Source organism: Rhizobium sp. FKY42, from assembly GCF_005222835.1.
Lineage (GTDB): Bacteria > Pseudomonadota > Alphaproteobacteria > Rhizobiales > Rhizobiaceae > Neorhizobium.
Window position 1 is genome coordinate 1 of sequence record NZ_STGA01000026.1, and the last position, 42,437, is coordinate 42,437.

The 42,437-nt window shown below is 57.0% G+C and carries 29 protein-coding genes; 20 read left to right on the forward strand and 9 right to left on the reverse strand.

What is annotated here, in order from left to right; genetic code table 11:
* Nucleotides 1–287: 287 nt before the first annotated feature.
* The 5 genes from E8M78_RS09270 (at nt 288) to E8M78_RS09290 (ending at nt 7,951) form a co-directional block, all read left to right on the forward strand.
* Nucleotides 288–1,238, forward strand: coding sequence for a phosphoribosylaminoimidazolesuccinocarboxamide synthase (locus tag E8M78_RS09270; protein ID WP_137134812.1), 951 nt, complete (start codon nt 288–290; stop codon nt 1,236–1,238).
* Complete coding sequence (locus E8M78_RS09275; protein ID WP_170973378.1) at nt 1,192–1,875, forward strand: TetR family transcriptional regulator; 684 nt, start codon at nt 1,192–1,194, stop codon at nt 1,873–1,875. The genes E8M78_RS09270 and E8M78_RS09275 overlap by 47 nt, the downstream gene beginning before the upstream one ends.
* Before the next feature lie 152 nt (nt 1,876–2,027).
* Nucleotides 2,028–3,242 (forward strand): efflux RND transporter periplasmic adaptor subunit, encoded by a 1,215-nt coding sequence (locus E8M78_RS09280; protein ID WP_246658282.1) that lies wholly within the window; start codon nt 2,028–2,030, stop codon nt 3,240–3,242.
* 38 nt (nt 3,243–3,280) lie between these two features.
* On the forward strand, nt 3,281–6,382 hold the full coding sequence (locus E8M78_RS09285; protein ID WP_137134790.1) for an efflux RND transporter permease subunit: 3,102 nt from the start codon (nt 3,281–3,283) through the stop codon (nt 6,380–6,382).
* A 114-nt stretch (nt 6,383–6,496) separates the two neighbouring features.
* Nucleotides 6,497–7,951: an efflux transporter outer membrane subunit gene (locus tag E8M78_RS09290; RefSeq protein WP_137134791.1), complete on the forward strand. Its 1,455-nt coding sequence runs from the start codon at nt 6,497–6,499 to the stop codon at nt 7,949–7,951.
* Nucleotides 7,952–8,079: 128 nt separating this feature from the next.
* On the opposite strand, the gene efp is transcribed toward E8M78_RS09290, so the two are convergent.
* Nucleotides 8,080–8,649 (reverse strand): elongation factor P, encoded by a 570-nt coding sequence (gene efp / locus E8M78_RS09295; RefSeq protein WP_137134792.1) that lies wholly within the window; start codon nt 8,647–8,649, stop codon nt 8,080–8,082.
* Between the two features lie 180 nt (nt 8,650–8,829).
* On the opposite strand from efp, the gene epmA reads away from it, so the two are divergent.
* From epmA to E8M78_RS09315, 4 genes are all read left to right on the forward strand, one after another.
* Nucleotides 8,830–9,894 (forward strand): EF-P lysine aminoacylase EpmA, encoded by a 1,065-nt coding sequence (epmA, locus tag E8M78_RS09300; protein ID WP_137134793.1) that lies wholly within the window; start codon nt 8,830–8,832, stop codon nt 9,892–9,894.
* Nucleotides 9,891–10,940, forward strand: coding sequence for a lysine-2,3-aminomutase-like protein (locus E8M78_RS09305; RefSeq protein WP_137134794.1), 1,050 nt, complete (start codon nt 9,891–9,893; stop codon nt 10,938–10,940). Before epmA ends, E8M78_RS09305 begins: the two co-directional genes overlap by 4 nt.
* Nucleotides 10,941–11,112: 172 nt before the next feature.
* A complete protein-coding gene (locus E8M78_RS09310; RefSeq protein WP_170973379.1) occupies nt 11,113–13,617 on the forward strand; it encodes an aminotransferase class III-fold pyridoxal phosphate-dependent enzyme in 2,505 nt (834 codons plus the stop codon).
* Nucleotides 13,618–14,037: 420 nt separating this feature from the next.
* Nucleotides 14,038–14,238 carry a hypothetical protein gene (locus E8M78_RS09315; RefSeq protein WP_062557210.1) on the forward strand — a complete coding sequence of 67 codons (201 nt, stop codon included), beginning with the start codon at nt 14,038–14,040 and terminating at the stop codon, nt 14,236–14,238.
* 67 nt (nt 14,239–14,305) lie between these two features.
* On the opposite strand, the gene E8M78_RS09320 is transcribed toward E8M78_RS09315, so the two are convergent.
* Both E8M78_RS09320 and E8M78_RS09325 read right to left on the reverse strand, forming a co-directional pair.
* Nucleotides 14,306–14,542 (reverse strand): Lrp/AsnC ligand binding domain-containing protein, encoded by a 237-nt coding sequence (locus E8M78_RS09320; protein WP_062557211.1) that lies wholly within the window; start codon nt 14,540–14,542, stop codon nt 14,306–14,308.
* 55 nt (nt 14,543–14,597) lie between these two features.
* The gene (locus tag E8M78_RS09325; RefSeq protein WP_137134796.1) at nt 14,598–15,527 is read right to left on the reverse strand and encodes a LysR family transcriptional regulator; all 930 of its coding nucleotides are present in this window, start codon (nt 15,525–15,527) and stop codon (nt 14,598–14,600) included.
* A 104-nt stretch (nt 15,528–15,631) separates the two neighbouring features.
* Between E8M78_RS09325 and E8M78_RS09330 the strand changes: the two genes are divergently transcribed.
* Genes E8M78_RS09330 through E8M78_RS09340 form a run of 3 tightly spaced genes read left to right on the forward strand, consistent with a single transcriptional unit; the run spans nt 15,632 to nt 19,517 of the window.
* The gene (locus E8M78_RS09330; RefSeq protein ID WP_137134797.1) at nt 15,632–16,915 is read left to right on the forward strand and encodes an FAD-binding oxidoreductase; all 1,284 of its coding nucleotides are present in this window, start codon (nt 15,632–15,634) and stop codon (nt 16,913–16,915) included.
* A gap of 47 nt (nt 16,916–16,962) precedes the next feature.
* Complete coding sequence (locus E8M78_RS09335) at nt 16,963–18,504, forward strand: aldehyde dehydrogenase family protein (protein ID WP_137134798.1); 1,542 nt, start codon at nt 16,963–16,965, stop codon at nt 18,502–18,504.
* A 17-nt stretch (nt 18,505–18,521) separates the two neighbouring features.
* Entirely contained in the window at nt 18,522–19,517 is a 996-nt protein-coding gene (locus tag E8M78_RS09340; protein WP_137134799.1) for a P1 family peptidase, read from the forward strand.
* A gap of 18 nt (nt 19,518–19,535) precedes the next feature.
* Here E8M78_RS09340 and E8M78_RS09345 read toward each other — a convergent pair whose 3' ends face one another.
* The gene (locus E8M78_RS09345) at nt 19,536–20,900 is read right to left on the reverse strand and encodes an APC family permease (protein WP_137134800.1); all 1,365 of its coding nucleotides are present in this window, start codon (nt 20,898–20,900) and stop codon (nt 19,536–19,538) included.
* Between the two features lie 537 nt (nt 20,901–21,437).
* Here E8M78_RS09345 and E8M78_RS09350 point away from each other — a divergent pair.
* A complete protein-coding gene (locus E8M78_RS09350) occupies nt 21,438–22,427 on the forward strand; it encodes a crotonase/enoyl-CoA hydratase family protein (RefSeq protein WP_137134801.1) in 990 nt (329 codons plus the stop codon).
* A gap of 12 nt (nt 22,428–22,439) precedes the next feature.
* Here E8M78_RS09350 and E8M78_RS09355 read toward each other — a convergent pair whose 3' ends face one another.
* Both E8M78_RS09355 and E8M78_RS09360 read right to left on the reverse strand, forming a co-directional pair.
* Complete coding sequence (locus tag E8M78_RS09355; RefSeq protein WP_137134802.1) at nt 22,440–24,929, reverse strand: ATP-binding protein; 2,490 nt, start codon at nt 24,927–24,929, stop codon at nt 22,440–22,442.
* The gene (locus E8M78_RS09360) at nt 24,926–27,076 is read right to left on the reverse strand and encodes an EAL domain-containing protein (protein WP_137134803.1); all 2,151 of its coding nucleotides are present in this window, start codon (nt 27,074–27,076) and stop codon (nt 24,926–24,928) included. The genes E8M78_RS09355 and E8M78_RS09360 overlap by 4 nt, the downstream gene beginning before the upstream one ends.
* Before the next feature lie 325 nt (nt 27,077–27,401).
* On the opposite strand from E8M78_RS09360, the gene E8M78_RS09365 reads away from it, so the two are divergent.
* Nucleotides 27,402–27,803 carry a hypothetical protein gene (locus tag E8M78_RS09365; protein ID WP_137134804.1) on the forward strand — a complete coding sequence of 134 codons (402 nt, stop codon included), beginning with the start codon at nt 27,402–27,404 and terminating at the stop codon, nt 27,801–27,803.
* Nucleotides 27,804–27,920: 117 nt separating this feature from the next.
* Here the strand turns inward: E8M78_RS09365 and E8M78_RS09370 are convergent, their stop codons facing one another.
* Nucleotides 27,921–28,148 (reverse strand): DUF1674 domain-containing protein, encoded by a 228-nt coding sequence (locus tag E8M78_RS09370; RefSeq protein WP_137134805.1) that lies wholly within the window; start codon nt 28,146–28,148, stop codon nt 27,921–27,923.
* 129 nt (nt 28,149–28,277) lie between these two features.
* Here E8M78_RS09370 and htpX point away from each other — a divergent pair, with 129 nt between their 5' ends.
* From htpX to purH, 4 genes are all read left to right on the forward strand, one after another.
* Nucleotides 28,278–29,240 (forward strand): zinc metalloprotease HtpX, encoded by a 963-nt coding sequence (gene htpX, locus E8M78_RS09375; RefSeq protein WP_137134806.1) that lies wholly within the window; start codon nt 28,278–28,280, stop codon nt 29,238–29,240.
* Nucleotides 29,237–30,637 (forward strand): transcription antitermination factor NusB, encoded by a 1,401-nt coding sequence (locus E8M78_RS09380; RefSeq protein ID WP_137134807.1) that lies wholly within the window; start codon nt 29,237–29,239, stop codon nt 30,635–30,637. The genes htpX and E8M78_RS09380 overlap by 4 nt, the downstream gene beginning before the upstream one ends.
* Nucleotides 30,638–30,841: 204 nt before the next feature.
* On the forward strand, nt 30,842–32,533 hold the full coding sequence (locus E8M78_RS09385; RefSeq protein ID WP_246658283.1) for a heparinase II/III family protein: 1,692 nt from the start codon (nt 30,842–30,844) through the stop codon (nt 32,531–32,533).
* A gap of 95 nt (nt 32,534–32,628) precedes the next feature.
* Nucleotides 32,629–34,245, forward strand: a complete 1,617-nt coding sequence (gene purH, locus E8M78_RS09390) for a bifunctional phosphoribosylaminoimidazolecarboxamide formyltransferase/IMP cyclohydrolase (protein WP_137134808.1) — start codon at nt 32,629–32,631, stop codon at nt 34,243–34,245.
* Between the two features lie 55 nt (nt 34,246–34,300).
* On the opposite strand, the gene E8M78_RS09395 is transcribed toward purH, so the two are convergent.
* Both E8M78_RS09395 and E8M78_RS09400 read right to left on the reverse strand, forming a co-directional pair.
* A complete protein-coding gene (locus tag E8M78_RS09395) occupies nt 34,301–35,665 on the reverse strand; it encodes an MFS transporter (protein ID WP_137134815.1) in 1,365 nt (454 codons plus the stop codon).
* A gap of 122 nt (nt 35,666–35,787) precedes the next feature.
* Nucleotides 35,788–40,542, reverse strand: a complete 4,755-nt coding sequence (locus E8M78_RS09400) for an NAD-glutamate dehydrogenase (protein ID WP_137134809.1) — start codon at nt 40,540–40,542, stop codon at nt 35,788–35,790.
* A gap of 174 nt (nt 40,543–40,716) precedes the next feature.
* Here E8M78_RS09400 and pdxY point away from each other — a divergent pair, with 174 nt between their 5' ends.
* Nucleotides 40,717–41,589 carry a pyridoxal kinase PdxY gene (pdxY, locus tag E8M78_RS09405; protein WP_137134810.1) on the forward strand — a complete coding sequence of 291 codons (873 nt, stop codon included), beginning with the start codon at nt 40,717–40,719 and terminating at the stop codon, nt 41,587–41,589.
* A gap of 131 nt (nt 41,590–41,720) precedes the next feature.
* Entirely contained in the window at nt 41,721–42,362 is a 642-nt protein-coding gene (locus E8M78_RS09410; RefSeq protein WP_137134811.1) for a carbonic anhydrase, read from the forward strand.
* The last annotated feature ends 75 nt before the right edge of the window (nt 42,363–42,437 follow it).

Below are 42,437 nucleotides of genomic sequence, written 5' to 3' on the forward strand. Positions count from 1 at the left end.
ACGGACACCAGTTTTATCCGTCAACACTCGATTTCAAAATCATTCAAATAAAACAATAAGTGATTGATATCATGATGATTATTCTGAACGTGACTAGTTTTTCATCGGGTAGTGGCCATTTCTTGCGCAAATTCCAACCGAATCTTGGCCGTCACAGCAACCGCGCTTCGGTGCTGCTCGTCTATCTCTTGGCGGCTTGTTCTGGAGCTCTCTCACGTGCGATAGAAAGGCTCGACAAGACTTGTGAACCACGCGGCCTTTCCACGGCCGATATCGGGATAAAGATGATGAACGTATTGGCCGATGTCGAATTACCTGAACTCCCAAATCACTATCGTGGAAAGGTCCGTGATAATTACGATTTGCCGGACGGGCGTCGGATTATCGTTGCCAGCGATCGTTTGAGCGCGTTCGACCGTGCCTTGGCAGTCATACCGGACAAAGGTCGGGTCCTCACGCAAACCGCGCGGTTTTGGTTCGAGAACACGAAGGATATTTGCCCGAACCATGTTCTCGATTACCCAGATCCCAATGTTGTTATCGGCAAGCGACTTAACATCCTGCCGGTAGAAGTCGTTGTTCGCGGTTACCTAGCCGGGACGACAGGGACGTCGCTGCTGACGCTGTACAAGCAGGGGAAACGCACGATGTATGGTCTTAACCTTCCAGATGGTATGCGTGACAACCAGGTTCTGCCACAGCCTGTCATCACGCCGACGAGCAAGGCTTTCGATGGCGGACACGACGAACCGCTTTCCAGGAAAGAGATTGTGGAAGGCGGTTTGTTGACACAAGCACAGTGGGATGTCGTCAGTGGATACGCTCTGGCACTGTTTGATCGCGGTCAGGCAATTGCAGCAAAGAACGGCCTGATTCTTGTTGATACGAAGTATGAGTTCGGGGTCGACGAGTTCGGAACGATCATTTTGGCCGACGAAATCCACACGCCCGACAGCAGCCGCTACTGGATGGCGGATAGCTACCAAAGCCGTTTTGAGGCAGGTGAGAAGCCCGAGAGTTTCGACAAGGATTTCGTTCGCAACTGGGTCGCTGAGCGATGCGATCCTTATAAAGATGAAATCCCGGAAATCCCAAGGGATCTTGTTGAAGCCACGTCGCGCGTCTACCGTGACGCCTACAACAAGATTACGGGCAAGGTCATCGATCCCATCTCTGCAGATGTCGATATCCATGAGCGCCTGCGATCAAACTTGGAGCCCTATTTTTCCAAAGGCTAAACATCGAAAGAAAATCAAAGGCAGAAGCGGCCACGTGCGTAGACCGAGACGAAAAGCTGAGGACACGAGAGCTGAAATTCTGGATATGGCCGAGCGCGTGTTCACCGAACGCGGCATAGCTGGCTCTTCGATCGCGCACGTGGCACAGGCACTCGGTATGTCGCCTGCCAATGTCTTCAAACATTTTCACTCAAAGGTCGCGTTGGCAGATGCAATCTGCCAACGAAGCATAGAGAATATGGCAGCACAGTTGCAGGCTCTGAACGTGGAAGAACCTGCACCAGACCGGTTGCGCAGTGTCGCGCATCAGTTGATGGCTATGCATCTGGCAGCCTTCAAGACCGCACCTTACATGATTGAGATGCTGCTCATCCTGTCCGAAACGGAAATGGCAAGCGGCGCGCGCTACGGCGAAATGATCGAAGGATTGTTCGCAGAACTCATACAGCATGGCGTCGATTCAGGCGTTTATCATTGTCGGAATATCTCTGCTCGTAGCCGAGCAGTCGCCGCAGCCTTCGTCACCACGCTCCACCCGATATTTCTCGTCCGCACACCCATGGATGAACTCCAAAGCCGCTGCGATGAAATTGTCGAACTTGTGAATATTGCACTGCAGAATCCGCTTGCTAAGTGACGATTTGTGAATTACGTCACTTTCAACGTCCTATGTTGAGTGCACGGATCATGCGCCTTTGTGCGCGCAGTTCTCTTGCTTGGCGTCGAACTTGCTCCATTTGTAGGTCGCACTTAATTGCCGATTGCCCCACGAAAACCGGATCCCGCCTCATGAACATACGTCGTTACGTTCTTCCGCTCATGCTGTCACTCGCACTCGTGGGCTGCAGTGAGCAGGGAAATCAGAAGGCCGGAGCAAATCAGGCCGCTGGCGGCGGACAGCAGCGACCACCGTCAAAAGTGAGTGTGGTCACGATGAAGCAGGCTGAACAACCGGTAACACGAGTCCTTCCCGGCCGGGCCGTTGCTTTCCAGACCGCCGAAATTCGCCCGCGCGTCAACGGAATGATCGAGCAGATTAAATTCAAGGAAGGAAGCACGGTCAAGGCTGGCGACCTTCTTTATAAAATCGACGATGACACGTACGCCGCCTCGCTGGAGGAAGCAAAAGCCGCACTTGCTAAAGCCGAAGCAAGCGTCCCGAGTGCTCAAGCGAACCTCAATCGCTATGAACGCTTGGTCAACAGCGGCGCGACACAGATCGAATATGAGAATGCCCGCGTAACCCTCCTGCAGGCGCAGGCTGATGTTGCGCAGGCAAAAGCTGCGCTTCAGAGCGCCCAGATCAATCTGGGATTTACCGAGATCAAGGCACCCTTCGATGGCGTAACAACCATCTCGACTGTCAGTATCGGCAATATTGTAACCGCCAATCAGACGACAGCGCTGACGACATTGCGACGAATCGATCCAATCTACGTCGATTTGACCGACTCCAGTGCCAATCTGCTTGAATTGCGCTCTGCAATTGCTGCTGGTCGTCTCAAGGGAAGCCCTACCGAGGCAGACATCACGCTGACCCTGGAAGACGGCACGAAGTATGACAAGACCGGGAAACTCGACATGGCCGAAATGGCCGTCAGCGAGACGACTGGAACGTACCAGATCCGCGCTGTCTTCGATAATCCGACCAACCTCATCCTGCCGGGCACTTACCTTCGCGCAACGGTCATCGTCGGCTACGAGAATGGGTTTCTCATTCCTCAGCGAGCAGCAAGCCGTAACGCAAACGGCTCTCTGACTGCGAAATTTATCACGGCTGAGAACAAGGTCGAGACACGCACTTTCGATAACACCCAGCCGTCCGGCACGAACTGGCTGGTGACAAGCAATATCAAGGATGGCGACAAGCTGATCGTCGATGGCTTCCAATGGATCACGGAGGGTGCCGTGGTCGCACCGGTTGACGCCAAGCTCGATGAGAACGGCTTCGTAGTCGAGCAGGCCGCAGCTCAGCCTCCCACAGCCTCCCCGGCAAAACCTTAAGCTAGTCGGCACGAAAGTCAGGCGTCAAGGAATAACCAATGGCCAAATTTTTCATTCGCCGACCGATCTTTGCTTGGGTCATTGCGATCATCATCATGCTTGGCGGTGGATTGGCGATCACGACGCTCTCCGTTGCACAATATCCGGAAATCGCTCCGACCACGGTTCGCATCTCGGCAACCTACACCGGCGCCAGCGCGGAAACCGTTGAAAAGTCCGTAACGACGATCATTGAGGACGGCATGACCGGCCTGGAGGATCTGACCTATATGACATCGTCGTCGAGCACCGGTTCTGCCACCGTCACCCTGACGTTCGGCAATACTATCGACCCCGATATTGCTCAGGTCCAGGTTCAGAACAAACTGCAATTGGTTCAGTCGCAACTGCCTGATGTCGTCCAGACGGCTGGCATCACGGTCACCCGGTCCACATCCAGCATCCTGCTCGTCGGCGCGCTTGTATCGACCGATTCGAAGCGGATGCCGGTGGAGCTTGGTGACATCTTCAGCACGCAGATCGAAGATCAGATCAAGCGACTCGAAGGCGTCGGTAGCATTCAGGTGTTTGGCACCGGCTATGCGATGCGGATCTGGCTTGATCCATTCAAGCTGAACAAGTTTCAGTTGACCCCGACTGACGTTACTGCGGCTATCCAGGCACAGAATCAGCAGGTTTCGGTTGGATCGCTTGGTGGCCTGCCTGTCGTTAAGGGTCAGCAGATCAGCGTTACCGTGACAGCCCAAAGCCAGTTGCAGACAGTGGACGACTTCAAATCAATCATCTTGAAGACGGAAACAGGCGGCGCGACAGTTCGACTGAGCGATGTAGCGCGCATTGAAATCGGTCAGGAAAGCTATTCGACGAACTCCCGCTCCAACGGCAAGCCCGCAACCGGCTTTGCCGTAAACCTCGCGACCGGAGCGAATGCACTGGATACTGCCGCACGCGTCAAGTCCGCCTTGAGCAGTGTGGCATCTTCCCTGCCGGAGAACGTCATCATCACCTATCCGTATGATACGTCTCCATTCGTCCAACTCTCGATTGAGAAGGTTGTCCATACCCTTATCGAGGCCATCATTCTTGTCTTTGTGGTGCTTCTGATCTTCCTTCAAAACCTCCGCGCGACATTCATTCCAATGATTGCCGTGCCGGTGGTCTTGCTCGGAACCTTCGGGATCCTTGCGCTTGCGGGATACTCTATCAACACCTTGACGATGTTCGCCATGGTTCTGGCAATCGGCTTGCTCGTCGACGACGCGATCGTCGTTGTCGAGAATGTCGAACGCATCATGACCGACGAAGGGCTGTCGCCTTTGGAAGCGACGGAAAAGTCGATGGGCGAGATCACCGGCGCGATCGTCGGCATCGCACTTGTCCTGACAGCCGTGTTCATCCCCATGGCATTCTTCGGAGGCTCGACAGGCATCATCTACCGTCAGTTCTCCATCACCATCGTATCGGCGATGTTGCTATCGGCCTTGGTGGCTATCGTTCTGACACCTGCACTCTGCGCAACCATTCTCAAGCCGACAGGCCATGGCCCGAAACGCGGAATTGCCGGATGGTTCAACCGCAACTTCGATCGGACGACCAACGGTTACACGTCGACCGTCGGCTACATGCTCAAACGCCCCCTGCGCGTGATGCTGATGTTCGCCATCATTATCGGTGGTTGCGGATGGTTGTTTACACGTCTGCCCAATTCATTCCTCCCGCAGGAAGACCAGGGCGTTCTGCTGACGATCATACAGCTTCCCAATGGCGCCACGCAGGCGCGGACGGAAGAGATCATCAAGAAGATCGAGACCTACTACCTGGACAAGGAGAAGGATGCCATTCAGGACGTCTTTGCGGTCTCTGGCTTCTCATTCACCGGCTCAGGGCAAAACTACGGCATCGTTTTCGCCAAACTGAAAGACTTCGACTTGCGCGAAGACCCCAAGCTGGCTGCATCGTCCGTCGTGCAGCGCGCAATGGGTTATTTCTTCACTCTGCGTGACGCGCAGGTCTTCCCTCTTCAGCCACCGGCGATTCCGGGTCTGGGAACATCAAGCGGCTTCTCCATGTATGTGGTCGATAGCGGCAAGACCGGCACGCAGGCGTTAACTGCTGCAACCAACCGGCTTATTCAGCAGGGCAACTCCAATCCGAACATCTCCGCCCTTCGTTCGAACAATCCTCCGGCCGAAACGCAGCTGAAATTCCTGCTCGATCAGGAAAAGATGGGTGCCATGGGTCTGGATATCGCGACGGTCAACTCCATGCTTTCGGTGATTTTCGCTGGCAGGGATGTGAACGATTTCACGCTGAACAACGAGTTGAAACCCGTCTACGTCCAGGGCGACGCGCCGTATCGCATGCAAGCTGATTCGATCAACAGCTGGTATGCACGCAATACGCAGGGGGAAATGGTTCCATTCTCCGCCTTCATGAAGACCCAATGGGTCAGCGGCGCGCCTACCCTCAGCCGTTTCAACGGCGTCAGCGCAATCTCGCTGGATGGTTCGGCTGGTGCAGGCGTAAGTTCGGGCACGGCCATGGACACTATGGAACAGCTGACATCCCAGTTGGGTGGCGGCTACACTGTGGCGTGGCAAGGCATTTCCTATCAGGAACGCCTGTCGGGCTCGCAGGCGCCACTCTTGTACGCGCTCTCGGTTCTGATCGTCTTCCTGTGCTTGGCTGCTCTCTATGAAAGCTGGTCAATTCCGTTCTCTGTTATCATGGCCGTGCCTGTGGGCGTCTTGGGAGCCTTGGGAGCAGCTTTGCTCTTCGGTCAGTCCAATGACGTCTACTTCAAGGTCGGTTTGCTGACGACAATTGGCTTGGCAGCCAAGAACGCGATCCTGATCGTGGAATTCGCAAAGGATCGGCAGGCGGCAGGCGTGGGGATCATCGATGCGACCCTTGAAGCAGCTCGTCTGCGATTGAGGCCGATCATCATGACGTCCTTGGCCTTTATTCTGGGCGTTGTACCGCTCGCAATCGCGACCGGCGCAGGTTCGGCCGCTCAGAACTCGATCGGCATCGGGGTGCTGGGTGGTATGCTTTCTGCAACACTCCTCGGAATTTTCTTTGTACCATCGTTTTTTGTAGTGGTGCGAAAGCTCTCAGGCGGTAAAAAATCTCCGGGTTAACCTTTGGCCGCCTTTCGTTAACAATTAAGGCTGACGGATGGCTGCTTCTCCGGTAACAGGACAGTAGCCGAAGGCCCGAGGCTTAAAAGTATTTCGTCAAACCAGGATGCTCACATGACCTCCATTCGCGCAGCAGCCCCTCTTGTCATGCTCCTGCTGTCCAGCTGCGTCCTCGGACCAGATCACAAGGCTCCAGAGATCGCACTTCCCGCAAAGTTTAAGGAAGGAAGCGCAAGCAGCAACGGCAACATTGCCCAGGAAGCGTGGTGGACGGCATTCCGCGACCGCCGTCTTGATGGCTACATCCAGAAGGGTCTGGATCAGAATCTCTCTGTTCTTCAGGCGCTGGAGCGAATCACGCAGGCCGAGGCGAGTGTGACGGCAAACGCTGCCGGTGGTTTGCCGAACCTGACCTTCTCCGCGCAGGAACAGCGCAGCGGAACCAAGGGCTACAAGGGAACGCAGGTATCGTCACCACCGTCCACGGCAGTGGCTGTATCACTCGATGCCTCCTGGTTCATCGATCTCTTCGGTCGCTATCGGCGCGCAAAGGAAAGCGCCTTGGCGAGCCTTGATGCCGCCTATGCAAACGTCGATGTCGCCCGACTGTCGCTCCTGTCATCCGTTGCGGGTGCTTACATCGACGCACGCTACTATCAGCAGCGTATAGCGCTTGCACAGCAGGACGTTAAATCTCGCCGCGAAACGCTGGATCTCACACAGCTTCAGCTTCAGGCTGGCGCCGCCTCGCGTCTGGATGTGGTTCAGGCAGAAGGCCTCGTCAACACGAGTATTGCGCAGATCCCCGGCTTCGAGACCCAGTTCCGTCAAGCAGCCCATCGCATCGCCACCCTTCTCGGCATGCCTGCCTCGTCGCTGGTCGATGAATTGCAACGCAGTGGCGCACAGCCGGTGGCACGCTTCAACATTCAGGCAGGGGTCCCGGCGGATCTCATTCGCAATCGTCCCGATATTCGGGCGGCCGAGCGTCAGCTTGCGGCGGCGACCGCCAATATCGGCGTTGCCGAATCACAGCTCTATCCGTCGATCAGCCTTGGCGGCTCCATCACGCCAGCCTACACGAAATTCGTGGGCGGCTCTGATGCCCACCGGATTTCCTGGTCCTTCGGTCCGACACTCAATCTGCCGATCTTCGATGGTGGTCAGTTGCGTGCGAACCTGAGCTCTGCCGAATCGCAAGCACGTGAAGCCTATCTTGCCTGGAAATCGACAGTCTTGACCGGTATCCAGGAAGTGGAGAATGCGCTCGCTGCCGTGCAGCGCGACGGTCGCACGGTCGCAGCGCTGCGCAATACCGTGAAATCCTACCAGGAAGCGCTTCAACTCGCGACCGCCAGCTACCGTGACGGTGCTTCCTCGCTGCTCGACGTTCTGGATGCTCAGCGTCAGGTGTCGAATGCTCAGGCAAGCCTTGCGCAGGCCATCCAGCAGCAGGCACAGGACTATGTTGCACTCAACGTCGCGCTCGGAGGCGGTTACGCTTGGGGAACCAGCACACAGAAGGGCCCAACGATCGTTGCAGCAGCCAAGGCTGCAAAGGCGCAGTAAACCGCGATTAAATACAGCAGGTAACTGCAAAGCCCCGGATCGAGTGATCGATTCGGGGCTTTCTTCTATGACCATAAAAAAAGCGGACCGAAGCCCGCTTTCTAAAGATTGTTGACGTATAAGTATGATCAATCCTTGGCGCGCTCGACATAGGAGTTGTCCTCGGTCGCGATGACCACTCGCGTGCCAGCGTCGATATGAGGCGGCACCAGGGTCCGAAGACCGTTGGACAAAATGGCAGGCTTGTAGGAAGAGGAAGCCGTCTGGCCCTTAACAACCGGCTCGGTCTCAACGATTTCCAGTGTCACATGGCGAGGAAGCTGCAGCGCCAGCGCAACGCCTTCATGCATGGACAGGATACAGGTCATGCCTTCCTGGAGGTAGGCCTTCTGGTCGCCCATGGTCTCTTCGCTCACGACAACCTGATCATAGCTTTCGGGGTTCATGAAGTGGAAGCCTTCGCCATCCTCATAAAGGTACTGGAAGTTCACGTCTTCAACGAAAGCGCGCTCGACCTGCTCGGTCGTGCGCCAGCGCTCGGATACCTTCACACCATCGACGATACGGCGCATGTCTACCTGAGTGACCGGCGTGCCCTTGCCGGGATGGAAATTCTGTGCCGTCAAAACGACGTAAAGCTTGCCGTCCACATCGAGAACATTGCCCTTGCGGACGGAGGAGGCGATAATCTTGACCATAGGGTTTCCTTATGACTGCCTTGGCTTGTCAGTGCGTGGAATGCGTCGTAGAGGACCAATCAGCCGACGGACCGTTTACGCGTGATCTTTCTTCAAGGCGCGCAACTACCTCAAATCCGCGGAAAGTGGAAGCCTTTGCATTCGAGGCGCAAGAAGAAAGCCGGAAAGGAAAGCTATCTCGTGTCGCAAGAAAGCCCGTTTTCGCCTTCTTTCTGGTGGCGGCCGGATGTTCATGCCGATCGTAGACCCTTCCTTGTCGGTCGAAATCGAATTCAGGCGGCATTCCGCGCTTACTTTGATGCGAACGGCTTTCTCGAAGTCGATACTGCGACCTTGCAGGTTTCCCCCGGAAACGAGGCGCATCTGCACGCCTTCTCGACTATTGCTCTGACGACCGATGGCCAAACCCTGCCGTTGCATCTGCACACCTCCCCGGAATTCGCCTGCAAGAAGCTGCTGGCGGCGGGTGAGCAACGCATAAACTGCTTCTCGCATGTCTTTAGAAACAGAGAGCGGGGCCCGCTTCATCATCCTGAATTCACGATGCTGGAATGGTATCGGGTTGGTGAAGACTATACGCAGTTGATGACCGATTGTGCCGACCTCGTTGCACTCGCAGCCGAGACGGCAGGCACAACGGTTTTCAGCTATCGCGGCATGACCTGCAACCCGTCCATCCCCGCGGAAAGGTTGAGCGTAGCGGATGCATTCCGCAAGTTTGCCGACATCGACATCCTGGCAACGGTCAGCGAAGACGGGTCGACGGATCGAGTGGGTCTGGCCAAACAACTGGCAAGAGCCGGCATCCGCCACGCGGACGATGATACCTGGACCGATCTTTACTCTCGTGTGCTGGTCGAAAAAATCGAACCGCATTTGGGAGACGGACAAATGACGATCCTTGATCGCTATCCCGTTTCAGAGGCTGCTTTGGCACGACCTGCCTCCGACGATCCCCGCGTAGCGGAACGGTTCGAACTCTATGCCTGCGGGGTCGAACTCGCCAACGCCTTCGGGGAATTGACCGATCCGATGGAGCAACGCCTTCGCTTCGAGGCCGAAATGGCGGAAAAGATGCGCGTATACGGTGAATCCTATCCGCTCGACGAAGACTTTCTGGCGGCACTCGCAATCATGCCCGATGCGAGCGGCATAGCACTCGGCTTCGACCGGCTCGTCATGCTGGCGACCGGTGCGCTTCGGATCGATCAGGTCATGTGGGCGCCGGTAGCGGATTATCGATGATGGCAACACGCCCGCTCAAGACACCACCTGAACTGCTGGACGCCGGCCTGATTTCGCAGAAGCATCTGGTAGATGCTCAGGCCGTCGCTGAGCGCTATGCGGTGGCCTTGACCCCGACGGTGGTCGACCTCATCGATCCCGAGGATCCCGAGGATCCAATCGCTCGCCAGTTCATACCGGATATTGCAGAACTGACAACGACAGCAGAAGAACGTGCCGACCCGATTGGTGACGGCGCGCACAGCACCGTGCGGGGTATTGTTCATCGCTATCCGGACCGTGTCCTTCTGAAAGCTGTTCATATCTGCCCGGTCTATTGTCGCTTTTGCTTCCGTCGAGAAATGGTCGGACCGACGGGCGACGGCACCCTGTCACCGACAGAATTGCAGGATGCACTCGACTATATCCGCTCCCGAACCGAGATCTGGGAGGTCATTCTGACGGGTGGAGATCCGCTGGTTCTCTCTCCAAGACGTCTTGCCGAGATCATGAATGGGCTGCGTTCCATTGAACATGTGAAGATCGTCCGATTCCATTCCCGCGTTCCCGTCGTCAATCCGCAAGCAATCAATGCGGAGCTGGTCGACGCCCTTCGACAGAGCGGCAAGGCGGTCTATGTCGCACTTCATGCCAACCATCCCCGCGAAATGACGAATGAGGCGCGCGCTGCCTGCGCAACATTGATTGATGCTGGGATTGCGATGGTCAGCCAGACCGTGCTTCTGAAGGGCGTCAACGACGATCCGGATGTACTGGCGGCTTTGATGCGAGCCTTCGTTGAGACGCGGGTGAAGCCCTACTATCTTCACCACCCGGATCTCGCGCCCGGCACCAGCCATTTTCGATTGGGTATCGCCCGGGGCCAGGAAATCGTTGCTGCACTTCGCGGCAATCTCTCCGGCCTCTGCCAGCCGACTTACGTGCTCGACATCCCCGGCGGGCACGGCAAGGCAGTGCTCGGACCTCAGGCTGTTCTGGCGGCTGACGACGGCTGTTATTCCGTCAGTGACTATCGGGGCGGAACACACCGATACCCGCCAAGCTAGCTGTCTTTATCACCTGCAACTGATGCGTTTCAGACTGTTTGAGCGGTGCGTGACAACGTGATTCGACGTCGCTTGGTCATACATAACGACAGACGTTGAAACGATTGCTATGGACGCAGGCGCCGATCGCGCTATTCTCCTTATAAATCAACAGCCTTCCGGGGGAGTAGCGATGGCTGACGCTGAGTACGAGACAAGCCCTGAAGCCATGAACGACGGCGAGCAGTCAGCTTACTGGCCTGAAGCGGACGAATTCGTTGCCGAGCACTATGGCCTGGCCGGGGAAGTCTTACCCGTTGACATCGACCCACCGCGCTTCTTCATTCGGTACGAGGAAGTTACCTGCAGGCTCGATTTTGGCGAAGAACAACAGCTATTCGAGCGCTTCAAGATCGAGCACGAACTGCTGCATCGGTTGCGAGGAGAAGCAGGGCGAGTCGGTGCGCCCGAACCACTTGCGGCCCAGCAGGGAGCGGATCTGATCAGCCTGGACGGAAGTCTTGCTGGGGGCGATCAGGCTTTTGCGCGCCTTTTTGCGTTTCCGCCCGGGGAGCCCATGCCGAATCTTGCGGAGCTTTCGGATCTGGAGATTGGCCGGATCGGAACATTTGCCGCCCAGTTGTCTCGCGATCTTGTCGCCATTTCGGATCTTGAGGGACATGCTACCCAAACGTCTCAGCTAATCGTTGATCAAGATCTGAGGCAAGTTGGGCCACAGGTCGTTCATTGCCTCAGAAATCTCACCGAACCGGCAGTGCGCGATCCAATCGCTCGCGCCACCGTGACCGCGCTTCGACAGGTTCAGCCTCTGGGAGAACAACTGCGCGTTCAATTGATCCACCATCGGCCGATTGGCGATAATCTGGTTGGCCTGCCGGGGGAAGCCGGTTGGGTACCGACCGGCTTTACCAGCCCGGAGCTTTTGGGCAGCGGCTGGGTTGTCGCGTCTCTGGCGGGCGTCTGCGCAGAAATCCTGCAGCGCGGCACGGGCAACGCATTTTCCGTCCTGCCAGCCATCAAGGCATTCCACGCCGAACTTCCGTTGACCGAAGCGGAACTGACGGCGCTTTGGCCACTTATCATCGCCACTATTGCGCGCGAGCGGGCACAGCATGAGCTTGCCTCCAATGACGTCGGCGCCAGCGAAAAACTACAGGAAAGCAGAACCGGCTTTGAGAAGGCAGCCGACGTCGAACCCGGCGTGATGCATGCAGCCATCCTGCAAGCCGTTGAGTGGCCCTTGCCAGAAACGGCAGAATTTCTGCCGCTTCTGCCGGAACTGGATCTCCAGGATCTCCGTCTTGTCGATCTATCCGCAACGAGCCCGCTTTTTGTGGACGGTAATTGGAAGGACCCCGAGATCGATTGGCGTCTCCTGGCAAGAATCGCCTGGGAAACAAAGATGGGCGCGACCCGCTTTGGCGAGTATCGCCTATCTCGTGGCTCAGCGGGTGCTAACGCTCACAACGTCGCCCTTCATATTGATATATGCCTGCCGGCTGGAGCCACAGTGGCCGCTCCGTTCGGAGGCACCGTGAAACAGGCAAGCGGACCATTCATTCTGTCCAGCAAGGATGCTACTCTCTATATCGAGGGCGTGGAAACAGTCCTGGCAGAGGGGACTATGTTGTTTGCGGGCGACCGTCTGGGGTCGGTCGGCGGCCCAGAGGGATCCGTAGGTGGATTACGCATCCGCCTTGCACGATCGCCGGACGTGGATCCGCCCTTGTTCTGTTCCGGAAACGAACTGGGGCTTTGGAAACGTCTGGCCCTGTCTCCGTCTCTGGTACTCGGTCTCAATGTCGATGCGCCCGATGTATCCGGGGAAGGCTATGTACGCGGCTGGCATGAGTATCTTTTCGACAGCTTCGGTCACCGCCGGATTGATTTGACGGGGTCAGCAGGCGTCCTTGGCTACGGCCACGGCGACCTTGCGGAAGCAGCTTACCGCCAATGGCTCACTCTCGGGGGCACAGTAGGAACTAGCCTGGAAGCGGAGTATCAGGCCGCCCTGCTTCAGGACATGCCGGGCCATCTTGATACTGTTCTTGCTCTGACCGACGAAACGCAGGCTATGGAGATTGCACGGCAGTTGGCCAGCAAGCTGTTTGATGATCCAGACGCCGTCTTGATTGCAGACGAAAGGCAATCCGGCTTCTGGCGCAATGGCAGAAACGCCTGGTCGTTTCAGACGGCAGAGCAAACTCCGGATATTGTCGTCACCGGCTCGCCTGTTCCCCAGGAGCGATTGGCAGCAGTCATCATCAGTCGATCGGTTCTGCCGGATGGACTTGAACTGCCACAACCCGATGCGACAGCGGTGGCTTGTCGTATGGGTCTGGCAGTTCTGGATGCTCTCGATGACGCAGCGCTGCGGCGTGCGGTGGCGGACGTCGCGGACATTCTACGGACCAGACTGGAAGCGCTTTCAAACAAAAATCCTGCACTCGTCGGGATAGAAGGATCCGGTCTCGATCTTCGATTGAAGCTTTCCGGCGTCGACGCCACCGAGATTGCGAACCTTCTTCAAGGCCTCGGCATTCTGGTGTCGCCTCCCAATGAATCGGATACGATAAGCATTATTGCCCCGCTCACGCTTTCCGAGGGCGCAGTCGCCGAATTCGTGGAAGCTCTGGCTGCCTGCCTGCCCGCTGTCGAGCCCGTGGAGAACGAATAGGCACGCGATCTCAAGACGAGTCAGATTTCCAATTCGAGAGCGCGCGTGATCGAATGTGATCGCAATCCTGTACAAAGTCATATGCGCGAACAAGATTTCACACATCTGCCCAATTGCTGTCATCAAACAGAAAAAAATTCTAGCTATTCATAATTCCGATTGAACTGCAGCTTCGACTCGCTTATGGTCCACAACACCTGAGACGAGCCGAAGAGGGTTCAGTCCGGAGAAGCGCAACACGAACGAGGGAGTGACAATGACGCTTATGATCCGCACTTCTCTTATTTGCGATGCGTCTGTTGTGAAACGCGTGGGCCAGATCTCCATCCCACGCTGTCGAATGTGACGTTTCACCCGAAAACCGTCTGAAAAGTCTAATTCGTCATCGCTGCGTCACGCAGCCACACTAGGAGTATGACCATGCAAAAGCAGGTTATCGAATACGCTGGCGAGCCCGTTGGAATCGTTGTTCCCGACAACGATCGCTTGAAGTTCATCGCGGTCAAATTTCACGTCATCGATCTGGACGAGCAACGTTTCTCATCTGCCGATGAGGTGCGTCTCGCAATTCGCAATCACGTCCGCGATCAAGCCATCGCCGACCGTCGCGCAGTCGCCTGATCCTTAAAGAGGCTGAACAAGCGGACCGCCCAATATGTGAAGGGCGGTCGCGTTGTTCGCGCCCGCGTCAAAACGCGGTAAATGTAAGCGTTGTGAGAGAGCGCTCGATTCCGGGAATGGACGCGATCTTTTCATTCACGAACTTCCCGATCTCTTCTCCCTCGCCGATATAGATTTTCAGGAGCAGGTCCCAGTCGCCGCTGGTGGAATAGAGCTCGGAAACCAGTTCGGTCTTGTAAATGGCATCGGCCACTTCGTAGGTCTTGCCCGGCGCACAGCGCAACTGGACGAAAATCGGCTTCATGTCATTTTCCCGTATCTCAGGCTGTTGGCCAACCGTCATTAATCTCCGGACACGACTATTGGCCGATACTGCCTTCTGGCGCAACCCGATCCTCCATTCTTGCAGCCTCCTCGACAATCCAGTTTCTGAACGCCGCAAGTGGCGGATAAGAGCCGCGCTCCGGCGGATAGGCCAGAAAGTAACGACCGCTGTGGTGCGGGGAGGCCTCTATGGCGGGCACAAGCAGGCGCTCGTCCAGTTCGCGATTGATCAGAAATCGGGGCATAAGGGCAAGCCCCATACCCGCGACCGCGGCCTCAAGCATGGTAGAAAACTGGTCGAACAGCATTCCGTGCAGAGCCTCGAACTCTATGCCTCGTGATGTAAACCAGTTCTCCCAGGCATCTGGACGCGAATTGAGATGCAGCAGAGATGCGCCAAGCAGATCGTCTGAAGCCCGGAGATCGCGGCGCGACAAGTAAGCGGGGGCACATACGGGGATTACATCCTCATCCGTCAACACGGAAAGGTTTGCTCCTGGCCAGCGCGGCTCTCCAAAATGGATGGCGGCATCGAGAGTATCGAAACGGAAGTCGAATGGCTCAAGCCGCGTGATCAGATTGACCATGACACCGGGATGCCGCGCCAGAAACCGTGGCAGGCGTGGGGTCAACCAGCGGCTGCCGAAAAAAGGCAGGATTGCAAGGTTCAGCGTCCCGCCAGCCGGGTTGGCCCGAAGATTGAGTGATGCGTTGGAGATGCGTCGCAACGCCTCGCGGATCTCTCTTGCATAGGTATCACCGGCAATGGTCAGGCGGATCGTTTGCCGCTCGCGCAAGAACAAGGTTACGCCGAGTTGCTGTTCCAGTGACGAGATCTGGCGGCTTACCGCGCTTTGGGTCAGGCCCAGTTCGTTGGCTGCTGCGGTGACGCTGCCGGTGCGTGCCGCGGCCTCGAAGGCGGCCAGAAGCGAAAATGACGGCAGAAATCGGCGCGGCGGCAACATGGTGAGATCATTCCTCCTGAGAATGAACTGATGAGAAGAATTCGATATTCATGCCTTTGACGCGGCTGTAAAGATAGGTCGTCAAGCCTTCGGAACGATGATCCATGCTCAATGATCCCCGCACCCACGGCCTGTGGGCAAAGACTGCACCTGCCGCCCCGCCGACGACGCCCCTTACCGGCGACAGGACGGCCGAGATCGTCATCATCGGTGGCGGCTATACAGGTCTGTCTGCGGCTCTGCACCTTGCAAAGGCGGGACGCTCCGTCATCCTGCTGGAGGCCAAGGACATCGGCTTTGGTGGTGCAGGACGAAATGTAGGCCTCATCAATGCGGGAATGTGGGTCATGCCGGACAATCTTCCCGGCGAACTGGGAGAGACCCACGGAGAACGCCTGCTGAACCTTCTCGGCAACGGCCCTCAGACGGTCATGGCACTCATTGAACAGCACGGAATAGAATGCGAGTTGACGCGCTCGGGCACCCTTCATTGTGCCGTCGGCGACGATGGCTTGAAAGAAATTGAAGAGCGCGCTCGGCAGTGGCAGAAACGGGGTGCACCCGTTGAACTGCTCGATGCAGCAGAAGCGGAACGACGTATTGGCACTCGCGCCTATCGCGGTGCGCTGCTGGATCGTCGCGCAGGAACGCTCCAGCCACTTGCCTATGCTCGGGGTCTGGCCAATGCCGCCATCAAGGCGGGCGCACTGCTTCATACGGGAAGCCCGGTCATCGGCTGGCAGGCTCGCGGCGAGCGCCATATCGTTTCCACCGGCACCGGCAGCGTGACCGCAAACTGGGTGATCGTCGCAACGGATGCCTATACCACCGGCCCATTCGAGACAGTGCGGCGCGAGCAAGTCTATCTGCCCTATTTCAACCTCGCGACCACACCCCTCTCCGACAATCTGCGGCGTTCCATTTTGCCGGAGCGCGAGGGCTGTTGGGACACGAAGGAGATTCTCTCATCCTTCCGCATGGATGCCAGAGGCCGGCTGGTGTTCGGATCTGTCGGCGCACTTCGAGGCACTGGAACGGCCATCCACAAAGGCTGGGCCCGTCGCGCCCTTGCCAAGCTGTTCCCACAACTGGGCGAAGTGGACTTCGAGGCCGAATGGTATGGCCAGATCGGTATGACCGACAATGCCCTGCCACGCTTTCACAAATTCGCCGATCGCGTCATCGGATTTTCGGGCTACAACGGACGCGGTATTTCACCGGGTACGGTGTTCGGCAAGGTTCTCGCCGCGCATGTTCTGGGCGAACTGCCAGAAGCTGATCTACCTTTGCCGCTGACTGAACCAACCGAACCGCTGATGAGACCGATCAAGGAAGCCTATTACGAGCTTGGAGCACAGATTGCTCACCTCGCGGGCGATCGATTTTAAGCGCTGAACGATCAGATGATCATGACCAGAAGACGAGAAGGACCAAGATGAGCCTCGCCACTCTGAACCTTGCCGCCGAAGCGGATACCATCCTTGCCAAACTCGGTGTGGCGCCCTCCGCCTACAAAGGTGGAACATTGGCCGTCCGGTCCCCCATTACTGGCGCAGAGATCGGGTGCCTTTCTGAGCTGACATTGCAGCAGGCTCAGTCTGTCATTGATGCGGCGCATCAGGCTTTTCAGGAATGGCGCCTGGTGCCAGCCCCAAAGCGCGGTGAACTCATCCGTCTCCTTGGCGACGAACTGCGCGCCGCCAAGGCGGATCTCGGCAAACTTGTATCCATTGAGGTCGGCAAGATCACGTCAGAGGGTCTGGGCGAAGTACAGGAAATGATCGACATCTGCGATTTCGCCGTCGGTCTCTCACGCCAGCTCTACGGCCTGACCATTGCAACGGAACGGGCAGATCATCGCATGATGGAAACCTGGCATCCGCTTGGTGTCGTCGGCATCATCTCTGCCTTCAACTTCCCGGTTGCGGTCTGGGCCTGGAATGCGGCACTCGCGCTGGTCTGCGGCAATGCCACCGTCTGGAAGCCCTCTGAGAAGACGCCGCTGACAGCACTGGCCACGCAGGCAATTTTCGAGAAGGCGCTCAAGCGTTTCGTGGCTGAGGGCGGAAAAGCGTCGGCCAACCTCTCGACACTCCTGATCGGAGGCCGCGATATTGGCGAAGTTCTGGTCGACCACCCGAAGGTGCCACTGGTTTCTGCGACTGGTTCCACCGCCATGGGTCGCGCCGTTGGACCGCGGCTGGCGAAGCGCTTTGCGCGCGCTATTCTGGAGCTGGGCGGAAACAACGCCGCCATCATTACCCCGACAGCGGACCTGGATCTGACGTTGCGGGGCATTGCCTTCGCTGCCATGGGGACCGCCGGTCAGCGCTGCACGACGCTTCGTCGTCTTTTTGTCCACGACAGCGTTTATGAAAACCTCGTGCCACGCCTGAAAAAGGCCTACCAATCGGTTACGATCGGCAATCCAACGGTTGACGGCAATCTTGTCGGCCCGCTGATCGACAAGGCCTCATTCGAACGGATGCAAAAGGCCATCGAAGCTGCCAAAGCGGAAGGCGGCACAGTGACCGGCGGCGAACGCGTTCTCGAAGCCGAAGCTGCTGATGCCTATTACGTTCGTCCGGCCATTGTCGAGATGCCATCCCAGTGCGGCCCGGTTATTGAGGAAACCTTCGCGCCTATCCTCTATGTCATGAGGTATTCCGACTTCGACGCCGTGCTCGACCTGCACAATGGTGTGCCGCAGGGCCTGTCGTCGTCTATTTTTACCAATGACATGCGCGAGGCGGAAACCTTCATCTCGGCACGAGGATCCGATTGCGGCATCGCCAATGTCAATATCGGTCCGTCAGGCGCTGAAATCGGTGGCGCCTTTGGCGGTGAAAAGGAAACCGGCGGCGGTCGAGAATCCGGCTCCGATTCGTGGAAAGCCTATATGCGCCGCGCGACCAACACGCTGAACTATGGCCGGACGCTGCCGCTCGCCCAGGGCGTCAAGTTCGATATCGCCTGACAGGCAGGAGGCACCGCATGGCTGAAACGCTCAATCTTCTCACCGATATCGAGGGCTTGAGTGTCGGCCATGCGACCGACCTGAACCTGGGGTCAGGAGTCAGTGTCGTTGTGTTCGATGAACCGGCGGTTGCTTCCGGTACCGTTCTGGGTGGCGCACCCGGCGGACGAGACACCGCTCTTCTCGATCCAGTCATGACGGTGGAAAAGGTTGACGCACTGGTCCTTTCCGGCGGCTCGGCCTTTGGCTTGGATGCCGCAGGCGGTGTACAGGCAGGTCTTCGCGAAATTGGACGCGGCTTGCAGGTTGGTACGACGCGCGTTCCGATCGTGCCGCAGGCAATCCTCATGGATTTGTTGAACGGCGGCAACAAGGATTGGGGCCTGCATTCGCCCTATCGAGACATGGGGTATGAAGCATTCAAGGCGGCTAGGTCTGGCCGTTTTGATCTTGGAACAATCGGGGCAGGCACAGGCGCAACCACAGCAACCTTCAAGGGCGGCTTGGGTTCGGCGAGTGCAATGACCTCCACCGGCCATCGAATCGGAGCCCTCGTTGCGGTCAATGCGCTGGGAACGGCGACCGTTGGCGAAGGTCCGCATTTCTGGGCTGCTCCTTTCGAACAGGGTGATGAATTCGGTGGCCTTGGTCTTCCTCCGAAATTCACTGCAGATCATCTGACACTACGCCTGAAGGGCGTGAATCTGACGGCAACGACAATAGGGTTAATCGTAACCGATGCCATCCTGACCAAGGCACAGGCGCATCGGCTATCCATCATGGCCCAGGATGGTCTAGCGCGTGCCATCATGCCTGCTCATCTGCCTGCGGATGGCGACACGGTCTTTGCGGCCTCCACGGCCAGACGTTCTTTGGCACAGCCATCCGATTTCATGGAGCTTTGCCATCTGGCGACGCTAACATTTGCCCGGTCAATCGCCCGCGGCGTTTACGAGGCGCGCGCACTCCCCTCTGAAAACAGCCAAAAAGCCTGGCGAGACCACCACACATAACCTGACGAAAGGTCCGTCTCAGGCCGGCTGCACGCTTGTCTTCATGACCCGCACAGTTATGAACCAGAAGAGGATCCCGACAGCGATCAGAATTCCGGCAATTGCATATTGAACGGGATCACGACCCGTCCATGGACCAGCGAGAAAAACGCAGCTGATCGCGCCAAGGACAGGCACGATTGTAGGCGTGCGAAAATGCCTATGCTCTACTTTGTCTTTACGCAGAACCAGCACGGCGACGTTGACAATCGCGAAAACGCAGAGAAGAAGCAGAGCAGTGGTTCCCCCGAGCGCGGGCACAGCACCGACGAAAGTGATCAGCAGAACGGCGATCAATGTCGTGAAGAGAATGGCGATATAGGGAGTTCGTCTTTCCGCATGCACACGACCGAGCAAGGCTGGCAGGACGCCTTCTCTGGCCATTCCGTAGATCAGCCGACTCGCCATCATCATGTTGATCAGAGCTGAATTTGCGACGGCAAACATGGTGATGATGCCAAAAACGCTGATTGGAAGGCCCGGCGCCCCCGCCTGAACGACTTTAAGCAGAGGCGTCTCGCCCTCTCCAAGATCCGCCGCGGGGACGAGAGTAATGGCCGATATGGCAACCAGGACATAAATAATCCCTGTTATGATCAACCCACCCAGCAACACCTTGGGAAAGATGCGGCTTGGCTCCTTGCACTCCTCTGCCATGTTGACCGAATCTTCGAACCCTACCATCGCAAAGAAGGCCAGGGTGGTACCTGCGATAACAGACCAGAAGATGCCATGATCTTCAGCAGGCTGGAATGTGAATGCGCGGGAAACATCTCCCTGTCCCCCCATAATCGCCCATAAGCCGATTCCGATAATGATCAGCAAACCGCTCAACTCAACAATAGTGAGCAGCACATTAACCTTCACGCTCTCGCCAACGCCTCGAAAATTCACGGCTGCAACCAAGGCGATGAATGCCAGTGCCACCAGCGTGACAGTCAGCCCGCCGGAAGCAACGCCGGTTGATGCCACGAAATTTGCAGCAAAGGCTCGTGAAGCGGTCGAGGCAGACGTGATACCCGACGACATTACCGCGAACGCAACGAGGAAGGTAAGGAAATGAATACCGAACGCCTTGTGCGTATAGAGGGCGGCGCCCGCAGCCTTTGGGTATTTCGTGACCAGTTCCAGGTAACTGAATGCCGTGAGCAAAGCGACACCGAAAGCGACAAAAAAGGGTAGCCAGACTACACCACCAACCTCGGCAGCCACCTGTCCGGTCAGCGCGTAAATGCCTGTCCCAAGAATATCGCCGACAATGAAGAGAAGCAGGAGGCCGGGCCCCATGACCCGTTTGAGTTCATGGGCCTTACCCAGGTTTTCCGCCATCGCGCTGTCTTTCATGCTGACCCTCCCGCGCATCTTGGAACCTGCATACGGACAACGAAATCTCTCGATGCAGTTCCAGGCAGTAGTTAGTGCGGACGCCCCCAATTCCGAGTAGGTCAAAGACGGAAAAGCAGGAAAGGATCGTCCTCGATCACGCCAGCAGTGCTTCCTTCTCTCGAAGGCACGGCTCCAGACGTTGAGCAGTTCTGGATCATGTTCAATTTGGGACATTTCAGGGTTGATGGTGGAAAGTGCCTGGTTCTCCGATGGCACGCAGGCTTTCGGGATCTGCAAAGAAAATCGATCAGGCATGTGACAGAATTGGTCTGCACCATCGTTGACCGACGAACCGCCGAGGAACTGCGCCTGATCTATAGTTGATGACCATATTCATGTATCATCTAACTATCTCGAATAGCATCTGAATTAGAAACTGAGAAGCTTAAACGTTAACCATGTTTGTTATCCAAGCTTAACAAAAAATTAATAATAACTCTTCGCAGATGCGGTAGGTCTGATAATGTGTCGGCTAAGCGGCTGAGGGTTATGCACATGGCGGAAGTGACGGACTACGAGCGTTTGGCCTATCAACTTATAAAAGGCCATCCAATTTTGGGACAGTTTCCGGAAGGGCTGGATGACGAAAAACGTGTCAACGCGACACATGTCAGAGAGCGCCGCGAAGGCCTGCCGCCAGAACTCAGCTTCGCTCTCCGAGAGTGGGAAAATCTCAAGATCAAGGTCGATCCGGCGAACCGGACACTGTGGTACTACATGACGCCACACTCGGCGCCCAGTTTCACACCAGGCCTGCTGAGCGATCTCATCGATTTCCGTAACACGGTTCAGTCCATCTATCATCGCACCCCAGCGGAACAAAAACTGCTCTATCTGGTAAGCGGCTCCGGCCTGCCAGGCATTTATAACCTGGGCGGAGATCTAGGGTATTTTGCACAGCACATCCGCTCGAAGGACCGCGAGCGTCTGCGCCGTTATGCGCATGATTGCATCGATCTGATGTACTCCTGCGCCAGCAGCCTGGGCCTTCCTATCATCCTGATATCCCTTGTTCAGGGGGATGCGCTTGGCGGAGGTTTCGAAGTTGCTCTCTCGTCAGACATCATCATCGCGGAACGTTCTGCAAAGTTCGGTCTTCCCGAGATCCTCTTCAATCTCTTTCCGGGCATGGGAGCCTACAGTTTCCTATCCCGCAAGCTGGATCCAGCTCGTGCGATGAGGATGATCACCAGCGGCAAGGTCTACACGGCAGAAGAACTGCAACAGATGGGCCTGGTCGAACTTGTCGTCGATGATGGAAAAGGCGAGGAGGCGGTTCGGGACTATATCGCCCGCAACAGCCGCAAGCACGCCATTCACAGGACCATCCGAGATGTAGGACGCCGAGTCAATGCGCTTACCTATGAGGAGCTTCGAGACGTCGTCGATCTGTGGGTGGACGCTGCGATGAATCTGGATGAACAGGATTTGCGAAAGATCGAGCGTTTGCGAGCCGCTCAGGCCAAGCGGGTTGGCTTGATCTGACTATACTCCTCTTCAGGATGCCCGCCTCTTGCGTGAATCCAGCTCCTGCCGGAAGCGATCGATTTCCTCGTGCAATTCATGAACGTGGATTTCGCCGCTTTCACTGAGTTCACGGTCGGCAATCTCCCGCCAATCCAGGCACATTTGGTAAATGCGCATGGCGCCGACATTTGCCGCGGCGCTGCGCAAGGCATGCGCAGAATTGCGGAACTCCCCGACATTCTCCTCTGCGACGGCATTTGCGAGCGCCTTCATGGCATTGGCAGAATCGTCCACGAATTGCGTCAGCAAAGCGTCAACGAATTCATCACCACCAAGCTGCGCCAGAGCGGCAGTTGTCCCGGTGTCGATGACCGGCTGCTCTAACGTCGAGGGGGGATGCGCGTCTGTGCCGGTCTCCTCGGATGATTCGCGCGCAACAGGAATGGCGCCATCGAGCAGACGATCAATCTCAGCAAGCAACCGCTTCGGCTCGATTGGTTTCGTCAGGCACTCCATCATGCCGGCATCGAGACATCTTTGTCGAGCCTCTCCGGTCGCATCTGCTGTAAAGCCGACAATTGGGATCGCAACCGTCCCGAGGGATGCGAACCGATAGAACTTCGTCGCCTCGACACCGTTCATGACGGGCATATTGACGTCCATCAGCACGAGGTCGAAACCACCCTTCAGCATCAGCTCTACTGCATTCTCGCCGTTATCGGCGATCTCGAAGGTGTGACCACCGCTCTCCAGTGTTTTGGCGATGACCATCTGATTGGTCTTGTTGTCATCCGCAATCAAGATTCGGTATCCGGCCGTGGCGGTAGGCTGGTCGTCCAGAATCAGGGGCGCTCCGCTCAAACCGGCCAGATGCTTCGCCAGCTCCATGTCACTGCCATTGGTCACCGCGACAAAGAGGTTCCGGTCGAAGTCTGGAACCGGCAAAACGGGATCGACGAGTAGAACGAGAACCGGCTCGTCTTCTCCCTTGTCCGGCTGCAGCAACGCGTGGGCGACTTCGACCGCCGTCGGATCTGTCAAGGCGGCATCGATCAATACAGCGGGACGCGAGATTCCCTTCGCTTGAAGCGAACGGATGCGGGCTATGGCAGCCTCTAAGCCGGTGACAGGTGACAGTCCCGCGACAAGTGCACCGACGTGATGCCGTTGCGATACGAGTATCGGAGCCGCTTCGGATCGATCCGGCGCCTCAGCCACGTCTACCGGCAGATGGAATGAGAAGACACTGCCACGACCCAGAGCGCTGGAGACGGAGATATCGCCCCCCATTGTACGTACGAGTTGGCGAACGATGGCCAGACCGAGACCTGTTCCGCCAAAACGGTCCATGATACTGCCATCAGCCTGTGTAAATCGCTCGAAAATGCGCCCATGAGCAGACGGATCGATACCGATGCCGGTGTCAACCACATCAATCAGCAGATCCCCGCGTTCATCCGTTTCCGAGCGGAACCCAATCTCGAGCCGCACATAGCCGTGCTCGGTAAACTTTACCGCATTACTGGCAAGGTTCAGGATGACTTCCTCAACATGGCGGCGATCGGCAACGACGGCCCGTGGCGTACCAGGCCGGATATGGATGGCAACACGCAAGCCCTTCTTACTTGCGCTGACGCCGATCATGGCCCGGACGTCGCGCAGCAACGCCGATACTTCGATTATTTCGCTCTTGATCGTCATTTGCCCGGACTCGATCCGTGCAAAATCCAGAACTGTTTCGATCAGTGACAGTAGCGAGCGCCCCGAAGCACCGATAACGCGAGCCATCTCATGCTGTTCAGTTCTCAGGCGCGCAGAGACGAGAAGATCCGCAAGGCCGATGATTGCATTGAGCGGCGTACGCAGCTCATGGCTCATGCTGGCCAGAAACAGGCTCTTCGATCTGCTGGCTTCCTCGGCCTGCTGCTTTGCTTCGGAGAGTTTTCGAATGAGCTTCGAGGTATAGGCGGGTATCACGATCAGTGCTGCTGCCAGTCCAATCGAAACGCTCGGCTGGCTCTGCCAGAATGGAGTGTTTGCGTAAACGACGCCGAAGCAGACAAGTGCCGTGACTGCCGCAATCGCCAGATATGTCAGGCCGAAACGAAAGCCATTTCCCAGCACGGCCCAGAAATAGACCAGAATGAATGCTGCACCAGCCTCGCCACTGATATGGACCCCGAAGGAAAACAGCCCCAGATCGGCAACGATACCAATGAGGCGGCGAACGTGGGAGACCCCGGGCGAAACAAGCAGATGAAGGAAAAGCGCGCCGGCAATCGCCTCAAAGACGAGGGCGGGAACGGCGGCAATCTGCAGGGCAGTCGTTGCAGCATCCGACCCCATCATGTGCGATATCACAAGATAGATCAGGAATGTCGACGACAGCAGCAGTCGATTAGCGGTCAGTTCATGCTCGGTATCAGGACGCTGCTTCAGGAGGGCCCGCATGTCATAAACGGATTGCGAGATCGACTGTCTGAAGAGGCGGCTGAAGTCATAGGGACGCAAGCCGGTCATGCTGTCAACTCGAGTTTACGACTGGCACGCACCATGGCGATGAAGTCTGTTGCGGGCATGGGCTTTCCGTAGAAGTAGCCCTGCATGACATCACATCCGTCTGCCTTGAGAAGATTTGCCTGCGCTTCGGTTTCAACACCTTCCGCAACAACCGTCAGGCCGAGGCTATGTCCAAGATTGGCGACCGTCCGAACGATCGCATGATCGCTCGGGTTATCGACCATATTGCGAATGAAGCATTGGTCTATCTTGATCCGGTCGAGCGGAAACTGCTTGATGTAATTCAAGGATGAATAGCCAGTTCCGAAATCGTCAACCGAAATGGTCGCACCGAGCTCAGCGATCTGCCGCAAGGTAGCGACTACCGACTCGCTGTCCTCCATGACGATGTTTTCCGTGATCTCGAGATCAAGGCAACGCGGATCGAGTTGCGTAGCAGAAAGTGCCTTGACGACCAGCGCCGAAACATTGACGCGCTGGAACTGGATAGGCGAAAGATTGACGCCGATCTTGATGGGACCAAGGCCCATTCGGTGCCAGGACTTGGCTTCACGGCACGCCTCCATCAGCACCCATTCATTGATCGGAACGATCATGCCGTTTTCTTCGGCGCGCGGCAGGAATTCGCCGGGCGACACCATCCCCCTGTCGGGACTGTTCCACCGCAAGAGCGCCTCAGCCCCGATGATCTGCCCTGTCGCTGAAGAGACTTGCGGCTGATAGTAGAGCTCGAACTCCTTTCGCTCGATGGCAAGGCGCAATCGACTGTCCAGCGCCGCGTGGTTGCGTGTGCGCTCGGCCATATTCGTTTCAAACAGCCGGAACTGATTCCCGCCCCTTTGCTTGGCCTGCTGAAGAGCAAGCTCGGCATTCTGCATGAGACGTTCATCCTCCGTTGCGTCGAATGGATAGAGAGTTACACCAACGCTTGCACCACAGGCCGCATCCTTGCCTCCAAACTCGAATGGCGCCCCAAGCGCCGTGACGATTCGATCTGCAAGATCGGCAGGCGGCATAGTGTGGCCGGAAATCGATTGGAGGAAACCGAAGTCGTCCGCTCCCACACGAGCAACGAAATCGTCAGGACCGGCAAGTGCAAGAAGCCTGCTGGCCACCTCCCGGAGGTAGGCGTCTCCGGCTTCGTGCCCAAGCAGATCATTGATGCTCTTGAATTCGTCAATATCCACGAGATGGATGGCAAAAGCACGATCACCGCGACGCGCGCGCGCAACTTCACGTCGCAGTCGGTCCTGGAAGAAATTGCGATTCGGCAGGCTTGTTACGGAATCATGTTGAAGAGCGTGCAACAGATGCTCGTCGGCCCGCTTTCGGTCAGTGATATCGAGTGCGCTTGTCACGACGCCCATGATGGCGTCGTGAGAGTCACGCAGTGGGCTCTTCGTGGTGAGGAAGACACGCTTCTCGCCAAAGCTGCTGGTCAGTTGGCGTTCGAAACTCATCAACGGCTGGCCGCTTCGAATGACCTTGCGATCCAGCAACCGGTTGGGAGCAATGAGATCCGGGTCCACCAGGGCATCGCTGCTTTTCCCGACAAGGTCAGCCGGATCGCAGCCGAAAAAGCTTCCCGCGAAGTGATTGGCGAACAGGATGCGACCATCCAGATCGCTTGCGCTGACCATGGCGGGGACAGTATCGATGACCTGCGCCAGTCTCTCGCTGGAATCGCGAAGAGCCGCTTCACGACTTTCCTCGCTACTGGCGAGCTCCTGAGCCAGAACTTCTGCACGGGATTCCAGCAGTAACTGCTGTTTGCGCAGTTTAAGAAGATTGCGTGCGCGGGTGACGAACTCCTGATGATCGACCGGGCTTTGAAGAAAATCGGTGGCGCCGGCCTCAAGCGCACGCATGCGGAAGCTTCGTTCCTCGTAAACCGTAATGACGATGACCGGGATTTCCGAAAAGCCGGGAAGCACGCGCAAGGCCCGGATAAAGCCTTCGCCATCCATGACGGGCATTTTGTAGTCGGTCACGATCAGATCAGGCACAAGGCCTTCACCGAACTCCTTCAGCGCGAGCGACGGATCTCCAAAAACACGGATAACCATGCCGTTTTCGATGGACGAGGCAAGCCTCTCGAAAATTCGGCGATTGGTCTCCTGATCATCGAGAATGACAATGAGGGGCATCAGGTTTCCGATATCATTTCGGCGCGCTTATCGCACGCCGACAAAATAATCCACGTGCGCTTTCGAACACACAGTTCGACAATTCGCTGATATTAGATCGGATACCCGTTAAGATTTCGCTACCAAGATATGCAACCAAATCAAAACAATACATTCATCCTCGCGTTGTATGTGTTAACGCGGGACGCATGTCACGGATCACAGAGTAAGCGTCTTATTTTAAAGGAAAATTGAATAGTTTGGCGCGATCGGTCAGGAGACGTCCGCAAGACACGACCGCCTGCCCGAGACAGACCGCGGATGAACAATGTCATGAGTGAGGACTATGACGCGTAAGGAAAAAGCCAATCGTCTGGACAAACTACGCAAACATTGGCACCGCGCCAACAGGCAGGAGCGGCTTGAGTTTCTCCGCGAATTGGAGGCACTCTCCGACAATCTAAACCTGGATGCCGGCAACTTCGTACCGGGAGATAGGAAACGCGAGCCGATAGCGAATGGTCGCTACCTGCTTCCTTCTGCGGTCAGCCGTATCGAAGCCATCCTTCGAAATCGCAAGATCGGACCTGCCGAACTGGTCGCCGAGATCGGTTTTCCGGAAGATACCATGGCAATGACCAAAGCGCTTGTCCGCGGCAGGAGCCTCCGGCTTATGATGATTTCAGCGCTCGCAAACTGGCTGAACGATAATGAGGTGGCAGTGCATGCCATTCAGCATGACGACTAAAGCATGGTCCACGCGAAAGTGTGCGGCGGTTTTTCGGTCACGACATGCGTAAAAACAAAAACTTAAAGCGTGTTGCTTGAGACTGATAAGCCGCAACACGCTTTAGAACCAGCGTGCTCAGAAATCGATTGCGCGCCCGTTTATTTCCCAATCGCCGAATCGCGCCGGGTCCGCGCCGCCACGACCTCCATGCTCGACAGGCAGGTCGACCGGCATCTCTCCCTTTCGACGTTCCTCCGCTTCGCGCAATGCACGTTGAGCTGCTGGCGACAGAGCCCTGATGCGTTCTGGAACCGCCGCATCGGCTGAAGTTGAGATTTCATTATCATTATCGGGTGCGGGCATGGCCATCACGTCCTTGTTTCAGATGGTCGAAGATCGAACCAGTTGAAATGAAGGTTCAGTTCACCACATCATTTATGCCTGTTCCGCCACAGTTTAAAGGCCATATTGGACGTCTGGAAGGTCACGACGATGAATACGATGCGCACAGCCATGCTATTGGCGTTCATGACAGCCCTGTTCATGGGGGTCGGCTTTCTGATCGGTGGCAGAGGCGGGATGATGATCGCCTTCCTCATTGCAGCTGGGATGAACCTGTTTTCCTATTGGAACTCGGACAGGATGGTTCTGTCTGCCTATCGGGCACAGCAGGTGGACGAAAGCAACGCGCCGGAATTTTTCCGCATGATCCGTGACCTCTCGGCCAATGCGGGTCTCCCCATGCCAAAGGTCTACATTTATGAAAGCCCTCAGCCGAACGCGTTTGCCACTGGACGCAATCCGCAGAACGCAGCGGTCGCCGCCTCGACAGGCCTTCTTCAACAATTGACCCCAGAAGAGGTCGCCGGCGTTATGGCGCATGAACTGGCGCACGTTCAAAACCGGGACACCCTGACCATGACGATCACAGCCACATTGGCTGGCGCCATTTCCATGCTCGGGAATTTCGCCTTCTTTCTTGGCGGAAATCGCGAGAACAACAACCCGCTCGGTTTCATCGGCGTTCTCGTCGCGATGATTGTCGCGCCATTTGCGGCAATGCTCGTACAGATGGCGATCAGCCGCACACGTGAATATTCTGCCGATCGCCGGGGAGCTGAAATCTGCGGTAACCCGCTTTGGCTGGCATCCGCCCTTGCAAAGATAGCGGGCGCTGCGCAGGTCATTCACAATGCAGATGCCGAAAGAAATCCGGCAACGGCACATATGTTCATCATCAATCCTCTCTCGGGCGAGCGAATGGACAACCTGTTTTCGACGCATCCGAACACCGAAAACCGTATTGCCGCCCTACAGTCCATGGCAGCCGAATTCCGTTCGTCTCCCTCGACGCAAACCTTCACGGCTGCTAGACCAGCCCGGACAACCCGCTCTGTTCCCAACACTGGTTCTACGCGGGGCAATAATGAACCGCGCAAAGGTCCCTGGTCTTGAACGAAAACACGCAGAGCAAGAAAAAAAAGCCTCAAGGCCATTCGGCGGTTCGTCCATCAAAACCATCCTCCGCGCCCCTGGAAGCAAAACCTGGCTTGGACGTCCGCGTGGCAGCCTCCAAAATCCTTGCCGCTGTAATCGACAAACGCACACCTCTGGACGGGATGCTGGACGCAGGACATGGCAATCCCGTCTACCAGGCGCTGAACGATGCGGATCGCGCGCTTTGCCGAGCGATCCTGAACGCCACGCTACGCCACTTGCCCCGAATTGAAGCCGCCTTGGCCGCAATGCTCGATAAATCACTCCCCGAGGGCGCCCGGGCGCTCCAGCATGTGCTGACGACGGCAGCGGCCCAGATCCTGTATCTGGATGTACCATCCCATGCAGCGGTGGATCTTGCAGTTGAACAGGCCAATCGCGACCCGCGCAATCGTCGCTTCGCCAAGCTGGTCAATGCCCTTCTTCGTCGTATGGTGCGTGAGAAAGACGCCATTCTGGAGGACGGCCGAAACATCTCTCCGATGCCCGCATGGTTCCTGAAGCGACTGGTAGCAGCCTACGGACCTGAAACAGCAAAAGAGATCGCTGAATCCCAACTCACGCCCGCGCCAATCGATCTGACAGTGAAGAGCAATGCAGAAGACTGGGCAAAGCGACTGAACGGTCGTCTCTTGCCGACCGGGACTGTTCGTCTAGCTGCATTCGATGGCGCCATTCCGTCACTACCCGGTTTTGAGGATGGGGAGTGGTGGGTTCAGGACGCCGCGGCCAGCATACCCGCACAGTTGTTTGGCAATGTTCAGGGCAAGCGTATTGCCGATCTCTGCGCAGCCCCAGGCGGAAAGACGGCTCAGCTTGTCGTTCGCGGCGCAAAGGTGACCGCCGTCGAGCAATCGGCAAATCGCGCCAAGCGTTTGGCGGAAAACTTTGCAAGGCTCAAACTAGACGCAGAGGTCGTTCACACCGACCTGTTTGCATTCAGACCGGTTGAACTGCTTGATGGCGTTCTGCTTGACGCACCCTGCTCGTCGACCGGGACCACCCGCCGACACCCTGACGTCCTCTGGACCAAGGGTGTTTCGGACATCGAGAAACTTGCCGACCTGCAGGCCAAGATGTTGCGGCACGCCATCACGCTGGTGAAACCCGGCGGCCTGATTGTCTTCTCCAATTGTTCTCTGGATCCACTCGAAGGCGAGAACGTCGTTCGCGATCTCTTGGCCGAAACGGATGCCATAGAGCGGATGCCTGTTTTGAGGGCGGATTGGCCGGGTCTGGAAGATGCCATCAATGATTCTGGCGAGTTCCGCACCTCGCCCGCAATGCTTCCGGCAGAAAATGGCTATGCGGGCGGCATGGATGGCTTCTTCGCGTGCATCCTGCGGCGTCGGTAAGGGTTTCTTCACCATAACAGGCCAGACTCGGCTGCCAAGGTGTAGCCCGCCATACTCCTCCGAGAGCGATGGGCGCCGGGCGATTCCAGCTCAAACGACAATCATCGCTTGGGTGTCTGGAAACACCTGAAACAATTTGTTGGAGCTTTTCGGGCGATTCGTTCGTATCGCTTGGCACGCCCTTTCTCACGCATGTCGGTATTCATGATGCAATTGGCCGAGCGCCGTACACGACTATCTCTGGCACTGATGGAGGCCCGACGACGCCTTGGTCGTCGCATGGCGAGCCTTTGCATGTCCATAGGTCGAGCGTCGCAGGGAGTCCCTGAGCGTTTGATCGTTGCTCCAACTGATTTGCGCGCCGTTGATCCCTTCATCGCGGAGGAGATCCTGGCTGGCCGATTTCCGCTGGCTGGGCGCTTGCTGGAGGTCGAAAACGATTCGCCCTTTCTGCAACATCTTCCGTCCAAGGCCTTTGCAGAGCGCCTGCACGCCTTCTCCTGGATGCGGCATATGCGGGCACTCAAAACGGCCAAGGCGCGCAACCAGACGCGGGCCATCATTTCGTCCTGGCTCGCGATCCATGGTCACCACACAAGCGGCATAGCTTGGGAGCCACATGTCACGACGGAGCGCGTCATCGCCTGGCTGTCACACTCGCCGGTGGTGCTGAACGGCGCGGAAGCCAGCTTCTATCGCCGCTTCATGAAGAGCCTGGCCTTCCATAGGCGATATCTGCGCAAGATTTCCACCTGTGTGGGCGAAGGCGAAGTGAAGCTGCGAATCCACATCGCGCTCGCGATGATGTCGCTTGCCATGCCATCTTCTGCCAAGCTGGTGCTCAAGGATGGTCAGAAACTCGATCGCGAGCTGGAGAGACAGGTTTTGGCGGACGGCGGACACATCTCCCGAAATCCCCGCACCGCGCTGGAAATCCTGCTCGATCTTTTGCCGCTGAGGCAAACTTATATCAACCTGGGGCAGGATGTTCCCACCAAACTTATCCCCACGATCGACCGCATTTATCCGGCATTACGCTTCTTCCGTCACCAGGATGGAGATCTGGCACTTTTCAATGGAGCGACAGCCACTCCGGCGGCCGAACTTCTCGCAGCCCTGCGTTACGACGAAACCGGCGGCAAGCCATTCAAGGCGCTTCCTCATAGCCATTTTCACAGGCTCGCCGCCGGTGAAACCACAATCATCGTCGATACGGGCAAGGCCCATCGGCTGGATATCTCGCAGACTACCCATGCGGGTTGTCTGTCGTTTGAGATGTCGGCTGGCAGAAGCCGGTTCATCGTCAATGCGGGTATGCCACGCTTTGCGAACCGCAACTATCGGTTGATGGCGCGTTCGACCGCAGCGCACTCCACAATCACACTTGGCGAAACCTCCTCGTCGCGAATCCTGCAATCGAACTTGCTGGGACCACTCATTCTGGACGGAATCGAAGAGGTGACTGCTGAAAGGTGGGAGGACTCCTACGGCAACGATTGGCTGAAGGCGAGCCATGACGGCTATGTGAGACCCTTTGGCTGGGTGCACCGACGCGAGATCGGGCTCGCGGCGAAAGGAAACAAGATCAAGGGCCACGATCATTTCTTCCGTTCCGAAGATCAGATCGAACAGCTTCATGACGAGACCATCGCCGCAACCGCCCGCTTCCACATCCATCCATCGATCCTCCTGACGAAACTGCATGAAGACACCGTCATGCTAGAGGGCGCGGATGGTGAAACCTGGCTTTTCTCGGCACCGGGACAGACTGTGGATATTGAAGACGACGTCTTTTTCGCAGACGTGACCGGCATCTGCCCCAGTCAGCAGTTGGTAATCGAATTTACCCTGCCTCAAACGACAGATCTTCGTTGGATGCTAAAGAAACAAGGGTAGAACTGATTCGCATTCCCTCGAAGGTCAAGCTGTGCTAGGCGGCGCGCATGAAAAAGGCGCCAGCTGACGGGCGTCCCACCTGAACGGAGTGACCGATGGCCGTTGTTTCCAAAATGATCCCTGCCCCTGACAAAGTGAAGATCCGCACGGCGCTCTTGTCCGTCTCGGACAAGACCGGCGTCGTGGAGCTCGCACAGGCCCTCAGCAGCCACGGAGTACGTCTTCTTTCAACCGGCGGCACCTTCAAAGCGCTGGCCGCAGCCGGTCTCGAGGTCACCGACGTGTCGGATGTCACCGGCTTTCCTGAAATCATGGATGGTCGCGTCAAGACGCTTCACCCCGGTGTCCATGGCGGACTTCTCGCCATTCGCGACGATGCGGATCACGTCAAGGCTATGAATGACCACCAGATCGGCGCGATCGATCTCGCAGTCATCAACCTCTACCCGTTCGAGGAAGTCCGTGCCGCAGGCGGCGACTATCCGACCACAGTCGAGAACATCGATATCGGTGGTCCGGCCATGATCCGCGCAGCGGCCAAGAACCACGCCTATGTAACGGTGGTCGTCGATCCGCAGGATTATCCGCAACTCATTCAGGCGCTCGCGACGGAAGACGGCCAGACGGCCTACGCTTTCCGCCAGAAGATGGCAGCCAAGGCCTATGCCCGCACCGCTGCCTACGACACGATGATTTCCAACTGGTTCGCTGAAGCCCTCGACATCGAGATGCCGCGCTATCGCACACTGGGTGGGGTTCTCTCGCAGGAAATGCGCTACGGCGAAAATCCGCACCAGTCAGCAGGCTTCTACCTGACAGGCGACAAGCGCCCAGGCGTTGCGACCGCCTCGCTCATTCAGGGCAAGCAGCTTTCTTACAACAACATCAACGATACGGATGCAGCCTACGAACTGGTCGCCGAGTTTCCTTCGGAAAACGGTCCCGCATGCGCTATCATTAAACACGCCAACCCTTGTGGCGTTGCGATCGGCGACTCGCTGGTGGAGGCCTATAAGCGGGCTCTGGCCTGCGACAGCACCTCCGCTTTCGGCGGCATCATTGCCCTGAACCAGACCCTCGATGCCGCAACGGCAGAAGAGATCGTCAAGCTGTTCACTGAAGTCATCATCGCGCCCGATGTAACGGATGAAGCCAAGGCCATTATCGCCCGCAAGCCGAACCTGCGTCTGCTGACTGCTGGTGGCTTGCCAGACCCGCGCTCGCGCGGCCTGACCGCCAAGACGGTGTCGGGTGGTCTGCTGGTCCAGACCCGTGACAACGGTATGGTGGAAGACCTCGATCTGCGCGTCGTGACCAAGCGTGCGCCGACCGAGCAGGAACTGATCGACATGAAGTTCGCCTTCAAGGTGGGCAAGCATGTGAAATCCAACGCCGTGGTCTATGCCAAGAACGGCCAGACTGCGGGCATCGGCGCCGGCCAGATGAGCCGCGTCGATTCTGCCCGTATCGCTGGCCTGAAGGCGGAAGAAGCCGCCAAGGCCATGGGCTGGGCCGAGCCTATGACACGTGGCTCCGCTGTCGCTTCTGAAGCTTTCCTGCCCTTTGCGGATGGCCTGCTGTCGATGATCGCAGCAGGCGCCACGGCCGTCATACAGCCGGGCGGCTCCATGCGCGATGAAGAAGTGATTGCCGCGGCAAATGAGCATGGTGTCGCCATGGTCTTCACCGGCATGCGCCACTTCCGGCATTGATGTCGTTCAAAGATCCCGCGGCCGACAGATCGGCGGCGGGATCTTTTGCCTTTCGTCAGTCGGACGATTTGGCGGGATAGCGTGTGGCAAGAAGCAACAGGAATCCAGCTCCGAGAAAAACGATCAGCGTGGCCATGCCGAGACGGGCAGACCCCGTTGCATAGGTGACGATGGAAAATGAAAGCGTTGCCAGAAAGCTGGTAGCCCGACCGGAAAGCGCGTAAATCCCGAAATAGCGTCCAGCCTCGTCTACAGAAATGCTCCTGGCCAGATAAGAGCGTGAAGAGGCTTGAACAGGTCCGAACGCGGCACCGATCAGCACGCCGAAAATGAGATAGGCTTTCTCCGCCGACGTAGCGAAAGGGCCTCCGCTATCGACCGCAGGCAGCGAAACAAGACCGAAGATCGTGTAATCGATCCCGGTGGAAACAATGCCGGTCGTCGCAAGGATCAGGAGGATAAGGCTCCCGATCACCACGCGCTTTGAACCCATGACACGATCCAGGCGCCCGGCGATCAAACAACTGAAGATGGCCACAACATTGATCAGTATCCCGAAGAGCCCGATTTCAAGCGTTGCCCAGCCGAACATGCCTGCCGCAAAGGCACCGCCCAGAATCAGCACGCCATTCACGCCGTCCTGATAGAGCATGCGGGCAATTAGAAAGCGCAGGGTCATCTGACGGTGGGTGACGAGTTCCGCCACAGTGCTTTTTAATTGCGCGACACCTGCCCCAACGGCCTGGCGCAGGGGAAGGCCACGTGCGGCATCTGGTGTAAACAGGAACATTGGCAGTATGAAAATCAGATACCAGAGTGCCGCAAGTGGCCCGGTAATGCGAGCATCTTCCCCCTGCAACGGGTCTAGACCGAAGAGCGGAGAGAGGCCAAGCAGCGTTTTGCCGGTTGATGTATCACCAGCCAGAAATCCGACGACGAGTATCAGGACAATCATCCCACCGAGATAGCCGAGACCCCATGCAGTGTTGGAAATGCGACCAACCTCTCGCTCCGGTACCAGCCGCGGCATCATGGAATCATTGAAGACGATGGAAAATTCCGCTGCGATCGAGGCGAGGATCATGAAGGTGACGGGCCATAGAAGCGACGACCCAGGCGCTGCAAACCAGAGCATCGAAAGCGATGCAATCTTGATGATCGCGAAAAACAGGATCCACGGCTTGCGCGCGCCTGACTGATCCGCGATTGAACCTAGTACAGGTGACAAAACGGCGATGATGATCGAGGAGACCGTCGCCATGTTGCTCCACATGGCTTGTGCCGAAATCGGATCTTCCGTCAGTCGGGCTACGAAATAGGGGCCGAAGACAAACGTCGTGACGACAGTAAAAAAGGGCTGGGCTGCCCAGTCGAACAGCATCCAGCCCCAGATTCCGCGAGATGAAGCACGTGGCACCATCCCGGTTTGCGATATGATCACGCGGCCCTCTCCAATAAACTTGAAGCGAAGCCTTGCCGGCTTGCCCCGTTACCGGCTGCGACCAAAGGCAAGGTCCCAGCCGGACTTCAGGCGCTATAGGATCACCGAACCTGCGATTGGGCAAGATCGGTAAACAGGCTCGCTGCTACCATCATCTTCGCCAGCGACGTTTCACCGCCTTCGCTCAGCGCCAGCAACTCACTGCTGATGCGGTTCAGCCGAAGACGATCACTTGCCAGCCAAGCCTCCAGGGGACGCTTCTCGCTTCCATAGCCAGCCAGAGCAGCCGACACGATATCGCGTCGCGCTGTTGCAATCTGCTGCAGGCTACGCACCAAAGCCAGGTTCTCGTAGTGATCTGCCGGGCTGAAACGCTCACCTGCATCCAAGAAGCGATTGACCCGGAACGTATCGGTCACGCTGAAATAGACTTCGGTCGCCCGAGCGAGTGGTGCGCCACTGCGATCGGAGATAAGCATGATCTCCGGCACCAGGACGAGATTGGGAAGAAGATCCAGCTCGGTAGCCAGTTCCGTAGGCACACCCTTCGGCCAGTCTGTTGAATCAATCGCCGTCTTGGAGATTGCAGAGCGCAGGCTTTTCAAACCGGAACGGATGTTCTGGACAGCTTCAGCCACTGGCAAGGTAGTCACACCGGTCTGCAGGATGAAGATGGTAGCGCCCATGAAGATTTCACCGATGCGCTCGTAGAGGTCGTTTTGAACCTCGCCATCAAGCTTGCTGTCGAGTCCATCAACAGCAGCCCATAGTTTGGGCAGATCAAATGCATCGCGGGCGATGAATGCAGCCTTCACGGCATCCACCAGACCACGACCACTGATATCGCTCATCATCTGTGCGAAGCCGGGACCACCACGGTTGATGACTTCATTTGCCAGAATGGTCGCGATAATTTCGCGACTGAGACGGTGATGGGCAATATCCTCCGCAAATGTCTTCTGCATCTGCTTGGGGAAATAGCCTGTCAGCACCGCACCAAAATAAGGATCATCCGGCAGCTGGCTCGCCACGATCGCATCAAACAACACGATCTTGGCGTAAGACAACAGAACGCCGACTTCCGGCCGCGTCAGCGGCTTGCCGCTAGCATAGCGATCGGCAAGTTCGGCATCATCCGGCAGCATTTCCACCTTGCGGTTCAACTCGCCACGGCTTTCGAGCGCAGACATCAATCTTGCAAGCTCTTCGCGGTTCCGTAGACCACGGCGTGCCGTGAGCGAAATTGCCAGAGACTGCAGGTAGTTGTTGCGCAAAACCAGATGGCCGACATCCTCTGTCATTGAGGCCAGCAGCTTATCGCGCTTGTCGCGCGGCAAGCGGCCATCCTGCATGGCGGGGCTGAGCGCAATCTTGATATTCACCTCGACGTCTGATGAGTTGACGCCGGCGGAGTTATCGATGGCATCCGAGTTGCAGCGTCCACCGTTCAGCGAATAGGCAATGCGGCCCTTCTGGGTCACACCGAGGTTTGCCCCTTCGCCGATGACCTTGGCGCGCACTTCGCCTGCCGTAACGCGGATCGGGTCATTGGCACGATCGCCCACTTCGGTATCCGTTTCGGAAGGAGCCTTGATGTAGGTGCCGATACCGCCGAACCACAGAAGATCAACAGGGCTCTTCAGGATCGCCGTCATGATCTCGAAGGGTGTCGCCACATCCTTGTCGATATGGATCGCAGCCTTGGCCTGTGGCGTCAGCTTCACCGACTTCTCGGAGCGCGAGATGATCATCGCGCCCTCAGAAAGCACGGACCGATCGAAATCCTGCCAGCTTGAGCGAGGCAGAGCGAACATGCGCTCGCGCTCCTTGAAGGTCTTTTCGATATCCGGGTTCGGATCAATCACGATGTCGCGGTGATCGAAAGCGGCAATGAGGCGGATCTGCCGCGAGAGCAGCATACCATTGCCGAAAACATCACCCGACATGTCGCCCACACCCGCCACAGTGAACGGAGTCGACTGAATATCGATATTCATTTCGCGGAAGTGGCGCTTGACGGCCTCCCAGGCTCCACGCGCCGTGATGCCCATTTTCTTGTGGTCGTAACCGGCAGAACCGCCAGAGGCAAACGCGTCATCCAGCCAGAAGCCTGCTTCCTGCGCCAAACCATTTGCGGTGTCGGAGAAGGTAGCCGTACCTTTGTCGGCGGCCACAACGAAGTAGGGGTCGTCACCATCCAGACGCAACGTATCGGCGGGGCCGATGATATCGCCACCGACGATATTGTCGGTAATGGACAGCATCGTACGGATGAAGGTCTTGTAGGCGTCACGACCTGCGTTGAAGAACAGATCGCGCTGCGTTGGAGAAGGTAGCTTTTTCGGGAAGAAGCCACCCTTCGCACCGACCGGCACGATAACGGCGTTCTTGACCTGTTGCGCCTTCACCAAGCCCAGCACTTCAGTGCGATAGTCTTCACCGCGGTCAGACCAGCGCAACCCGCCACGGGCTACCTTGCCGAAGCGCAAATGCACGCCTTCCACTTCAGTGCCGTATACGAAGATTTCGCGGAAAGGCAGAGGCTGCGGCAACCCTTCCAGGCGGCTGGGGTCCAGTTTGAAGGCGAGAACAGCCTTCGGTTTTCCATCGGCATCCTTCTGGAAATAGTTGGTGCGCAACGTGCTGTCGATGAGGTTCACGTAGCGACGAAGCGTCCGGTCGTCGTCCAGGTTGGGAACAGCAGTGAGTGCGCCTTCGAGTGCTGCATGATGATCCGTCAGTTTCCGTTCACGCTGCTTGTCGCCGATGCTTGGATCGAAGCCGTCGCGGAACAGTTCGAACAGACGACGGCTGATCTGCGGATAACGCGCGAGGGTGTCCGCGATATGGGCCTGTGAGTAGACAATGCCTGTCTGGCGCAGATAGCGGGCAAACGCACGCAGGACATTTGTCTCACGGACCGAGAGCCCGGTGAGCAGCACCAGTCTGTTGAAGCTGTCGTTATCGACGGCGCCGGAGAAGGCGGCGAGAAACGCTTCCTCCACCAATGGCGCTTCTTTCACCATGTCGATGGAGCGCTGTTCCGTCAGCTCCAGCTCCATGTCATGCACGACGATGCGCTTGCCATCCGCCTTCAGGAACAGATCGAACGTCCGTTCGCTGACAACCTGGAAGCCGAGGTTTTCAAGAAGCGGAACGCGGCGCGACAGAGCCAGATGTCCGTCAGCATGGAAAATCTTGAGGGAAAGAACCTTGCGACTTTCGTCCGCAAGTTTGCGCTCATAGAGCGCAATGCGGATGGATTCACCCTGCCCGCAGGCCAGGATATCGTCCAGATCCTCTACCGTTTCTGCTGGCGTGAAGGCTTCCTGGAAGGCATAGGTCGTTTCCAGCTGCGGTACGTGGGGGCCAGCGAGAGCAACAAACTGCTCCTCCCAAGGCGTCGAGATATCGCGAATCGCATCTTCCAGCTTGCTCTGGGCGACACGCGGCGTCTTGCCGTCGCGGCGGCCAATGATGAAGTGTACGCGCGCTGTACCGCCTTCCGGGAATGCCGGATAATAGGCTGAAACATGCCCCTGGAAAACCTCGGCCAGATAGTGACCGATTTTCTCGCGAACGACAGAGTCGTAGTTTTCACGTGGAACATAGACAAGGATGGATACGAAGCGATCGAAGTGGTCGATACGAGCCAGAGCCCGCACGCGCGGACGCTCCGCCAGTTCCATGATCTGCTCGCAATAGCGCGCCAGAAGATCCGGATCGATCTGGAACAGATCATCGCGCGGATAGGATTCCAGCGTGTTCTTGAGCATGCGCCCGGAATGGCTCAAGGGGTCGAAGCCGAAATGCTCTTCGACCTTGGCGACCTTCTCACGCAACAGCGGAATATCGATGACAGAATGCGTATAGGCGGTCGCGGTGAACAGCCCGACGATCCGCAATTCGCCGGTCACCTTGCCCTCAGCGTCAAAGCGCTTCACGCCAACGTAGTCCATGTAGGCACGGCGGTGAACGACGGATTTCACATTGGCCTTGGTGACAATGAGATAATCCGGCCCCTGAAGAAACTGCAGGATTTCCGGCGTCGTGGTGACCTTGTCCTTGCCTTGGCGCAGCACCAGAACATCCGGATCAGAGAGAATTCCAAGACCACGGCCCTTGCCACGCTCGACGGTCGCGCTTTCGCCATCGCCGGAGTAGATATACTCACGCATGCCGAGGAAGATGAAATTGCCGTCGCGCAGCCAGCTCAGGAAGTCCAGTACCTCCGTGCGCTGCATCTTGCGGCCGCGCGCCACATTGTCCGGCAGTTCATTCATGGCAGCGTCGAGAAGATCCAGCATCGGCTTCCAGTCGCTGATCGCCGAGTGTACGCGGTCCAAGACCTGACGCAGGCGTTCGATCAGCGATTCGGCCTGCTCATCGCTCAGAAGCGCCAGATGGATCTGAATGAAGCTGACATGCCGTGCATTGGCCTGACTGCGCTCATGCGAATATAGCTTTGGGGAAGAGCCCGGCTCAAAATCCAGAATAGGATGGACCGCGAGCGTAATATCTCGATGCGTGCTGGTCACCTCACCCATGACGGAATCGAAGAGGAACGGCATATCCCGGTCGATAATGGTGAGGATCGATACGCGCTGACCATCAGGCTGAACGTCGTCTGAGGACGAAACGGTGATTCTAGCCGCATCGCCTTTCCAAGCCTTCAGCTCCTCGCCTGCATGACGCGCGGCGGCAGCCAGCATCTCCGGCGTATAGGCGGCGATATCATCGTTACTCGCCCGCCCGAACAGGATTGCCGGATCGATAAGGACCCCGCTATGGTCCGTCAGCACAGTTTGCGCCAACTCGATCTGCTTTTCCCGTTTCGGATTTTGCCTTACGGCCATGATTTCCTCCCATAGAGTTGTTTTTTGTATGAGATATTGAGGAATTTCTTGAATATTGCAGCCATATCAAAGCTGCATGGCAGCCTTTGGACAAGTTTTGGCAGAATTCAATACGTTTTGTTGGCGCGACCGTTGTAAAATCGATTCAACCGCTTCGAAAGGGTGCCGAATTTGATGAAAAACGATCAAAGCGCAGTCATTGTCATCTCAAGTCACGTGATTCGCGGGTCCGTTGGCAATCGTGCGGCCGTGTTCGCATTGGAGACGATGGGAGTTCCCGTATGGGCCATGCCGACAGTTCTGTTACCCTGGCACCCAGGCCACGGACCATCGACCCGCATGGTGACACCGCCTGACACATTCGAACAGATGGTTGATGATCTTATTCGCAGCCCATGGACTGGAGAGGTCAAAGCCGTGCTCACCGGTTACTTTGGCCACCCGGATCAGCCAGCCGCCGTCGCCCGACTGATCAATGGGCTGCGTCAGAAAAATCCCGATCTCTTCTATGCCTGCGATCCGGTTATCGGCGACAGTGGCGGCCTCTATGTGCCGCAGGAAACTGCAGAAGCGGTTCGTGATCATTTATTGCCATTGGCGTCCCTGGCAACACCCAATCGCTATGAGCTTGCCTGGTTCGCCGAAGCCGACCTGGACACGAATACCGCCATTGTGGATGCTGCCATCGCGCTCGGTCCTTCGCGAATGCTGGTGACGTCAGCGGTCTCGCTGATGGCTGGCGGAACCGGCAATCTCTATATAAGCGGCAGCACTGCGCTTCTGGCGGAACATCGATTGATCGAGAAAGCTCCCAACGGGCTCGGCGATCTGCTCTCCGCCATCTTCCTTGCCCGATTGCTTTCCGGCATGTCTGAAGAGAAGGCCTTGCAACTCGCGACTGCCAGCGTCTTCGAGATACTGGCGCGAACTGCAAAACGCGGCGCCGACGAGCTTGGACTGGAAACGGACTCTGCGAGCCTGTCAGCACCGATGGCTATGGTGCAGATGCGACATCTTATGCACCCATCACGCGCAAAACGGCGATGAATATTGGCATGATAGACCTTAGAACCTCAATCCGAGCAGCGCATTTGTGATTAAAAGACAAAATTGTTGAGCGAGCCCCATTACGGGTTTAAGCGAGAGGCATTGAATTCATCTGAAGGATATGCCTGACCATGAGCGATTTTCCCGTCTCCCTGCTGAAAGGCTACGAAGACTTCATGAGCGGGCGATATGTGGAGGAGAGCGGGCGGTACCGCTCCCTCGCCGAAAAGGGTCAGAAGCCGCACACGTTGATGATTGCGTGCTGCGATTCACGGGCAGCACCGGAAACCATTTTCAACTGCGGGCCGGGCGAACTTTTCGTCGTGCGAAACGTCGCCAATCTGGTTCCGCCTTACGAGCCGGACGGACAGTTCCACGCAACCTCGGCAGCACTGGAATATGCGGTACAAGCTCTGAAAATTCGCGATATCGTCGTGATGGGCCACGGCCGCTGCGGCGGCATTCAGGCAGCGCTGGACCCAATGGACGAGCCCCTATCACCGGGTGATTTCATCGGCAAATGGATGGGCATGCTTCGCTCGACTGCCGACCAGATCCCAAGCACGGAGATCATGACACAGTCAGAGCGCCAGACAGCGCTCGAACGCGTTTCAATCCGCAATTCGATTGCAAATCTGAAGACCTTCCCCTGCATCCGCATTCTGGAAGAAAAGGGCAGCATGCGCATTCACGGGGTCTGGTTCGATATCTCGACCGGCGAGCTTTGGGTCATGGATGGAAAGACCGGTGATTTCATCCGGCCTCAGGCATAACGACCTCCAAAGTCATGACCTCCACCAGAGGTGGAGGTTTGAAACGCTGCGCTTGAACCGCTAGAAGCGGTTTTG

Excerpts from the sequence above, each read along its gene's own strand:
- E8M78_RS09270 (WP_137134812.1), top strand. The coding sequence starts at position 288 with ATGAACGTATTGGCCGATGTCGAATTACCTGAACTCCCAAATCACTAT.
- efp (WP_137134792.1), bottom strand. The coding sequence starts at position 8,649 with ATGGTCAAGATTATCGCCTCCTCCGTCCGCAAGGGCAATGTTCTCGAT.
- E8M78_RS09275 (WP_170973378.1), top strand. The coding sequence starts at position 1,192 with ATGAGCGCCTGCGATCAAACTTGGAGCCCTATTTTTCCAAAGGCTAAA.
- E8M78_RS09310 (WP_170973379.1), top strand. The coding sequence starts at position 11,113 with ATGGCTGACGCTGAGTACGAGACAAGCCCTGAAGCCATGAACGACGGC.
- E8M78_RS09340 (WP_137134799.1), top strand. The coding sequence starts at position 18,522 with ATGGCTGAAACGCTCAATCTTCTCACCGATATCGAGGGCTTGAGTGTC.
- E8M78_RS09305 (WP_137134794.1), top strand. The coding sequence starts at position 9,891 with ATGATGGCAACACGCCCGCTCAAGACACCACCTGAACTGCTGGACGCC.
- E8M78_RS09335 (WP_137134798.1), top strand. The coding sequence starts at position 16,963 with ATGAGCCTCGCCACTCTGAACCTTGCCGCCGAAGCGGATACCATCCTT.
- E8M78_RS09330 (WP_137134797.1), top strand. The coding sequence starts at position 15,632 with ATGCTCAATGATCCCCGCACCCACGGCCTGTGGGCAAAGACTGCACCT.
- E8M78_RS09345 (WP_137134800.1), bottom strand. The coding sequence starts at position 20,900 with ATGAAAGACAGCGCGATGGCGGAAAACCTGGGTAAGGCCCATGAACTC.
- E8M78_RS09315 (WP_062557210.1), top strand. The coding sequence starts at position 14,038 with ATGCAAAAGCAGGTTATCGAATACGCTGGCGAGCCCGTTGGAATCGTT.
- E8M78_RS09395 (WP_137134815.1), bottom strand. The coding sequence starts at position 35,665 with ATGGTGCCACGTGCTTCATCTCGCGGAATCTGGGGCTGGATGCTGTTC.
- E8M78_RS09290 (WP_137134791.1), top strand. The coding sequence starts at position 6,497 with ATGACCTCCATTCGCGCAGCAGCCCCTCTTGTCATGCTCCTGCTGTCC.
- E8M78_RS09350 (WP_137134801.1), top strand. The coding sequence starts at position 21,438 with ATGGCGGAAGTGACGGACTACGAGCGTTTGGCCTATCAACTTATAAAA.
- E8M78_RS09410 (WP_137134811.1), top strand. The coding sequence starts at position 41,721 with ATGAGCGATTTTCCCGTCTCCCTGCTGAAAGGCTACGAAGACTTCATG.
- E8M78_RS09400 (WP_137134809.1), bottom strand. The coding sequence starts at position 40,542 with ATGGCCGTAAGGCAAAATCCGAAACGGGAAAAGCAGATCGAGTTGGCG.
- htpX (WP_137134806.1), top strand. The coding sequence starts at position 28,278 with ATGAATACGATGCGCACAGCCATGCTATTGGCGTTCATGACAGCCCTG.
- E8M78_RS09285 (WP_137134790.1), top strand. The coding sequence starts at position 3,281 with ATGGCCAAATTTTTCATTCGCCGACCGATCTTTGCTTGGGTCATTGCG.
- purH (WP_137134808.1), top strand. The coding sequence starts at position 32,629 with ATGGCCGTTGTTTCCAAAATGATCCCTGCCCCTGACAAAGTGAAGATC.
- E8M78_RS09280 (WP_246658282.1), top strand. The coding sequence starts at position 2,028 with ATGAACATACGTCGTTACGTTCTTCCGCTCATGCTGTCACTCGCACTC.
- E8M78_RS09355 (WP_137134802.1), bottom strand. The coding sequence starts at position 24,929 with ATGACCGGCTTGCGTCCCTATGACTTCAGCCGCCTCTTCAGACAGTCG.
- E8M78_RS09385 (WP_246658283.1), top strand. The coding sequence starts at position 30,842 with ATGATGCAATTGGCCGAGCGCCGTACACGACTATCTCTGGCACTGATG.
- E8M78_RS09365 (WP_137134804.1), top strand. The coding sequence starts at position 27,402 with ATGACGCGTAAGGAAAAAGCCAATCGTCTGGACAAACTACGCAAACAT.
- pdxY (WP_137134810.1), top strand. The coding sequence starts at position 40,717 with ATGAAAAACGATCAAAGCGCAGTCATTGTCATCTCAAGTCACGTGATT.
- E8M78_RS09325 (WP_137134796.1), bottom strand. The coding sequence starts at position 15,527 with ATGTTGCCGCCGCGCCGATTTCTGCCGTCATTTTCGCTTCTGGCCGCC.
- E8M78_RS09370 (WP_137134805.1), bottom strand. The coding sequence starts at position 28,148 with ATGCCCGCACCCGATAATGATAATGAAATCTCAACTTCAGCCGATGCG.
- E8M78_RS09360 (WP_137134803.1), bottom strand. The coding sequence starts at position 27,076 with ATGCCCCTCATTGTCATTCTCGATGATCAGGAGACCAATCGCCGAATT.
- E8M78_RS09320 (WP_062557211.1), bottom strand. The coding sequence starts at position 14,542 with ATGAAGCCGATTTTCGTCCAGTTGCGCTGTGCGCCGGGCAAGACCTAC.